The 57,671-nt window shown below is 47.2% G+C and carries 52 protein-coding genes and 2 pseudogenes; 36 read left to right on the top strand and 18 right to left on the bottom strand.

What is annotated here, in order from left to right:
- Positions 1-565 precede the first annotated feature (565 nt).
- Positions 566-1,792, bottom strand: coding sequence for a serine hydrolase domain-containing protein (locus ABRS97_RS16790; RefSeq protein WP_367815764.1), 1,227 nt, complete (start codon positions 1,790-1,792; stop codon positions 566-568).
- Positions 1,793-2,090: 298 nt separating this feature from the next.
- Between ABRS97_RS16790 and ABRS97_RS16785 the strand changes: the two genes are divergently transcribed.
- The 7 genes from ABRS97_RS16785 to ABRS97_RS16755 all read left to right on the top strand — a co-directional run bounded on the left by ABRS97_RS16785 (position 2,091) and on the right by ABRS97_RS16755 (position 10,030).
- Complete coding sequence (locus ABRS97_RS16785) at positions 2,091-2,756, top strand: TVP38/TMEM64 family protein (RefSeq protein WP_367815762.1); 666 nt, start codon at positions 2,091-2,093, stop codon at positions 2,754-2,756.
- Positions 2,757-2,985: 229 nt separating this feature from the next.
- Positions 2,986-3,426: a MarR family winged helix-turn-helix transcriptional regulator gene (locus ABRS97_RS16780; protein WP_367815761.1), complete on the top strand. Its 441-nt coding sequence runs from the start codon at positions 2,986-2,988 to the stop codon at positions 3,424-3,426.
- On the top strand, positions 3,423-4,082 hold the full coding sequence (locus ABRS97_RS16775) for an HlyD family secretion protein (protein ID WP_367815759.1): 660 nt from the start codon (positions 3,423-3,425) through the stop codon (positions 4,080-4,082). Before ABRS97_RS16780 ends, ABRS97_RS16775 begins: the two co-directional genes overlap by 4 nt.
- 10 nt (positions 4,083-4,092) lie before the next feature.
- Positions 4,093-5,409: an efflux RND transporter periplasmic adaptor subunit gene (locus tag ABRS97_RS16770; RefSeq protein ID WP_367815757.1), complete on the top strand. Its 1,317-nt coding sequence runs from the start codon at positions 4,093-4,095 to the stop codon at positions 5,407-5,409.
- A 14-nt stretch (positions 5,410-5,423) separates the two neighbouring features.
- A complete protein-coding gene (locus ABRS97_RS16765; protein WP_367815755.1) occupies positions 5,424-7,043 on the top strand; it encodes a DHA2 family efflux MFS transporter permease subunit in 1,620 nt (539 codons plus the stop codon).
- A 30-nt stretch (positions 7,044-7,073) separates the two neighbouring features.
- On the top strand, positions 7,074-8,810 hold the full coding sequence (locus tag ABRS97_RS16760) for a DUF4352 domain-containing protein (RefSeq protein ID WP_367815753.1): 1,737 nt from the start codon (positions 7,074-7,076) through the stop codon (positions 8,808-8,810).
- Positions 8,811-9,004: 194 nt separating this feature from the next.
- Positions 9,005-10,030, top strand: a complete 1,026-nt coding sequence (locus ABRS97_RS16755) for an LLM class flavin-dependent oxidoreductase (protein WP_367815751.1) — start codon at positions 9,005-9,007, stop codon at positions 10,028-10,030.
- A gap of 42 nt (positions 10,031-10,072) precedes the next feature.
- On the opposite strand, the gene ABRS97_RS16750 is transcribed toward ABRS97_RS16755, so the two are convergent.
- The gene (locus ABRS97_RS16750) at positions 10,073-10,378 is read right to left on the bottom strand and encodes a hypothetical protein (RefSeq protein WP_367815749.1); all 306 of its coding nucleotides are present in this window, start codon (positions 10,376-10,378) and stop codon (positions 10,073-10,075) included.
- Positions 10,379-10,466: 88 nt separating this feature from the next.
- Here ABRS97_RS16750 and infC point away from each other — a divergent pair, with 88 nt between their 5' ends.
- The 5 genes and pseudogenes from infC (at position 10,467) to ABRS97_RS16725 (ending at position 14,457) form a co-directional block, all read left to right on the top strand.
- Positions 10,467-10,952 carry a translation initiation factor IF-3 gene (gene infC / locus ABRS97_RS16745; protein ID WP_367815747.1) on the top strand — a complete coding sequence of 162 codons (486 nt, stop codon included), beginning with the start codon at positions 10,467-10,469 and terminating at the stop codon, positions 10,950-10,952.
- A 174-nt stretch (positions 10,953-11,126) separates the two neighbouring features.
- On the top strand, positions 11,127-11,495 hold the full coding sequence (locus tag ABRS97_RS16740) for a M48 family metalloprotease (protein WP_367815745.1): 369 nt from the start codon (positions 11,127-11,129) through the stop codon (positions 11,493-11,495).
- Positions 11,496-11,659: 164 nt separating this feature from the next.
- Positions 11,660-11,878 (top strand): annotated as a pseudogene (locus ABRS97_RS16735) (MFS transporter); the annotation flags it as partial.
- A 487-nt stretch (positions 11,879-12,365) separates the two neighbouring features.
- Positions 12,366-12,914 carry a PadR family transcriptional regulator gene (locus tag ABRS97_RS16730; RefSeq protein WP_367815743.1) on the top strand — a complete coding sequence of 183 codons (549 nt, stop codon included), beginning with the start codon at positions 12,366-12,368 and terminating at the stop codon, positions 12,912-12,914.
- A complete protein-coding gene (locus ABRS97_RS16725) occupies positions 12,907-14,457 on the top strand; it encodes an MFS transporter (protein ID WP_367815741.1) in 1,551 nt (516 codons plus the stop codon). Before ABRS97_RS16730 ends, ABRS97_RS16725 begins: the two co-directional genes overlap by 8 nt.
- 52 nt (positions 14,458-14,509) lie before the next feature.
- Here the strand turns inward: ABRS97_RS16725 and ABRS97_RS16720 are convergent, their stop codons facing one another.
- Complete coding sequence (locus ABRS97_RS16720; RefSeq protein WP_367815738.1) at positions 14,510-15,208, bottom strand: C39 family peptidase; 699 nt, start codon at positions 15,206-15,208, stop codon at positions 14,510-14,512.
- A 169-nt stretch (positions 15,209-15,377) separates the two neighbouring features.
- Between ABRS97_RS16720 and ABRS97_RS16715 the strand changes: the two genes are divergently transcribed.
- The 3 genes from ABRS97_RS16715 (at position 15,378) to ABRS97_RS16705 (ending at position 18,766) form a co-directional block, all read left to right on the top strand.
- Complete coding sequence (locus ABRS97_RS16715; RefSeq protein WP_367815736.1) at positions 15,378-15,890, top strand: hypothetical protein; 513 nt, start codon at positions 15,378-15,380, stop codon at positions 15,888-15,890.
- A gap of 98 nt (positions 15,891-15,988) precedes the next feature.
- Positions 15,989-17,236 carry a M48 family metallopeptidase gene (locus ABRS97_RS16710; RefSeq protein ID WP_367815734.1) on the top strand — a complete coding sequence of 416 codons (1,248 nt, stop codon included), beginning with the start codon at positions 15,989-15,991 and terminating at the stop codon, positions 17,234-17,236.
- A gap of 324 nt (positions 17,237-17,560) precedes the next feature.
- Entirely contained in the window at positions 17,561-18,766 is a 1,206-nt protein-coding gene (locus ABRS97_RS16705) for an MFS transporter (RefSeq protein ID WP_367815732.1), read from the top strand.
- Here the strand turns inward: ABRS97_RS16705 and ABRS97_RS16700 are convergent.
- The 4 genes from ABRS97_RS16700 to ABRS97_RS16685 all read right to left on the bottom strand — a co-directional run bounded on the left by ABRS97_RS16700 (position 18,763) and on the right by ABRS97_RS16685 (position 23,696).
- Positions 18,763-19,908, bottom strand: coding sequence for a conserved virulence factor C family protein (locus ABRS97_RS16700; RefSeq protein ID WP_367815730.1), 1,146 nt, complete (start codon positions 19,906-19,908; stop codon positions 18,763-18,765). The genes ABRS97_RS16705 and ABRS97_RS16700 overlap by 4 nt on opposite strands.
- 98 nt (positions 19,909-20,006) lie before the next feature.
- Positions 20,007-20,594, bottom strand: a complete 588-nt coding sequence (locus ABRS97_RS16695) for a guanylate kinase (protein ID WP_367815728.1) — start codon at positions 20,592-20,594, stop codon at positions 20,007-20,009.
- Between the two features lie 250 nt (positions 20,595-20,844).
- Positions 20,845-22,851 (bottom strand): DEAD/DEAH box helicase, encoded by a 2,007-nt coding sequence (locus ABRS97_RS16690; RefSeq protein WP_367815726.1) that lies wholly within the window; start codon positions 22,849-22,851, stop codon positions 20,845-20,847.
- Between the two features lie 158 nt (positions 22,852-23,009).
- Entirely contained in the window at positions 23,010-23,696 is a 687-nt protein-coding gene (locus ABRS97_RS16685; protein ID WP_367815724.1) for a YhcN/YlaJ family sporulation lipoprotein, read from the bottom strand.
- Positions 23,697-23,976: 280 nt separating this feature from the next.
- Between ABRS97_RS16685 and coxB the strand changes: the two genes are divergently transcribed.
- The 9 genes from coxB (at position 23,977) to ABRS97_RS16640 (ending at position 31,934) form a co-directional block, all read left to right on the top strand.
- Positions 23,977-24,993 carry a cytochrome c oxidase subunit II gene (coxB, locus tag ABRS97_RS16680; protein WP_367815723.1) on the top strand — a complete coding sequence of 339 codons (1,017 nt, stop codon included), beginning with the start codon at positions 23,977-23,979 and terminating at the stop codon, positions 24,991-24,993.
- 28 nt (positions 24,994-25,021) lie between these two features.
- Entirely contained in the window at positions 25,022-26,890 is a 1,869-nt protein-coding gene (gene ctaD, locus ABRS97_RS16675) for a cytochrome c oxidase subunit I (RefSeq protein WP_367815721.1), read from the top strand.
- The gene (locus tag ABRS97_RS16670; RefSeq protein WP_367815719.1) at positions 26,887-27,501 is read left to right on the top strand and encodes a cytochrome (ubi)quinol oxidase subunit III; all 615 of its coding nucleotides are present in this window, start codon (positions 26,887-26,889) and stop codon (positions 27,499-27,501) included. Before ctaD ends, ABRS97_RS16670 begins: the two co-directional genes overlap by 4 nt.
- Before the next feature lies 1 nt (position 27,502).
- Complete coding sequence (locus tag ABRS97_RS16665; RefSeq protein WP_367815718.1) at positions 27,503-27,820, top strand: cytochrome C oxidase subunit IV family protein; 318 nt, start codon at positions 27,503-27,505, stop codon at positions 27,818-27,820.
- Between the two features lie 104 nt (positions 27,821-27,924).
- A complete protein-coding gene (locus ABRS97_RS16660; protein ID WP_367815717.1) occupies positions 27,925-28,788 on the top strand; it encodes a cytochrome c oxidase assembly protein in 864 nt (287 codons plus the stop codon).
- Between the two features lie 17 nt (positions 28,789-28,805).
- Entirely contained in the window at positions 28,806-29,261 is a 456-nt protein-coding gene (locus ABRS97_RS16655) for a DUF420 domain-containing protein (protein WP_367815715.1), read from the top strand.
- A 93-nt stretch (positions 29,262-29,354) separates the two neighbouring features.
- Entirely contained in the window at positions 29,355-29,717 is a 363-nt protein-coding gene (locus ABRS97_RS16650; RefSeq protein WP_367815713.1) for a group I truncated hemoglobin, read from the top strand.
- Between the two features lie 32 nt (positions 29,718-29,749).
- Positions 29,750-30,655 carry an ABC transporter ATP-binding protein gene (locus ABRS97_RS16645; protein WP_367815712.1) on the top strand — a complete coding sequence of 302 codons (906 nt, stop codon included), beginning with the start codon at positions 29,750-29,752 and terminating at the stop codon, positions 30,653-30,655.
- Entirely contained in the window at positions 30,648-31,934 is a 1,287-nt protein-coding gene (locus ABRS97_RS16640; RefSeq protein ID WP_367815711.1) for an ABC transporter permease, read from the top strand. The genes ABRS97_RS16645 and ABRS97_RS16640 overlap by 8 nt, the downstream gene beginning before the upstream one ends.
- Positions 31,935-32,181: 247 nt before the next feature.
- On the opposite strand, the gene ABRS97_RS16635 is transcribed toward ABRS97_RS16640, so the two are convergent.
- The 4 genes from ABRS97_RS16635 to ABRS97_RS16620 form a co-directional block, all read right to left on the bottom strand.
- Positions 32,182-33,069, bottom strand: a complete 888-nt coding sequence (locus ABRS97_RS16635) for a CPBP family intramembrane glutamic endopeptidase (RefSeq protein WP_367815709.1) — start codon at positions 33,067-33,069, stop codon at positions 32,182-32,184.
- Positions 33,070-33,266: 197 nt separating this feature from the next.
- Positions 33,267-33,953 carry a response regulator transcription factor gene (locus ABRS97_RS16630; protein ID WP_367815707.1) on the bottom strand — a complete coding sequence of 229 codons (687 nt, stop codon included), beginning with the start codon at positions 33,951-33,953 and terminating at the stop codon, positions 33,267-33,269.
- Positions 33,940-35,109 (bottom strand): sensor histidine kinase, encoded by a 1,170-nt coding sequence (locus ABRS97_RS16625; RefSeq protein WP_367815705.1) that lies wholly within the window; start codon positions 35,107-35,109, stop codon positions 33,940-33,942. Before ABRS97_RS16625 ends, ABRS97_RS16630 begins: the two co-directional genes overlap by 14 nt.
- A 347-nt stretch (positions 35,110-35,456) precedes the next feature.
- Positions 35,457-35,840, bottom strand: coding sequence for a MerR family transcriptional regulator (locus ABRS97_RS16620; protein WP_367815704.1), 384 nt, complete (start codon positions 35,838-35,840; stop codon positions 35,457-35,459).
- Between the two features lie 306 nt (positions 35,841-36,146).
- Here ABRS97_RS16620 and ABRS97_RS16615 point away from each other — a divergent pair, with 306 nt between their 5' ends.
- Positions 36,147-37,085 carry an aldo/keto reductase gene (locus ABRS97_RS16615; RefSeq protein ID WP_367815702.1) on the top strand — a complete coding sequence of 313 codons (939 nt, stop codon included), beginning with the start codon at positions 36,147-36,149 and terminating at the stop codon, positions 37,083-37,085.
- A 427-nt stretch (positions 37,086-37,512) separates the two neighbouring features.
- Here ABRS97_RS16615 and ABRS97_RS16610 read toward each other — a convergent pair whose 3' ends face one another.
- The 4 genes from ABRS97_RS16610 to ABRS97_RS16595 form a co-directional block, all read right to left on the bottom strand.
- Positions 37,513-37,668: a hypothetical protein gene (locus ABRS97_RS16610; RefSeq protein WP_367815701.1), complete on the bottom strand. Its 156-nt coding sequence runs from the start codon at positions 37,666-37,668 to the stop codon at positions 37,513-37,515.
- A gap of 82 nt (positions 37,669-37,750) precedes the next feature.
- Positions 37,751-38,386 (bottom strand): TetR/AcrR family transcriptional regulator, encoded by a 636-nt coding sequence (locus tag ABRS97_RS16605; RefSeq protein ID WP_367815700.1) that lies wholly within the window; start codon positions 38,384-38,386, stop codon positions 37,751-37,753.
- Positions 38,387-38,502: 116 nt separating this feature from the next.
- Entirely contained in the window at positions 38,503-39,735 is a 1,233-nt protein-coding gene (locus ABRS97_RS16600) for an FAD-dependent oxidoreductase (RefSeq protein WP_367815699.1), read from the bottom strand.
- Between the two features lie 507 nt (positions 39,736-40,242).
- A complete protein-coding gene (locus ABRS97_RS16595; protein WP_367815697.1) occupies positions 40,243-40,815 on the bottom strand; it encodes a TetR/AcrR family transcriptional regulator in 573 nt (190 codons plus the stop codon).
- Positions 40,816-40,955: 140 nt separating this feature from the next.
- Between ABRS97_RS16595 and ABRS97_RS16590 the strand changes: the two genes are divergently transcribed.
- The gene (locus ABRS97_RS16590) at positions 40,956-41,930 is read left to right on the top strand and encodes an SDR family NAD(P)-dependent oxidoreductase (protein WP_367815695.1); all 975 of its coding nucleotides are present in this window, start codon (positions 40,956-40,958) and stop codon (positions 41,928-41,930) included.
- Between the two features lie 199 nt (positions 41,931-42,129).
- On the opposite strand, the gene ABRS97_RS16585 is transcribed toward ABRS97_RS16590, so the two are convergent.
- On the bottom strand, positions 42,130-42,489 hold the full coding sequence (locus ABRS97_RS16585; protein WP_367815693.1) for a winged helix-turn-helix transcriptional regulator: 360 nt from the start codon (positions 42,487-42,489) through the stop codon (positions 42,130-42,132).
- Positions 42,490-42,623: 134 nt separating this feature from the next.
- On the opposite strand from ABRS97_RS16585, the gene ABRS97_RS16580 reads away from it, so the two are divergent.
- The gene (locus tag ABRS97_RS16580; RefSeq protein WP_367815691.1) at positions 42,624-43,256 is read left to right on the top strand and encodes an NAD(P)H-dependent oxidoreductase; all 633 of its coding nucleotides are present in this window, start codon (positions 42,624-42,626) and stop codon (positions 43,254-43,256) included.
- Between the two features lie 291 nt (positions 43,257-43,547).
- On the opposite strand, the gene ABRS97_RS16575 is transcribed toward ABRS97_RS16580, so the two are convergent.
- Complete coding sequence (locus tag ABRS97_RS16575; RefSeq protein WP_367815689.1) at positions 43,548-44,213, bottom strand: GntR family transcriptional regulator; 666 nt, start codon at positions 44,211-44,213, stop codon at positions 43,548-43,550.
- Between the two features lie 177 nt (positions 44,214-44,390).
- Here ABRS97_RS16575 and ABRS97_RS16570 point away from each other — a divergent pair, with 177 nt between their 5' ends.
- The 4 genes and pseudogenes from ABRS97_RS16570 to ABRS97_RS16555 all read left to right on the top strand — a co-directional run bounded on the left by ABRS97_RS16570 (position 44,391) and on the right by ABRS97_RS16555 (position 48,239).
- Positions 44,391-44,918 carry a YbhB/YbcL family Raf kinase inhibitor-like protein gene (locus ABRS97_RS16570; RefSeq protein WP_367815687.1) on the top strand — a complete coding sequence of 176 codons (528 nt, stop codon included), beginning with the start codon at positions 44,391-44,393 and terminating at the stop codon, positions 44,916-44,918.
- A 390-nt stretch (positions 44,919-45,308) separates the two neighbouring features.
- Positions 45,309-46,711, top strand: a pseudogene (locus ABRS97_RS16565) (MFS transporter).
- Between the two features lie 243 nt (positions 46,712-46,954).
- Positions 46,955-47,416, top strand: coding sequence for a VOC family protein (locus ABRS97_RS16560; protein WP_367815685.1), 462 nt, complete (start codon positions 46,955-46,957; stop codon positions 47,414-47,416).
- 253 nt (positions 47,417-47,669) lie between these two features.
- Positions 47,670-48,239, top strand: a complete 570-nt coding sequence (locus ABRS97_RS16555) for a YdeI/OmpD-associated family protein (protein WP_367815683.1) — start codon at positions 47,670-47,672, stop codon at positions 48,237-48,239.
- A 60-nt stretch (positions 48,240-48,299) separates the two neighbouring features.
- On the opposite strand, the gene ABRS97_RS16550 is transcribed toward ABRS97_RS16555, so the two are convergent.
- Positions 48,300-48,857, bottom strand: coding sequence for a TetR/AcrR family transcriptional regulator C-terminal domain-containing protein (locus tag ABRS97_RS16550; protein ID WP_367815681.1), 558 nt, complete (start codon positions 48,855-48,857; stop codon positions 48,300-48,302).
- Between the two features lie 135 nt (positions 48,858-48,992).
- Between ABRS97_RS16550 and ABRS97_RS16545 the strand changes: the two genes are divergently transcribed.
- The 5 genes from ABRS97_RS16545 to ABRS97_RS16525 all read left to right on the top strand — a co-directional run.
- Complete coding sequence (locus tag ABRS97_RS16545) at positions 48,993-50,261, top strand: acyl-CoA dehydrogenase family protein (protein WP_367815679.1); 1,269 nt, start codon at positions 48,993-48,995, stop codon at positions 50,259-50,261.
- 202 nt (positions 50,262-50,463) lie between these two features.
- Positions 50,464-50,736, top strand: a complete 273-nt coding sequence (locus tag ABRS97_RS16540) for a hypothetical protein (protein ID WP_367815677.1) — start codon at positions 50,464-50,466, stop codon at positions 50,734-50,736.
- A gap of 6 nt (positions 50,737-50,742) precedes the next feature.
- On the top strand, positions 50,743-51,177 hold the full coding sequence (locus tag ABRS97_RS16535; RefSeq protein WP_367815675.1) for a MarR family winged helix-turn-helix transcriptional regulator: 435 nt from the start codon (positions 50,743-50,745) through the stop codon (positions 51,175-51,177).
- 3 nt (positions 51,178-51,180) lie between these two features.
- Positions 51,181-51,504, top strand: a complete 324-nt coding sequence (locus ABRS97_RS16530) for a hypothetical protein (RefSeq protein ID WP_367815674.1) — start codon at positions 51,181-51,183, stop codon at positions 51,502-51,504.
- A gap of 119 nt (positions 51,505-51,623) precedes the next feature.
- On the top strand, positions 51,624-57,671 hold a 6,048-nt coding region (locus ABRS97_RS16525; RefSeq protein WP_367815673.1), incomplete at its 3' end, for an amino acid adenylation domain-containing protein.

Genomic DNA, 57,671 nt, shown 5'->3' with positions numbered 1-57,671 from the left:
TCAATAGACCCCAGGAAAGGAACGTTTCAGGCTAGCCGCCTTCCTGACTTCAAAGCCACCCCAAAACGGTACATACTCCAAAAAGGGGTATAACCAAATAAGGACAAGAACGCCTGATTTATGGCTCACTAAAAGTAACAAAGCTGCTAACACGTACATGGACGAAGTTGCCAAAGAAAGCAATTTTACAGGACATCGCAAGGGATACACCATCCTGCCGCATAAAATCCATCGATGCTACGGGCTTGATCTGTATGAGTAGCTGATTCTCGTTGATATTATAGCGTATATGAGCGACCAGAGTCAGTGCTATCCCACCATTGAGATGATTGTCAGAAATATCAGTTGCAGTTCCTAGTCCGTAGAGCGTCATATCGGGCAACTGGCTGAGAAGAAGTTGTTTTTATTAGCCAAAATAAGAACAACACATACGATCTACCGAACTATCTTCACTACCATCCGTATTTGCTTATGTCTGAAAAGAACCTATTATACAAGTTCAGAAAAGCAGACTCTTATTCTACTTTCCTGAACCGCTCCAATGAATCAGAAGCAAGTGAACGCCTCAGTCATTGATCGCTTGGTAGATCGATGTCCAAAAATCCATGGCAATTTTGCTGTTTTTAGGTAGTTGCGCGCCTCGAAGCTGAATCATGAGCGTTGCCACCAGCCCTTCTTTTGGATCTGCGATCCAGGTTGACCCCAGGGCCCCCGGCCAGAAAAAGGAGCCAACACTGGGGCCGATGCCAATTTGCTTGGTCCTTACCGAGACGCCATAACCATATCCTTTGTTGGTCCACATGAGGGACCCATCATAATCGGATTCATCGAAAAAGGGTTGTGCATGCTGCTCGGCTGTGAGAAAATCGGTCGTCATCGCCTCTACGCTCTTGCGCGAGAGTATACGTACACCATCCAGCTCGCCCATTCCCAGTAACATCTGTCCAAAACGCTGATAATCATCAACTGTGGAAACCAAGCCTGCCCCTCCGGATGGAAAAAGCGGATCTTCAGCCCAGCCCGTGGTCTGCGGATGATCCAGAATGACAAGGGCATCTTCTGTAGCAGGCGCATACGCCACAGCCAGCCTGTTTCGTTTTTCTAATGGTACTGTCAGGCTTGTATCCACCATCCCTAGAGGCCTGAAAATGCGCTCTTGGAAAAACGCCTCCAGCGAATTACCCGTAATCCGAGCAATCAAGATACCTAAAACTTCATGGGCGATATGGTAGAGAAAATGAGTGCCAGGCTCGTATACCAGAGGCAGCTCACCCAGACGGCTCAACCAGGCATCGGAATCGAGATCCTCGTGTTCAATTCCCATCGGCTTCGCGAGTGGCGCGGGCAGCAAGTTGAATAAGGGAAATAGAAGTTGATGGTCTCCCCAGCCAATGCCCAGACGAGAGGTAAGCAAATCGTGCAGCGTGATCGAACGGGATGCAGGATAGACATCGTCGAGCGGGCCATTAGGATCCCGCAGCACCATCCGATTGGCAAGCTCTGGGAGCCAGGCGTCAATGGGATCAAACAAACGAATCTTGCCCTCTTCGACCAATATCAAGGCAGCGACGGCAGTTACCGGTTTCGTCATGGACATGATACGAAATAGCGTATCTCGCCTCATGGGGCTCTGTATCTCTTTGTCCTGCCAGCCTATGGCATCGGCATAAGCTTCCTCGCCATGTCGATGAATGAGGGTGACTGCTCCCGCGATTTCACCACGATTGACATACCCTTCCAAAACTGTACTTATACGCCCTAGGCGTAATCCTGAAAATCCTGTTTTCTTCATAACAATTCCCCACTTTCATATTCTGAGATTATGAGCTTTCAGAGAGCCCTTTGAACATTCAACAGGTGTCTCTGATCTATATTTCCACATTAATCCATAACTCGTGTTTACGTAAGAAGGCACTTTAAAGTGGTCTACCCACCCTAAGGTGCCCAAATCCGTTTTGTATGACTGAGCTGCAGATAGCTTTCGCTAACGTGTCCACAAAGAAGGTAATTGCAGCGAATCTTTTTACCTGTCCCAAATATTGGTATAATGACCTTTGTGCATTCATCAAAGTATTTAAAGGAGGCGGGCCATGGCGCGCTCCAAATCGCTTTGGCTGCTGTTACTGTGGTTTCTGGCGGCTGTGTCCTGTTTGCTTGTGCTTAAATTTACAGGCGTTTGGTCACGATTGGATATGAACCTGATTGGTCATTGGCTGCGGGATCTGGGTCTGGTTGGCGGTCTGCTCTATATCCTTGCTTACACGCTGCGCCCGCTGGTGCTGTTCCCGGCGACGCCGCTTACGCTGTTCGGAGGTTTTGTATTCGGCGCTTTCTGGGGAACGATATACGACATCATTGGGGCAGGCGCGGGTGCGCTGCTGTCCTTTTACATAACGCGAAGATGGGGCAGGAATGGCTTCCAGCGGATACTGCGCAGTAAGAAGCTGCTCACTTTTGACCAAAAGGCTGAAGAAAACGGATTTATGGTCGTTTTGTACATGCGGCTGATGCCGTTCTTTCCGTTCGACGGCGTGAGCTACGGGGCGGGGTTGTCCAAAATCAGGTTCTGGGATTACACGTGGGCCACGCTGATTGGCATTATCCCGGGGGCGGTCGTGTACAATGTGTTCGGCGCTTCGCTGAAGGATATCGGTTCTTCAAATTTCTACTGGGCAGTTGCGCTTTACATCGTTTTTGCGTTTATTCCTTTTGCGGTAAGAAGGGGACAGAAGAGTAAAGCGCATGACCGGCAATAACCTCCCATCATCGAGTATGAAACAGTCGAAAGCATAAGCTTTCGGCTTTTTTCGTTCACGATATGTTCACAAAAAAGGCTATTTCCAGAAAATTCAAAGCGTGTTATGATAGGTGACGTCGATTGTTTCGCATACGAAACATTCGCAGGCGAAATAGTTTTTGTCGATGTTGGAAGGTATGGCTACGAAGCCTTTTGCGCCAAATGCATATGACTAAGGAGGAAGTGGTTTGGAAGTAAAAGATCTGTTCTCCGATTTAAACCGACTGCATAAATTGCGGGTTTCGCTCATGTACCGCGGATTGCAGCGGGAAGAGCTCACGGGACCGCAGTTGTTTATTTTACGGGAGTTGTTCTTGAAAGAGCCTCGCAATCTCAGTGATTTAGCTCAGGCTGTGCAGCTAAGCAATAGCACGGTTTCCGGCATTGTGGATCGTTTGGAGCGGGATGGGCTAGTAGAACGCACGCGGGATGAGCAGGATCGCAGGGTTGTGTGGATCGGCACGACGAATTTTTGTCAGCAGATGAAAAAGACGAAGCTGGAAGGATTGAATCAGGAGCTTTATGGGGGATTAGAGGATGCTTTCACCTCCGAACAGATCGTTGCTTGCCAAGAAGTTGTGGGGAAACTCATTGAGCATTTAGAGAAAAAGCTGGAGGGAATGGAATGAATAGAAAACTGGTTCTTATTATTATTCTTGCCGTTTTGGTTATAAGCGGAGGCAGCATTGGCGGTTACTATTGGTATCAGGGAGCTAACTACGTATCCACGGACAATGCGCGCATCGCAGGCGATATTTACCGGGTTATGCCTCGGATCTCCGGGAAGATCAATACGCTGAACGTGAAAGTAGGCGACACAGTCATCGCCGATCAAATCGTAGGCCAGCAGGATATTACGAATTTATCGAACAGCTTGCTCGATCAAGCTTCGTTGCGTTCCCCGATTGGCGGCACGGTCATTCAGACAGCCGCAAAAGTGGGCGAAGTGGTTGCACCAGGCCAATCGGTTGCCATGATTGTGGATAAGAACGCCGTATACGTGTCGGCAGATATTGATGAAACGAAAATGAAAAAGGTTCACATTGGGCAGAAGGTTACACTGGGCTTTGACACATATAGCGGAACCGAATTCACAGGGAAAATTTTCGAGATCGGTCAGGCGACTGCCTCCACGTTCTCTTTGCTGCCAACAACAAGTTCCAGCGGGAACTTCACGAAAGTTACTCAACGCATGAATGTAAAAATTTCGATAGATGACCATCAGGGACTAGATCTGGCGCCGGGCATGAATGCCGAGATCAAAATCCATATCAAAGGGGAGTAAGGTGAAACCCATGAAAAAACATCTTCATGTCGTACTATCTTTAAGTGTTCTGGCAGGTTCTATGATCATGGTGAGCGGCTGTGGAAGCGCGCCGACAAGCGCTGCGCAGTCACAGGCACCTGCAGTTAAGGTGATAACGCTCGGCAGCACAAGCGCCATAGGTGCGAGCGGGAAATTAGCAGCCGATCAAACGGTTCAAGTCGTATCCAAGATTGGCGGTAAAATTGCTTCGGTCAACGTGGAAGAAGGCGCGAAGGTGAAGAAAGGCGACGTGCTTCTGCAAATTGATACGGAAGATTTGGCGCAGCAGTTGGACCAGGCGCAAGCAGGGCTGACTGCATCGCAAGCGAAGCTGGCGGATACAGAAGCAGGCGCGCGCGGACAGGATCTGCAAGCGGCAGCGGCAGCCGTCGATCAAGCACGTGCGAGTGCGAACCAGGCAGCTGCGGGCGTAACGCAGGCGCAAGCGGCGTTGGAGCTTGTCACGAAGAGCTATAACCATGCGAAAAACTTTTTCGATCAAGGCGACGTGACGCAGGATGAACTGGATAAAGTCACTTTGGATTATACCAAAGCGCAGTCTGCTTACGATTCTGCTGTTTCTCAGCAGCAAGCTGCGAATGCACAGCAGTCCGCAGCCAGTGCGAAGCTAAGCTTGGCCAAAGAGGGCGCGACTGCGAATACCTTGGAGCAGTTGAAGGCAGATGTATCAGCGAAGCAAGCATCCTTGAATCTTGCGCAAAATGCGGTTAAAAACGCGGGAGTTATTGCCCCGATTGACGGTATCATTGTGAAGAAGAATGTGAATGCAGGGGAAATGGCGCAAGCGGGCGCTGCGCTGCTCACTGTTGTTAGCATGGACCAAGTAAAAGTCGAGGTTAGTGTGCCGGAAGATATGGTTGCCTCAATTAAGCAAGGAGCCAAAGCAACGGTTAGTGTGCCGAGCATACCTGGCAAAACGTTTGAAGGAACGATTACCTTCGTAAGTCCAGTATCGGATACGAATAACAATACGTTTCCTGTTAAGCTGACCGTTAGCAACACAGACGGAGCTCTTCATGCCGGCGCGGTTGCGAGCGTAGCCTTCGGAGGAAGCGGCGGAGAGAGCCGTCTAGAGATTCCGAAAGCGGCAGTTGTGCAAAAAGACGGCAAATCGACTGTTTACAAGCTCAGTGGAGATACGATTCACCCTGTAGAATTGCAAACCGAAGAGAAAAATGCAGATTGGCTCTATCTGAAAGGGCAGGCTGATCTGAAGCCAAATGATAAAATTGTTCTGAATCCGGGCGATAAGCTGACTGACGGCACTAAGGTTCATGCCGAATAAAGGGGGCAACAAGCATGTCAACAACTGCAGCAGCCAGCCCCGCTACTGAGCAGCAAGAGGAGAAAATTACCGGATACCAGTGGTTAGCGCTAATGGTGCTCATCCTGGGAACCTTCCTAGCCATTCTGGATAACAGCTTGATGAACGTAGCCATACCGAAGCTGATGGCCGTATTTGGCTCAACCTCAACAGAGATTGAGTGGGTGGTCACGGGCTACATGCTCGCTTCGGCGGTTGTTGTGCCAATGGGCGGATTTCTTTCCGATCGTTTCGGTTACAAAACAACCTTTCTTTCGACCGTCGTTGCCTTCGTGATCGGTTCGATCCTGTGCGGGATCGCTTGGAGCGATACGAGCCTCATCGTTTTCCGTATTATACAAGGGCTTGGCGGCGGCTTCATCATGCCGGTCGGCATGGCGATGTTGTATCAGATTATGCCCCGCAGCAAAATTCAAGTGGCGATGGGCATCTGGGGGATTTCCGCTATGGCGGCGCCTGCAATGGGACCTACGCTGAGCGGATACCTCGTCGACAACTTTAGTTGGCGCTATCTATTTTACATTAACGTTCCAATCGGTATCGTTGCGGTGGCACTTGGTTTTTTCATTTTGAAAGAAACGCCGAAACGAAAGGGACTCAAGTTTGATTATATCGGCAGTATCTTATGCATGATTGTATTTAGTACGCTGTTGTTAGCTTTAACGGACGGTCAATCCGACGGGTGGACCTCTCTCTATATCGTCAGTTTGTTCTTCATCTCGATCTCGAGTTTCATTCTGCTGATCTGGGTAGAGCTGGGCAAGGAAAATCCGATTATGGATTTCCGGTTGTTCAAAAATCCTGTTTTCAGCCTGAGCTTGGCGGCTTCCAGTTTCGTTATGATTTCGATGCAGGGCGGAATTTATATGATGCCGATCTTTTTGCAAAATGTGAGCGGACTGACGCCCATGCAGACAGGTCTCGTCATGATGCCGCAATCCATTGCGATGGCTTTCATGATGCCGGTCGCCGGTAAGCTGGTTACGAAGTATGGCGTCGTTCCTTTGGGCATCGTGGGCCTGGCCATTATTGGCTGCACGACGGTGGAACTGCATGTACTGTCCCAGCAAACGCCAACGCATTGGATCAGCGGGCTGCTCATTATTCGCGGTATCGGTATTGGCTTATGTATGATGCCGTTGACTTCAGCGGGGATGAACACACTGCCGAATCATTTGATAGGCAGGGCGTCGTCGGTTTCCAACGTTATCCGTAACGTTATGGCCTCGCTTGGTATTGCCATGTTGACCAGTATCATGAACAACAATTCCACGCAATACGGCGCGAGATTCAATGAGGGGATCTCTACGAATACGACGGTTTACGCGGATTTTCAAACCAATGTCGTACATCGTTACTTAGAGCTTGGTACGGATTCAAGTTCAGCGGCAAGCGGCGTCATCGGCGTCTTATATGGGTTGGTGCAGAAGGAAGCTCTGACCCGAGCTATTGCCGATACTTTGGTGGTTTCAGCGATTCCGGCATTCATTTCGATTGTTTTGGTTATTTTCATGATACAGAAAAAGAAACAGAAGGCAGCTGTGCAGGAGGGCGAAAGCTCCGATTCCCAGCACCATGTCATGATTGAAATGTAAGAGCGTATATAGCTTAGGAGGAACTCAACAATGAAGATGCAATTTAAACAAGTAGCGATGACGCTCGTGCTGTCATCTTCGCTGCTGATGTCGGGGCTTCCCGCATGGGCAGATGGAGCAGGCGTACCGGCAGCTGCGGCCGTTTATGACTTAAATGACAGCCTGCATGCGACTGTGGAAGGTATTTACAATGAGAAAACATCGAGCGGTGTTCGTCTCGGCGCCGTGATTCGATTGAAGAATACGAGCAGCCAGACGCTTCGTGTTCCTGATCATGAGCTTAGAGTAAAAACAACCGATGGCATTACCTACACGCTTCGAGCTAGCAGCAGCAATGCCCATGGGGTTCAGCCGGATTCTGAAGTCGAATTGACGTATATGAAGGTCATTAACCGTCAGACGGAAGTGAGCCTAAGCGATTTGACGCTGATTGACGTGAATTATAATGTGTATCCGAAGCTGGAGACAACCTTGTTCACAGCGCCAATCGGGGCAATTACGTGGAATGGAAGCCGTGCGGAATTGAAAGATGCTGCACTTCAAAAGAAGTGGGGAGAAGCCTTCACGATCCCAACCTTGGAATCGCCGCTCGCATACAAAACGGTAGATGTCAATAAAAGCAATACGAACGAAGGTGCGGCCTACGTTATAAAGCTGTTGGTGAGTAATCCGTCCGATCAGACGGAAATTGTACCTGCTATTGAACTGGATGGCAAAAACAAATCCAACGTGTATGCAGGCAAGCAAGTAGAGGCAGGTCCTGTGTCCCTGGAGCCAGGTGAAAGCAAATATATCCACTTCGCAATTCATGCGGAGATGGATACGATTCTTGAAAGTGTGAACGTGTTGACAACGGAAAGTTTCACGCAAACAGACGCTGCAGGCAGCGTGAAAACCTCCAATTTCGCGGTTGGCAAGCTGAATATTCAGCTTCCTGACACGAAGACAGCGGTGAATAGTTATCAGTTCGGGTCGCCGATTGCTTTTGAAAAATGGAATGACGTGATTAATCAAGATCTGAACGTATCGCTGAACGAACTGCATGTTGCTGATAACGAAGACCAAGGCAGCAAGGTAGCGTTTGCCAAGTTCAAGCTTACGAATAAAGGCTTAAGTCCAATTCCGGTGCCGGCGTTCCAAACCGAATTGTCGAGTCCTGCTGGCTACGATTATGCAGGTTCCAGACAAAACGACGTTCAGAAAACGATCGCGCCAGGAACATCGACGGTTGTCAGCTATGCCTTCGTTCTGCCTGTTTCGGAGACGAGCGCTGCCTTTACGATGAAGCTGCAAAATGCAGTTAGCGGTTCATCGAGCGACGACAAGGATCAAAGCTACAAATCGACGATAGCGTCTTATCAAGTAGCGGTGCAAGGCGAAGATGACAGACATAAAATTTCCCTGTATCCATACACTGTCAATATTAAGGATTATTTCCTGTCGCAAACAACCTCGCCAGGACAGACAATTGCCATTAACTATACGTACAAATTGCAGTTGTTCCTGGATCTCACACGTGATCCGCAGGTGCTTGTAGACAACAATTTCGCTAAGCTGAAATTCGAGCTTGTTGACGCTTCAGGAAGCATCATCGGCTTCAAATCGTTTCCTTTCACAGGCGCAGAACGCTTGGTGAACGGGAAGCAGACGCTAACTTTCAATAATCTGACAACCGATCAGATTCAAAACAATGTTACTGTCAAAGTATACGAGGCTATGACCACGCCAACAGGCGAAGTCGATCGTTTGATCGCGGAGCTGAAGTAACGGATTATGGGCTAACGGACAACAAACAGACGACAGCGATGATAGATAAGCCGCTGAAGTCCGGAAAGACCTCACTTATTCAAGCAACTCCGGACAATGCCGAAATCGGCTTGTCCTTTTTCTTTTTGCGGACGGGCGATGTATAATCAAGGCAATGATCATCGGCAGATAGATAGAAAGTAGGGATGAAGAACATGCTGAAGCTCAGTATTCTGGATCAGTCGCCGGTCTCGTCCGGGTTCACGCATAGTGAAGCGTTGCAGCAAACAATTACGCTGGCTCAGGCGGCAGACCGGCTAGGCTTCACCCGATTCTGGGTGTCGGAGCATCATAATTCCGCCGGTCTCGCCGGTTCCTCGCCTGAGGTGTTCCTCTCGACGCTCGCGGCTCGCACGAGCCGCATCCGGCTCGGCTCCGGCGGCGTCCTGCTGCCCCACTACAGCGCCTACAAGGTCGCTGAAAATTTCCGCATGCTCGAGGCGCTCTATCCCGGGCGCATCGACCTTGGCATCGGGCGTGCGCCGGGCGGTACGCCGCATACCGCCAAGGCGCTGCGGGGCGTCGGCGCCGATCTGTTCGAGGGACTTGAGCGGTTCCCGGCTCAAGTCGCGGATCTGCTCCGGTTCCTCACCGATTCGGTGGAACCGGGCCATGTGTTCGAGGGCATCCGCGCCACTCCGCTTGTGGAGCGGGTGCCCCAGGTGTGGCTGCTCGGCTCCACCGGGCAGAGCGGAGTGTATGCTTCGCAAGCGGGCGCGGCGTTCTGCTTCGCGCACTTCATCAATGGCGCAGGCGGCCAGCAAGCGGTGCGCAGCTACCGCAAGTCGTTCCGGCCGACGGAGCTTAACGTCGTCCCGCAGGCGACGGTTTGCATTTATGTGCTCTGCGCGGAGACGGATGAAGAGGCGGAGCGGTTGGCTGTTTCTGTGGATCTCCGGATTTTACAGGTGGAAAAAGGAGAGTTCGCGGGTGTGAAATCGCCTGATGAAGCGGAGGCGTATGTTTATTCGGAATGGGATCGCACACGGGTTCGCGATAATCGGTCACGGATGATCATCGGGGGTCCGCAGCGGGTTAAAGAACAGCTTCTCAGGCTCGCGGAAAGCTATGAGGTGGATGAAGTGATGGTGGTGTCCGGCGGCTATGACGTACAGACGAGATTGCGTACGTGCGAGCTTTTGGCCGAGACGTTTAAGCTGGGAAGAGAAAAGGGAGTCTGATGAGGGCTCCCAGTGGTCGGTCTGGTGTTTTGCATTTTGTGATCAGCCGTGCTTCGGGCGTTTGCTGATTTCTTCCGTTACGATGAAGGCAAGCTCTTCATTGCCGAACAGCGAAAGCACGCCAAGCAACGTGTCATCCAGGATTTCGCCTGCTTCTTCTTTAGGCACGGTCAACTCCAATGCTTGCTGCAGCGGAACATTGTCCGCTTGGTCGGGATAGGCTTCACGGTACAGCTCAGCGGGATTCAGATCGTGATTGATGCACCACTGCGCGAAAACGAGGATCATCATTTGTTCGTCACGCTGGTAGTTGCGAATGATTTCTTCTTCCATTTCTTTTTGGCTCATATGGATAGGAATCTCCTTAGTATTCAGGTTAGTAAAGTTAGGTTACTGGATTCATTATAGCGAACGCGAAAGATCAGGTGCAATCACAATGATTAAGAATGAGAAAATTAAAGCTTCCGAGGTGCATGTAACAGGATTAAACGAGGAAGACCTCGGAGTTGTTTCCACGGCAGAAGCGCTGGCTATGGCTAAGCGGCTTAAAGTAGACTTGGTCTGCACCTCCTTGATGAGCAGTCCGCCGCCATGCAAGCTGATTGGTGCGGGTCAAGCGAAGCAGGAGGTGCTGCAGGAGAAGCACCAGGCCCGCAAACAGGGGCAGGCGCCGAAGGTCAAGGAGATCAGGCTGACGCCGCAGATTGAGGATCATGATCTGGAGACGAAGCGGAGTCAGGCTGAGCGTATCCTGCAGAGCGGCGACGCCGTGCTGCTGGTCGTGAAAATCAGCGGCAAAGAGGGTGCGAAAGCGAAGGAGCTGCTGGAGACGCTGCTTCGCGATTTAAGTCCGCTGGGGCAGAAGCGGACAGGCATCCAGCTTAGCGGCAAGCAAGCCGCCGTTCAGCTGGATCCTCTTTAACAAAAATGGATCGCACCGACAAAGGCGCGGACCTGAGGCAGAGCCTGTGTCTCAGGTTTTTTCTTATGTCAGTTGCTTGGCGTATAGTCTTCAACAACGGTAATCGCCTGTGATCCCATCGACTCCCATGTGTTTTCGAAGTCCGAGAGACTGTAGGCGCAGCCTCAAGAGATTTTGACGGTGATGGCCCATGAAATGGGACACGATGTCGAGAAGCATATTTATTGGGGAATTGCTTACGGGATCGCACTTAGTTTTATCGGATTTTGGCTTGCCTTTCACGCTTATCGCTTCTTCATTCGACGGTGGGGACCGTGCCTGGGCATCCGGGGGGAAAATGATTTGGCTGCGCTGCCGGTGCTGCTGCTCATCGCGACAATCATAAGCTTCGCTTCGGCTCCCGCACAAAATGCTTTCTCAAGAGTCATCGAGCACCGGGCTGACGTGTATGCGATGCAATTGACTGGGAATGGCACTTCAGCCATTCATGCTTTTGAGAACGAATCCAATACTTTAAGGGGTTCTCACATTGACGTTGTGTAAAGCACGAATCTTATCCAATCTAACCGTTGAATAAGATTCGTGCTTTTTTGTCGCAGCTTAAGGAAAATATTTGGAACGGAAAGATATTGACTATTATATAGATAATAATTTAATATATCTATATATTTATAAACATAATAAATATTTATCTATTTATTGTGACGATTCGCTTATTGAATAATCGCTATGTTCGAACAATTATTTTATCCGGGGTGTTTTTACAGCTCGGGATCTGGGTAAGAAAATTTGCGATTCTATTAAATGTTACGGATTTGATTAGCAACGATTCGCAGTATGTATCGCTCATTTCTGTTGCGGAATTTGCGCCTATCTTTGTTTTTGCCATTATTGGAGGAACGTTCGCAGATCGATGGCAGCCGGAGAGTGGAGAGTGCTTGGGCCTAGCATCATAGCATCATCAGGGAATTAAGTTGTTTGATGCTGAGGCTGAGCAAAGCCGGAAGGCAGCTCTCCATGCTGGACGAGCGGAACGTGAGTGCGTTATGGTTCGACAATTGAGCTTACGGCATGCTTTCGCGGAACGTGAGTACGCTATTCGTGAGAAATGAGTAAAGAAAAGCTCGCAAATGCCTGTATAGCGCATCGTAGTTCCCCTGAGGGGGTAAATCTGGCGCCATCCGTAGGTATAGCGAACCGTAGTTCCGCAAGCTGAGTCGATAACACTGTTTCTCCTAGGAAAGATTGGCGTACGTCCCAATTAAGGGCCTCCTCTTTACGCTGTTAGCCGTAGTTAGAAACTCTATATATCAAATTAATATATAACGATTATATATATATTGACTCGATATATGTTTTCTGTTAAATTATGTATAACAGAAGTAAAAAATTGGAGATCAGGAGGCATGCAGCATGACCAGTCAGGATGTTATTTTAGGCATATTAATGAAAAAAAGCCATTCCGGGTATGACATCAAGATTGTGCTGGAGTCGGTATTCTCTTATTTTTATAATGCCAGCTTCGGCACAATCTATCCGACACTGAGCAAGATGGAAAAGGAAGGCTTAATTACGAAGGAGAGTGTTCTGCAAGAGGGGCGGCCGAATAAGAATGTATACTCGATCACGGATGAAGGCCGCAACCACTTCAAAGGGTATATGCATAGTCCGATTCAGCCGAATGAATTCAAGTCCGATGCGATGATCCGGTTATATTTCGGGGAGTTTGTTGAACCAGAGGCTACCATAAAAACATTGGAGTTTGGCATAGAAAAGACGCAAAGGGCTTTGGCCGAACTAAAACACATGTATGAGTCTTGTAAAGCGAACATCTCTCCCACGCAAGAAATCTGCATTCTCATAGGCATCGAAAATAATGAAAGTGCACTCCGAACGCTAGGAAGAGGTTTGGAGAGGCTAACCAATTTAAAATCAGGAAAAGAGGTAAGAGAACGTGAATAACAAAAGAGCCGGATTCATCATTTTGGCTATGGCGCTGGGGCTGCTGATGTCTGCACTAGATAATACGATTACATCTGCCGCCATCAGCCACATCATTGGGGACATTAATGGATTCGACAAGATTAGTTGGGTATTTACAGCCTATATGCTCGCTTCAACGAGTACGATGCTTGTATTCGGCAAGTTGTCGGATATGTTTGGAAGAAAGCTGTTTTACCTCATCGGTATTTTTATTTTCTTGGTCGGCTCGGCACTTTGCGGGACTGCACAGGATATCACGCAGCTCATTGTGTATCGTGCAATTCAAGGAATAGGCTCTGGCGCTATATTTCCAATCAGCTTTACCATTATTTTTACGATTTTTGCCGATCCTAAGCAGGCGGCTAAGCTGTCAGGCGTATTCGCTGCCATATTCGGGCTATCGTCTGTGGCGGGCCCGCAAATCGGGACTTTTCTGGCCGAAAACTGGGGATGGCGCTGGTGCTTCTATGTGAACTTGCCGTTAGGCTTGCTTTCGTTCCTTGTTCTTCTTATTGCCTTGAAGGAATCCCGTTCTGACCGTCGTCCGAAAATTGATTATTTGGGTACGCTGCTCCTCATTATAACGACTGTTTCCCTGATGCTTGCTTTGGAGTGGGGCGGCAAAGAATTTCCATGGGCATCCTGGCAAATCATTGGCCTGCTGGCTGTAGCTGTTGTAGTCGGCATTCTCTTCGTCGCCGTTGAGCGCAAAGCGCAAGAGCCGATGCTGCCGCTTCCTTTGTTCAAAAACCGTATGGTAGTCGGCATGGTTTTGGCCTGCTTGTGTCAAGGGGCGATCATGTTTTCGGCTATCGCATACCTGCCTATTTTCTCTACGGCTGTGCTGGGGCAGGCGAATTCGAACGGCCTGTTGACGCCGATGATGTTTTCTCTCATGGTCGGAGCCGTCACATCCGGTTTCTTCCTGCGCTTTTTCAGCTTCCGTGCCGTTATCGCTTTCAGCATGGCGGCGGGTATCGTAGTTGGCTATCTGTTAAGTATTGTCAGTCATGACGCGAGTAAATGGTATATGATTTTGCTCATGGTCATACTCGGGGTAGGGGCAATCGGTCCTTTAATGGGCGTCGCGCAAAATGCCGTTGCACTTAGCGTGGATCGCAAGTATATCGGGGTTAGTTCATCTATCGTAGGCTTCTGGCGTAATATTGGCGGGGTACTTGGGGCTTCGATTATGGCGACCATTGTAAATAATAATTATCAGAGTTTGATTAAAGCGGGCGCGGAAGCTCATCATATGCCGCTTGATCAATTAGCGACTCTGGCGAATCCGGAGCAATTGATCCGTGCCGGTGCAACATTGCCGCAGGAAACGATGAGTTTGATTCGCGATTCGCTCGGAACGGCCATTAATCATGGCTTCATTCTAAGTATCGTGTTCGGTGCAGTCGGTCTTATCGCTGCCATCATAGCGGGTCCGCTCCGTTTCACGATGCCAACTTCTGCACCGCCAACGGCAACTGCGCAGACTCAGGAAGAGAGCACCGCGCCGCATACGGCATAAGCTAGTCACGACAAAGACCTCCTAACTACAGCGTTGGGAGGTCTTTGTTATCTCAGCTGCTTGGCGTATAGTCTTCAACAACCGTAATCGCCTGTGATCCCATCGACTCCCATACGGATTCGAAGTCCGAGAGACTGTAGGCTTCCTGTGCGCCTGTCATTGGGTCGTTCATATAGGCATAATCAGCGTCCCAGCCTGTCAGGAGCAGCGCATGTTCGGGATCATACCAGTCGATGATATGCTCGTTCTCATCCTGCCACTCGTCCTCAAAAATAGGCGTGTCCATGTGTTCAGTGGCCCAAACCATAACAGGCCTTCCCGATTTCACCGTTTCAAGGAGATCATTGAACGAGGAACCCGTAAGGTCTTTGATTCGCCCGGGCAGATAGCGATCCATCAGCGCAGCTACCGGTTTATGGTAAATACCGTATCCCATACCGAACGGATCGCCTACGAAAACATCCTCGGGATTGCTGCCTATCCATGCACCATCATCGTTTACATGGGGCAGGTCTCCTTTGGGAAGCTCTTCCGCAACTTCCTCTTTAGTTACAGCGATTCCTGCCCAGTTGAGAAGCATCGTCGCAGCAACTGCTTCGCATCCGTTCGGGAGGTTCGGAAGCTGGGAAAGGGCGGCAACATCAGGAATATGATAGCTACGAGTATCGTCGTCAGAATATGAAGCTTGCGGCATGGCCAGCATACCTATCATGCAGACAAATACGAGGAGGGGAGCATGTTTCCATTTCATAGAGCTAAGCCCCTTTCCAATAAAATACAATATTCATAGGATACCCGCTTTACATGAATTCAATATAGTTTAATTACTACCACGATGCGAGGATAAAAGCAATTCTGGCAGCTTCAATAGGGTAGAATAGATAACAGATTGGTTAGATGGGAATGAAGGAGAAGAAACTATGTTTGAAGATATTCGTCGAGTAACAGCAGCTTTGGATCGAGCGGGAATTCCTTACGCGATAGGAGGAAGCGGGCTGCATGTCAGTTTGGGACTTATCGAAACGATGAACGATTGGGATGTGACTACCGATGTCCCACTCGAACAGCTTATGAACAGCTTGCCGCTGGAAGAAGTCCGGCTCCAGCATAGCGGGGATTACCCTTTTGCCAGTGACTATCGTGTTCGTGTACGGACAGAAGGAAGGCCTATCGAAATTATTGGAAGCTTCAAGCTTCATATGGAGGATGGCCTCGTGCATTTACCTAGCATCTGTGCTTCTCATTGGGAAGGGCTGGCAATGGGCAGTCCGGAAGTTTGGGCAGTCGCCTATGAGTTGATGAATCGGCGGGCCAAAGCGGATCTGCTCTGGTCGCACTTGCTTGCAAACGGAGGAAATCCAGAAACAATTCGCCAATTGGCGGGGGAACCGCTGCCAGCCGCGATAAAGGCTAGGCTCATGGAACTGATTTAGCTCGATTCAACCTGATACGATTAAGAATGAATGCATAGTTTGGCGTAATTAGGCATACATATGAGTTTGTCCAAAGCACACCGGATAGGAGGTAGCCTATGAAACGATTGTATGTCACGCTTTTTTTTCTATTTGGCTTGTACGTGATCGCAATGAGTGTGTATTTGCTCAAAGGGAACTTGTTTCAAATCCCTAGTGCTCTCAGTGGTACAGTCGCAGACCCGCATACATTCATGACGTTACAGGAGATTGCGAAGTCAGAATCGTTGTCACGCATACATTCGCTGGCTTTTTTCGTTACTTCACCGCTGCAAATGGGATTGTTGCTTGTACTGCTGGGCGTTGCTGTCAAGTTTCGCAGCGCTGCGGAGAAGTGGCTTCAACGACCTTTCTTTCAAATGATGCTGTTTGTGCTGTTATTCATGCTGCTCATGGACGTGCTGTTTCTGCCTATCGATTATGCGTTGTTTCGGGTCGATCATGCTTATGGGATATCTAACGAAACGATGGCGATGTTCTGGGGCGACCACGCCAAAGATTTTCTTGTCAACGGCTTCGGAACCATCATCCTGGTATGGATATTCAGATGGATGATGAGACGCAGTCCCGGAAGGTGGTGGCTGTGGTTCTGGATAGCTTCGATCCCGCTTATTTTGTTCGTGACGTTCATTCAACCGGTGGTGCTTGACCCCATTTATAATGACTTCCAACCTCTTCAGAATCAAGAGCTCAAGAAAGAGATTTTATCGCTTGCGGCACAGTCGCACATCCCAACTGATCAGGTCTATGAGGTCAACATGTCAGAGCGCACGAATGCGATTAACGCTTATGTGAACGGGATTGGCGGCAATGCGCGGATTGTGCTTTGGGACACGATTCTAAACAAGCTGCAGCCTCAAGAGATTTTGACGGTGATGGCTCATGAAATGGGACACTATGTCGAGAAGCATATTTATTGGGGAATTGCTTACGGGATCGCGCTTAGCTTTATCGGATTTTGGCTTGCCTTTCACGCTTATCGCTTCTTCATTCGACGATGGGGATCGCGGTTGGGCATCCGCGGGGAAAATGATTTGGCTGCACTGCCGGTGCTGCTGCTCATCGCGACAATCATAAGTTTCGCTTCGGCTCCCGCGCAAAATGCTTTCTCAAGAGTCATCGAGCACCGGGCTGACGTGTACGCGATGCAATTGACCGGGGATGGCACTTCAGCCATTCATGCTTTTCAGAAAATCGCGAAAGAAAACTTGAGTCCAGTCACACAGCCGAAGTTGATTCAGTGGTTCCGCGGCTCGCATCCGACGATCTTGGAACGAATCCAATACTTTGAAGGGTTTTCACATTGACGTTAGATAGAACGATCCCGCTAAGATAGGGAATAGTAGTAAAGTTGAAAGTCGACCGGAAATCCGGAGATGTGCCCAATTCAGGAGAAAGTGAAGAGAGCTTAAAGTGGTGGCTGCGGTTTGGAAGGAGTCAAATAGAATTGTGTAAAAGCATGAATCTTATCCAGTCTATAGATTGGGGATTCGTGCTTTTTTGTTGCAGCCTAAGGAAGATGTTCAAATAGAAATACATTGACAATTTTGTAGATAATATTTTATTATATCTATGTATTTATAAACAAAATAAATATTTGTCTATTTATAATTGAAAGGAGTACGAGTCGTTTGTTGAGTAATCGCTATGTTCGAACAATTATTTTATCCGGGGTGTTTTTACAGCTCGGGATCTGGGTAAGAAAATTTGCGATTCTATTAAATGTTACGGATTTGATTAGCAACGATTCGCAGTATGTATCGCTCATTTCTGTTGCGGAATTTGCGCCTATCTTTGTTTTTGCCATTATTGGAGGAACGTTCGCAGATCGATGGCGGCCGAAGCGAACGATGGTAGGGTGCGACCTGTTGTCGGCTTTATCCGTATTTATTGTTCTTTTTGCCCTTATTTCAGGGTCCTGGTACTCCCTGTTATTTGGGACTTTTGTTTCCGCTGTTTTATCGCAGTTTTCCCAGCCTTCTGCGATGAAACTCTACAAGCAGCATGTACCCGAGGCGCAGATTCAAGGAGTTATGGCGATGCATCAGACACTGATGGCTGTCTTTATGGTTATCGGGCCGATCATCGGGACCTTCGTTTATCAGCAGTATGGCATTGAAGTTTCTCTTATCGTAACAGGCGTGATGTTTGTAATTTCCGGGCTTATATTGTCGCTGCTTCCGCGCGATTTAGAAAAAATAAAAGCCACGGAATCCCGTGACTTTAAAAAAGAGTTGGCGGATGGTCTTCGTTATGTAAGAGCTAACCGAGCTTTGCGAACACTTGGCGCCGCCTTCGCCGCCTCTGGGCTTGCTGCAGGTTTGGTCCAGCCCTTAGCTTTGTTCATAACCATTGAGAATTTGGGGCAGGACAAACTATTTCTGCAATGGCTCCTGATGGCTGGCGGCGCCGCTATGTTTGTAGGCGGAGGGGTAGTTATGGGAATGGCTAAGAAGGTGAAACCTCAAACCTTGCTTGCGTTGGGCCTGGCTGTTAACAGCTTGTGTACGGTCGGGATCGGTTGGTCCACGGGGATCACGCTGACGTTTATTTACCAAATTGTGGGTGGATTCTTCTATCCTTGCATTCACATCGGTATTCAAACCCTTATTATGAGAAATACGGAAGGTGCGTTTGTAGGCCGGGTTGGCGGCACGATTACGCCGATATTTATGGGCATGATGGTGATTGGAATGTCCTTGTCAGGCTATTTAAAAGATGCGCTAACGCTCTTTGCTGTATATGCTGTAAGCGGAAGTTTGCTCTTAATTGGTGCGCTGCTCTTAATTCCGCTCTTCCAGAAGAATCCCAAAGTCGAAATTAGCTCATCGCATTAATCGTTCCGGCGCGTCATTTGCTGCCAGACCGAACCTTCTGCGGCATGACCGCCTTCAATTCGCTCAAGCGCGATTTTTACCTGCATGCGGACTTCAAACTCAGGATCATCGACGGCTTCACGCAGCTCGCCAATTACGGAGTCGTCGCCAACCTCGTACAAAAAGCGGGCCGCCCGCCACCGAACGAGCTTATTGCGGTCTTTCAGCGCTTTCGCCATGGCGGGCATGGCGGCAGGATCGCCGATATCGGACAGCGTATCGCCAGCTGTCCGGCGAACGGAAGGCGTATCGTCCTCTAAGGCGCGATACAAGTAAGGCAGTACCTCGGGTTCCTTGATGTCCCCGAGGTACACCGTGGCGAGTCGCCGAATCGACGTATTCTCGTCCTGCAGCGCATGGACGAGAAGGGAGAGCGTCGCAAGCGACGGCTGGATCTTCTGAAGCGCGGCGTAGCGCAGCTTCCAGTCGCTGTGGCGCAGCTGCTCCGCGGTTGCGTCAGTGTCGATGGCCCCTGCGGGTTCCTCCGCGGGGGCTCCTTCTTTTGTCTCCTGCATCGCGAGGGAGACCAAGCTTTCGACGCGGGCGTCGTCGTAAGAAGCGTCCAGCTCCTGGACGACTTCGCCCGCGATGTCTTTCAGCTCGCCGTAGCGCACGCCGAGCTCTTCGAGCTTCCGCTCCTTGATCAGGTTCGGCGATGCCGTACCTGCGCGGACTGCGGCCCCAGTGAAGCGCTCGGGCATACCGACGCGCACTTCTTCTGCGCCAGCGCGCACCCGAACCTGGAGCGGGATGCCGCGGAACATCTGCACGAGCACCTGCGCTTCGCCGAATGACGTCTCGGCGGCGGCTTGCTCCGGCAATAGGCTCGCGTCCGCTGAGGCTTGGGCTTCGCCGAAGATCTCGCGGGCTTTGGCGAGTATAAATTGCCAGTCGCCCTTCGGGTTGCGGTCTACCGCAACGAAGTCCGCGGTATGAAAGATGCTGGTTACTCCTTGCACGCCGAAAAGCTCGCGAATGGCTGCCGGCGCTTCGGCTTGGTTTGCCTTCGTATAGGTCATTCGCACGCCGTTAGGGAGGGATTCGTCCATGTTAAGCTTCATGGAATTAGGGCTGGGCGTGGGTTCTATCGATATAATTTTCATCTTGATAAACATCTCCTTTTTTTAAGGCGAGAGGGGAATATACGTGAAAAGACCCGGACGCTGCTGCGTCCAGGCCTGATAAAGGCAGTTACTGCCGCTTAATCCAGATCTAATAAATTGCGGTTCAAGTATTGATCTAATGTTTTGGTCAGATCGAATACGGTGTGAGCCAAATCTACATTTTCAAAAACATGCTCACATTGATCGCGGTATGCGATCTCGTCTTCATAATAAGAAAGGTATTTGGCAATGATCTCTTCGGAATCTCCGCTTTCCCGCATTCTTTGCGCGAGTGTGTCTGGCTCGGCGTAGATAAAAATTTGCACAGCGTGATTGCCATATAGCTTCTTGAGCGTCTGGGCACCAAAACGGTTCAAAATCAAATAGATGCTTCCGCTTTGCTTAAACATATGCTCGATATCGGCGCTCTTAATGCCGTACAAATGATCATTCACCGTGCTAACTTCGATAAACTCGTTAGCTGCTTGCGCAGCAACAAATTCAGCAGGGGAGATAAAGTGATAATCTTGGCCGTCCACTTCAGTCGCTCTTGGAGGTCTTGTTGTGTACGAGATTACCTGTTTCATGCCTAGCGTAGAACCTGACATTTCAGCTACTGTTTTACGACCTGCTCCGTGAGGGCCCGTAAATACAAAAATCATTTCTCTTTCCTTTAATGCGTACATGGAACATACCTCCTTATTTTGTGAATAGTGGGGGGTAAATCCTACGTGCGAGCCTCCGGTATGAAACGATTCTTGTGTAAGTAGGATCACTTCCAGATTTTGTTGCAGCTCTCTTATAAATAGAAGAAAGACAATTGCATCTGTTCGAAAATGGATCGAAACCGATGCATGGACTCGCGGGAAGTGGGTACTTATATTTTACAACTTTCGCGAACAGTGGTAAAGCTTTGCTATGAAAACGCTATTTCAATTAGCGTTTCCCTCCGCGTCCGCCACGAGGAGCGCTGCCCTTGGATCCGCGCGAGCCACCGGCCTGGCCGCCGCCGCGCGGTCCTCCAGCTCTGTCTCCGCGAGGCGCACCGCCGCGAGCGCCGCGCTCTGGGCTGGCCGCGCCACTGCGCCCCCAAGCTTGCCCGCTGCGCTCAGCGCCTGCTTGCCTGCCGCGAGGCGCTTCAGCTCTGTCTCCGCGAGGCGCACCGCCGCGAGCACCGCGCTCTGGGCTAGTCGCGCCACTGCGGCCCCAAGCTGGTGCGCCGCGTTCAGCGCTTGCCTGCCCGCCGCGAGGCGCGCCTGCTCTGCTCCCGCGAGCACCGCCGCGTTCGGAGCTGGCTGCGGCTGCGTCGCTGCGTTCGACGCCGGCATATTTATTGTATGGCGAGTATTTCTTATCGCCGCTAGGTGCAGTCCTTTTCGCGCCGCGGGCAGTGCCTTCACTACGTCCGGCAGTGCGAGGGCCGCGTTCAGCAGCATCATCACGTCCCCAAGATTTGGTGACGCGTGCTCTAGCCGCACTCATGTTCTCGCTGCGGCCTTCAGGATTCCTTGAACCGCCAGCTCTTGTGCCGCGTTCTGATTCGTCGCCGCGTCCCCAAGTTTGTGGGCTGCGTTCGGAGTTAACAGGCGCGTTGCGCGAGTTTGTTCTTTCGCCGCGGGAGGCGCCGCTTTTTGTTCCGCCGTACTGAACGCTTGCCCGATCTCCGCGTTTCGCACCGCCGCGCGCTCCGGCTTTTTCGCCGCCGCGTCCACGCTGATCGGATGCGTTTCTGCCTGCTCCGCGTCCGCCGCGAGCCTGGCCCCCGCGCTCCTTGCGAGCTGAGCCTCTGCCTTCGCTTACATAATCTTCTTCAGATGCCGCGCGTACCCGGCGTGGTTGATCCGGACGGCGAAGCGACATTTTGATGCCTTTCTCAATAAGCTCAATATGAAACATATCGCGCTGCGTAGCGAAGGTTACAGCAACACCGGTCTGCCCGGCGCGGCCTGTTCTTCCGATCCGATGAATATAGCTTTCTGCATCTTGGGGAACATCGTAATTAAATACGTGGGTTACCCCTTCAACGTCCAGACCGCGGGCTGCAATATCCGTGGCAACGAGCAGCTCGATTCTGCCATCTCTGAATCGCTTCATGACTTGTTCCCGTTTGGCTTGAGATAAATCACCGTGCAGCTCATCAGACATTAAGCCTATTTCTTGCAGAGCTTCATTAAGCGCTATGGCTCTTGCCTTCGTGCGGCAGAAAATCATAGCCAAATACGGCTTATATTGTTTAATAGCTTCAAGCAACGCATCTTGCTTCGTACGATCCGTCGTTTGAATAAGCACTTGTTCGATTTCAGTTAAGGTAATTTGTTTGCTTTGGATATGAATTTCTTTGGCTTCCTTCATATAAGCTTTGGATAAACTGCGCACTTGCTCCGGCATCGTCGCCGAGAAGAGCAGCGTTTGGCGATACGGGGATGTTTGCGCAATGATATCCTTCACTTCGTGCAGAAAACCCATATGGAGCATTTGGTCCGCTTCATCTAATACAAGAATCTTCAATTTATAGAAATTAATCGATCCACGGCGAAGATGATCAAGAAGCCTTCCAGGTGTTCCTACTACTATATGTATGTTGCCTTGCAGTTTTCTAAGCTGCTTTTCAACATCTTGACCGCCATAAGCCGCTAGAACTTTAGCTCCCGTTACAGGAGCAAGGTTCTTTAGCTCGCTGCTGATTTGAATTGCCAGCTCTCGCGTAGGCGTCAATATCAGTGCCTGCACGTCCGGGCTTTCAATGTCGATCATTTCAAGCATAGGAAGCACGAAGGCAAGTGTTTTGCCTGTTCCTGTTTGCGCTTGAGCGATCACATCCGTTCCTGTTAATAAAACAGGAATGGCCTGACGCTGAATCGGGGTCGGTTCGACGACACCGTCAGCTTGTAATATTTCAACGAGACTTTCTCTGATTCCTAATGAGGCGAATCCATTTGACATGGTTGATTAGCCAGCTCCCTTTTTCCCTCTTATATAAAGACGATCCCCTCATTGTACAGGAATGCCCGGCAAATGAAAACAGGAGCTGACCACAACCTGTAAATTGATGTTCTATTATTATAGAAGAAAGACTGCGTTAGAAGACGAATTTTAATCTCTTAATTCCCCGGCAGCACTTGAGCTGTCCCGAAAACCTTCTCCACAGTCTGGTTAAATTCCGTCAGATGCGGCATCAATGATTGGCCTTTCCAGCTTTCTTGCGCGTAGTTATTCATTTTATTCAAGAAATCCCGGTTGGCGGAGATATATACATCCATGAGGTTGGGCTGCAATTTGCGAATTTTTTCGGCAATCGTCTGTTTAAAGCGATGCGACAGCAAGTCATGATGAACTGCGGTCTCATAACTATTTACGCCAGTATTGAGGTCATTCGATGGTATCGTATCGTTGGAAGGCGCATTGTCATTGTAAAAGCCTTTGGCTGTCCCTTGATTATTGGTCTCTTTGGTTGTGCCTTTGGTTCCTGTAGCGCTGCTGTCAATCATGAAAGCCACATAGGCATTTTGATCCGTTGTCATTACGATCGCTGTGTTAACGCCATTGAGCGCATTAAGCTGATTGGAGAGAAATTGGCTGTATTCCAGCTTTTTATTGTTGTGAGTGACAGGGCCGTACAGCTGCTGCGTTTGATAAGCTCTCTCTGTTTCTGTCGAATTTTCTGCTGGGGAGCCGAAGTTGGTCGTATCGGGACTTTTTCCGTATTGCCTTCCTTTCTCCGAACAACCCGTTACGAGTAAAGCGAGGAATACCATTCCACAGATCGGAAAACCTAACTTCCTGAGCATTGCGATCAGACCTCCCAATTACGATGTAATGTCTTTTAGGATGGAATGTTTCTGACCTTTTATTCGTGAGCTCAAATATACGTTTTTATGCATAAAGAGGAGGGGGTATGGAAATAACCATGGAGGGAAAATATAAGGCTACAAAGCGTTTTAAGAACAATTTGTGAACTTCTCTCCAGCGATTGACAAAAACTTTTCACGAATTTATAGTTAATAAAGTGAATTGACACGTGCACGGCCTTCGTGGTAAAAATATTGGTTTAAAAGTGGGGTTGATACAATGAGTCGATTGAAAAAGTTATGGCGTTTAATACCCCTTTTCGCGGTGTTGACGTTCTTGCTAACCGGGTGTGGAGACCCAACCCTGTCTGCCTTAAAGCCGAAAGGTCCAGTCGCAGATGAACAGCTTTTCTTGATGAAATTGAGTCTCTTTATCATGATTTTTGTCGTAATTGTCGTATTTGGTATTTATTTTTACGTGCTTGTCCGCTATCGCAAACGTAAAGGCGATGACAGCATACCTAAACAAGTTGAAGGTAACCACGTGCTTGAGATTGTCTGGACAGTAGTCCCGATTCTTCTTTTGCTGGTGCTTGCGGTGCCGACAGTATCGTATACGTTTAAGCATTCGACTAACTACAATAAGGACAAGGATGCCGTCCATGTCAAAGTAACTGCGCATCAGTTCTGGTGGCAGTTTGAATATCCGGATCTTGGCATCGCAACAGCTCAAGAGCTGGTTGTGCCTAAGGATAAAATTATTGCATTCGAACTTGTATCTGCTGACGTCAGTCATGCATTCTGGGTACCATCTCTAGGTGGTAAAGTTGATACAAACCCAGGCATTTCAAATACGCTTTACTTGCAAGCAAGTGAAATCGCTACCTTCCAAGGCAGATGTACGGAGCTATGCGGAGCTTCGCATGCCTTGATGAACTTCACAGTAGCATCTAAGAGCGAAGCTGATTTTAACGCTTGGGTAACGAAAATGAAAACCCCTGCGACAGTGCCTGCCACTGCACAAAAAGGCGAAGAGCTCTTCAAAGAAAATTGCATGACTTGTCACGCGGTGAATGCGAACGGTCCTGGTGTTGCTCCGAATCTCAAAGGCTTCGCGGATCGCGATACGCTGGCTGGTGTTCTGGAACACACTCCTGAGAAAATGGAATTGTGGATACATAATCCGCAAGAACAAAAACCGGGCAACAAAATGCCGGCTTTCGGTAAAGAAGCGGGCGGCAAATTGGATGATGCCCAAATCAAAGACATTGTTAACTACTTACAGACTTTGAAATAAACTTCTCGGGATAAAGGAGGTAAATACGTTGGCTCACACTCACGCAGTAAAAAAATACAGCGGACTGATGGATTGGCTTACAACGGTCGATCATAAGAAAATCGGTATTCTGTATTTGATAGCGGGCGGCTTCTTCTTCCTCGTCGGAGGCTTGGAAGCCATTCTGATTCGGATTCAGCTCGCGTATCCCGATCAACACATTTTCATCGGGGATACATTTAACCAATTAACAACGATGCACGGAACGACGATGATCTTCTTCGCGGCCATGCCGGTCATCTTCGCATTTATGAATGCCATAGTTCCTTTACAAATCGGTGCGCGGGACGTTGCGTTCCCATTCGTTAATGCACTTGGTTTCTGGCTGTTCTTCGCGGGCGGCGTACTTATGAATACAAGTTGGTTCTTGGGTGGTGCGCCTGACGCAGGCTGGACAGGGTACGCGCCATTGTCATCCATTACTGACTCAGGTTGGGGCGCTACGCTTGAGGGTAATCTGCAAGGTACGGACTTCTACGTACTGGGCTTGCAAATTGCCGGTATCGGTACGTTGATCGGGGGGATTAACTTCCTCGTTACGATCATCAACATGCGTGCGCCAGGTATGACGTATATGCGTTTACCGATGTTCACGTGGACTGCATTTATCACTTCAGGTTTGATTGTTCTTGCATTCCCTGCCATTACGGTAGCACTTGTTGAGCTTATGTTTGACCGTGTGTTCGGTGGTGCGTTCTTCGATGCCGCAAGAGGCGGTAACAACGTATTATGGGAGCATTTGTTCTGGATCTTCGGGCATCCTGAAGTTTACATTCTGATTCTTCCGGCATTTGGTATTATTTCGGAGATTGTTTCTACATTCTCGAAAAAACGCCTTTTCGGATACAGCTCCATGGTATTCGCGAGCGTATTGATCGGTTTCTTGGGCTTCATGGTTTGGGTTCACCATATGTTTACAACAGGCTTAGGCCCTGTAGCTAACTCGATTTTCTCGATCGCTACTATGGCGATTGCAGTTCCAACAGGCGTGAAAATCTTTAACTGGTTGTTTACCCTATGGGGCGGACAAATTCGTTTTACAACTGCTAATGTTTTTGCGACTGCCTTCATTCCGACTTTCGTCATGGGGGGAACTACAGGGGTTATGCTCGCCATTCCAGCAGCTGACTTCCAATATCACGATACGTATTTCGTAGTCGCTCACTTCCACTATGTTATTGTTGGTGGTTTGGTGCTTGGCTTGTTCGCAGGCATGTACTACTGGTGGCCAAAAATGTTCGGTCGCATGCTGAATGAAACGATGGGTAAATTGCATTTCTGGCTCTTCTTCATCGGTTTCCATTTAACATTCTTCCCTCAGCATTTCTTGGGTCTTATGGGTATGCCGCGTCGGGTATTTACATACCAACCTGGTCATGATCTTGAAATGGGTAACCTAGTTAGTACGGTTGGCGCTTTCTTGATGGGTCTCGGTACAATCGTGTTCATCATCAATATTATTGCAACAGCTAGAAAACCAAAAACGGCTCTTGCAGATCCTTGGGATGGTCGTTCCTTGGAGTGGGCGATTCCTTCGCCTGCGCCAGAATATAACTTTAAACAAACTCCGCTCGTTCGCGGATTAGATGCTCTCTGGAAAGAAAAAATGGCAGGCAACAAAGAGATGATTCCGGCTGAACCTGTTGGTTCGATTCACATGCCATCCGCATCTATACTGCCGCTAGTCATGTCAGTTGGTCTATTTATTGCAGGTTTCGGTTTTATGTACAAAAACTACTATGTAGCGGCTGCTGGTATCGTCATTACATTCATCGCAATGTTCTTACGCTCCGTATACGACGATCATGGTTGGCACATCGAACCTGAAGAGCTTGAAGACAAGGGGGCAAAGGCATGAGTACTCATCATACGGGCGCACTGCCTGCACATCCGGAAACGGCAACCCTTGAAGGGAAAAATAAAGTACTTGGTTTCTGGCTATTCCTCGGAGCCGAGGTTGTATTGTTCGGTTGCTTGTTTGCAACCTACATTGCACTTCGGAACTCTGTTCCGGATGGTCCTACCGCAGAGGAGCTTTTCAATCTTAAAACGGTAGGCTGGTCCACATTTATTCTCTTAACAAGCAGTTTGACGAGTGTATTCGCGATCATCGCGATGCACAGACAAAAGCTTGGCCAGTTGTTGGCTTGGTTGGCTATCACTGTGCTTTTCGGCTTAACCTTTTTGGGCTTAGAGATTTACGAGTTCGTTGAATATGTACACGAAGGCCATAAGTTCGTGACTAGTGCATTCTCAACGTCGTTCTACACGCTTGTTGGCTTCCACGGTGCACACGTTGCATTCGGGGTATGCTGGATTACACTGTTGATTTTACAAGGACTCAAAAAAGGGCTTACAGTCGTTACGGCACCAAAGTTTTATGTAGCATCGCTGTATTGGCACTTTATTGACTTAGTCTGGGTATTTATCTTCACAGTTGTCTATCTGATGGGGAAGGTGGGTCACTAAGATGAGCAGCAATTCTCACGATGCATCCGCGCCTAGCAAAAGACACAAACAAGAATCACCACTGAATCACTATTTGTCTTACATTATCTCGATTCTTCTCACCATGCTGGCATTCGCTGTCGTCTTGTACGGAGACTTGGATCGTTCCTTTATCTTGATCTTTATCGTTACTCTAGCTATTGTGCAAGCGTTGATTCAATTGCTTTTCTGGATGCATGCCAAAGAAAGAGGACATTTGTTCCCGCTGATCTTCTTAGCGGGAGGCGCCTTCGTTGCTCTGACAGGAGTAATCACGGCTGTATATTGGATGTGGTGGTAAGCAAGAAGGAAGAGGCAACTTTGTCTAAACAAAGTGCCTCCTCTTTTTTTAGCAGGAGGTAATTTGCCTCCGGATTAGAATTTGGAAGGAGATAGACATCAGCTATGAGCCAAATCGGTGGTTTTTTTGATCTGTGGAGTCCTGTTTTGCTGTTGGTTGTCATTGTTATCGGATTTGCGTACAGCCGATTAACCCATAAAGGAAGTGGGATTATCTCAGATGCGGAGCCGGTTTCGGTTTACCAGAGGCTGTCTTTCTACACAGGGCTCGGTTTGTTTTATATTGGACAGGGCAGTCCGATTAATTATTTGGGGCATCACTACTTGTTCAGTATGCACATGCTGCAGCAGACGATTCTCTATTTAGTCGTACCTATTTTCATATGGATAGGCACACCTGGCTGGCTGTTTCGACCGCTGCTGAAAAACAAGGTGTTTCGTGCCGTGTTTCTCTTTTTAACACGTCCTTTGATTGCATTGTTCCTATTTAACATGCTTTTCTCCATCTACCACATGCCTTTTATTATGGATGGCTTGATGCGTAACGATGTTCTGCTGCTGGGATATCATATCGTTCTGTTCTTTACGGCCTTCACCATGTGGTTTCCGGTATTTGCTCCAATTCCCGAACTTAGCCGGATGACAGATTTGAAAAAGCTTGGTTATATTTTCGGCAATGGGATCCTGCTGACTCCGGCTTGTGCACTTATTATTTTCGCAGACTCTATCATTTATGATATGTATACGAATGTTACGGTGCCTTTCGCTCATTTATCGCCGTTGGACGATCAGCAATTGGGCGGCGTCATTATGAAAGTTTTGCAAGAGGTCATTTACGGCGCTACGTTAGCCTACATCTTCTTCAGATGGTACCGGAGAGAGCGTAAAGCGGACGATTACCCGGACGGGTTAGAAACAGAAGCCCAAGAGAACTTGAACCTTCATGGGGGCAGCTGGAATCGCGCCTAAAGAAAGGAATTTGGAAGATGCATATATTGCCAACAATTTCTACGATGTTTATCGTGATCAGCGCGATCCTGGTCGGCTTTGGATGGTATCATATTGTCAAGGGCCATCGGGATACGCATCAAAAGCTGATGGTATGGGGAGCGATCTTCGCACTCGCTTTCTTCATTATTTACATGTCCCGGACGTTGTTCGAAGGGAACACGGCTTTCGGCGGGCCGGAGAGCTTAAAGCTTCCGTATCATTTGTTTTTATTTTTCCATATTACGCTGGCAACCGTCGGTGGGGTACTTGGTCTCGTTACCTTATGGTTGGCCTATAAGCAAAGATTCCTCAAGCATAAGAAGATCGGCCGTGTCGCAGCGATCATTTGGCTGCTTACAGCGCCAACGGGTGTCGTGGTGTATGTGATGCTGTATCTCCTATATCCGGGCGGTACGACTAAGCCTGTGTTTGATGCCATTTTCGGTCTATAAAATGAAGCTGGATGAGTGAACATTTCACTCCTTCGGCTTTTTTTGTTAAGATAGAACATGTTGGAAAATAAGTTAAATGGAGGCTAATTTTACATGTCAACAGCTACGTTATTTGAGAAATTTGGCGGGGAAGAAACGATTGCCAGGGTTGTAGATTATTTCTATGAACTGGTGCTGGCAGATGAATTGGTCCAAGGATTTTTCAAGGATACGGACATGGAGAAGCAGCGTAAGCACCAAACCAAGTTTATCAGCTTTGCGCTGGGCGGACCTAACGCCTATTCAGGTGCATCTATGGCCAAAGCGCATGCTGGGCTGAATTTGCAGCCGGAGCATTTTGCCGCGATTGCCAAGCATTTGCACGATGCGCTGGCCCATTTTGGCGTGGAGGAAGCGGATATTGCACAAGTGCTTGAGAAGGTGTCGACGTTAAAGGACGATATTCTATATAAGTAAAAGCGGTTGATTCATGGGAAGGTAGGGAGAAAATGACTTATCCTTTACAAGTAGAGCATGTAACGAAACAGTACGGTGACAAGACCGCTGTGAACGCCATTCAGCTACGAGTGAAGCAAGGGGAAATCTATGGTTTGTTAGGCGCAAACGGCGCTGGTAAGACAACGACGATGCGCATGGTGCTCGGGTTGATTTATCCGGATCAAGGGCAGATCCTGTGGAAAGGCCATGGCTATCGGGATGAACTGCGCCGGTTGATGGGGTATTTACCAGAGGAGCGCGGACTGTATCCGAAAGTGAAGGTGAGCGAGCAGATCCTCTATTTGGCTGAGCTGCGCGGCTTATCCCGAAAGCAGGCCGATGTGAGGCTTAAGATGTGGCTAGAACGATTTGGGGTTCCAGAATATTACAACAAGAAAGTGGAGGAACTCTCGAAAGGAAATCAGCAGAAGATACAATTCATTGCCGCTGTCATTCATAATCCGGAAATTCTTATTCTGAATGAGGCGTTCAGCGGCCTTGACCCTGTGAATGTGGAGCTATTGAAAGTGACGGTGAAACAGCTGCGGGAAGAGGGGAAAACAATCCTCTTCTCCAGCCATCGTATGGATCATGTGGAGGAGCTCTGCGAAAACATTTGTATTTTACATCAGTCAAACACTGTTCTTCAAGGAAGTCTCAGGGAGATTAAAGCGGCTTTTCCGAAAGAACGCATCCTTCTGGAAACTGAAGAGCCAGTCGAAGGGTTGGCGCTGATTCCCGGCGTTACGACGGTGGAGAAGCACTTAACAGGCTATGAAATACGAATCGATGATGCAGGGGCAACTCAGCAAATTCTCAAGCATGCCTTAGCACAATCGGCCATTGGGCGGTTTCAAGTTATGGAACCGACATTGAATGAGATTTTTATTCAAAAGGTGGGGAAATCGAATGAATAGCATGGGAACGGTGATCAAGTTTACGTATATGACTCGTTTTCGTTCGAAATCTTTTCGAATTCTGATGCTGATCCTGATTGTGATTCTGTCGCTTTTGATTCATCTGCCAACGCTTGTTGATAAGCTCTCATCCCATGAAGCTGCCAAGATTGGGGTGTTCGGCGGGCAGCATGCTGCGATAGCCGACAAATTAGCAGACTTTTATAACACACAGCCCAATTCGGATATTATCGCCATCCTACTGAAGGATGCTGGCAGTGCCCAAGCGAATGAGGAACTTGGCAAAAAACAAATAGCTGACAAAAGCATTCAAGGCTATGTGGAATTCTTGGACGTCGCCGAAGGCGGATTCCCTAAAGTAGCGTATAAATCAGAAGGTTCGATGGAGTTTTCACTCAAAAATAAGCTGCAAACTGCGCTCCAGTTGATCAAAACGGACGTGACGCTGCAAGATGCAGGCCTCACTGCGGAGCAAAAAGCGAACATCCAAGCGCCTATTAGTTTGGAAACCGTTCAAATCTCAACGCATGCGGGAGAGACTGCTGGAAAATCAGAGTCTCAAATGCTCATGTCCTATGCGCTGGTATATGCGATGCTATTCATGCTGTATATGGGTGTAATCGGGTTTGGGAATATGGTGGCCATGGAGATCACCGGCGAGAAAAGCTCGCGCGTCATGGAAATCCTCATCACCAGTGTATCGCCGTTACAGCAAATGTTCGGTAAAATCATTGGGATTTGTCTACTTGCTCTAACACAAATAGCACTTACGATTGTAGTCGCTATGATTAACCTTAGCTTGTCAGGCAGTGGCAAGCTCATCCAAGAGCTTCACTTAAACTGGTCCGATTTGCAAATTTCGCTAATTGTCTACTTCTTGATTTTTTATTTACTCGGCTTTTTCATCTATGCAACGGTTTTCGCGGCAGTAGGTTCCTTGGTGAGCAGAACCGAAGAGGTGGCGCAGGCCATATTGCCTGTTACCATGCTTATTGTAGCAGCATTTATGATTGCGATGTTCGGACTCGGCAATCCGAATGCCGGTTTTATCGTCACTATGTCGTTCGTGCCATTTTTCTCGCCCCTTATCATGTTTTTACGAATTGGTATGAGCAACCCGGCTGTATGGGAGATTTGGCTGTCCATCGCCATCCAGTTCGCCTCTATCTGCGGCATGGCTTGGGTTGCTGCGAAAATCTACCGCACAGGCGTGCTCATGTATGGCAAACGTCCTTCCTGGCGGGAGCTTCGCAAAGCGATGCGCGCCTATAAGGTATAGAGCTGCGGTTACTCTCTATGTGAGTTACAGTTATAATTGAGATGGAATTGGTCGATAAATGAGACAAATTTGGGTATATGTTTGAGACATTAAAAAAACCTAGAAGAATCAAGTGCTTGATTCTTCTAGGTTTTTCGCTATTAAGACCGTTAAGCTGAACCGTACCATAAATGAGGCGAATTTTTTAGCATAATTCAGGTTCATCACATCCCCAACCTTGCCCAATTATTCCTATCGGGTTCGAATATTATTTTGGATCTTTGCGGAGAGATATGAGATGCCCTTTGCGGCGAGCAAAAATCAGCATAGGGATGGCGATCAACAGACTGATTATTACGGGTATTATCGAAGCTTCAAGGCCAAATTCGCCTCCAGTGAGAAGGGCCGGGCCTGTAACTTCGACCGTGAAAAGACCTGGGGAGGGATGGCCTGAGACGGGAATGCCTAAGAGTCCCTCTGCTGTATTCCAAAAGAAATGGAGGCTAATGATAAACCATACATTGCGCCGCCAAAGGAAGGCTGCACCTAGCAATACACCAGCTTCAATGACAATAGAGAGGGCTCCCCAAGCCGTAGCTCCGGGGTTGCCTAGGTGAGCGGCCCCAAAGAAGAGGGATGTTAGGGTCAGTGCAAGCAGACTTCCACCCATTTTTTCAATGGCTTGAAAGGCAAGCCCCCGAAAGATTAATTCTTCTACGAAGGCACCGCCGAGTTGTGTGGCGATGATAGGCCAAACGATAGAGCTGGTGTCTACGTTTGCCCACTGGAATGAATACCCATTAAATAAGACGATGAGGGCTGTTGAAACGATGATAAAGACAAGACCGACGCCAGCGCCGAAAATAACTTCCGATACCGCACGTCGTTGGAACATCAGTTCGGGAACCGGACGCCGCGCCAGATACTTCATCACAAGCCAATAGATACCGATTGCAACGGCGCATCCGACAAGTGTCAGTATGACGGACCCTGGTGCTTTTAAATCTTTGGTTAACAAGTTGAATGCCACATTGGCGAGGATGATCCCAATCGCTCCCAAGAGCATCCAGATGAGGGGGAATTGAAAGGACGCAACAAACGTAGACCTTTTCTTACCGATAAGTGCCTCATTGTCGGGTGTCTTCATCGTTCTCATGATAAGCTATCGCTCCTTTTCCTCTAACAGGATATCGATTTATGTTCCAACTATACTTAAAAAAAGTCATGCGTCAGAAGTGCCGTTTAGTCATATCATGGTCATATGACTTTAGCCAAATAAAAGCCGACATCCGTTACGGTGTCGGCTTTGAACAGATCTATTGTGAGATCTCATTCTTGTTAATATTGTGTTCATTATGGATCTAAAATCCCTGTTTCCCTAGCCTTATAGGCAGCTTCTCTTCTTCCTTTTACATTCAATTTCGAATAAATATTCGAGATGTAATTTTTAACCGTACCTTCACTAAGATATAATGCCTTAGCGATATCCTGATTGCGCAGACCTAAAGCCAGCTTGTGAAGAACTTCGACTTCGCGGGTGCTAAGACCGAATTCATTGTTTTTCTCAAGCAATTCGGGCCCGAAGGCCCTTGTATCCATAGTCGGTGAAATACCATTTTTCAGCATGCTTTTAATCATTTTGTCTGCCATTTCTGGCGAAATGAGTGTGCCTCCTGTGTGAACCACCCGTATGCCGGCTATAAGGTTTTTGGGATGGATGGCTTTGAGTAGGTAGCCTTCAGCTCCATGGCTTAACGCTGCCAGAACATATTCAACTTCCTTGTACGAAGTTAGAATAATAATTTTCGTTAACGGGAATCGAAGTTTGATCTTCTCTGTAGCAACAACGCCATCCATAATAGGCATATTTATATCCATGAGGATGATATCCGGTTGGGATTTTTCACAACGGTGGATAGCTTCTTCACCATTCTTAGCCAATCCCACAACCTCGATATCATCTTCCATTTCTAGTACTATATTTAGACTTTCAAGGATCAATTCCTGATCATCAACGATGAGTACTTTAATTTTCGGCATACAGCGTATCTCCCTTTAGTGGTATTTCACATCGGACTTCAGCGCCAGTGACCGCCAAGGCGGAGAATGAAAAGGTACCTCCCAGCATCTCAATCCGATTCTTCATCGTTGTCAGGCCGAAACCATACTCTATCTTATCCAAGGGTATTCCATTATTTTGAATGGAAACTCGCAAAGTTGATGGAGAAAAGTGGAGACTGAGCTCAATTTCCGTAGCCTTTCCATGCTTTAGTGCATTTGTAAAAGACTCTTGTATCACCCGAATGATCGATTGCCGCACATCGAAACGAATGGTCCGTTCTGTTCCTTTTAGCGTGAGACGAATGACCGTTCCGGTATATTCCCGAAAGTTGTTGATGAGTCCCTCGGCATGGTTCACTAAACTTATATTCTCTTCCTCCCCCATCTTGTGCACGATGTCCCTCATTTCGTCCAAGTTCTGTTCCGTCAGTCCTCTTATACGAATCAATTTCTCCTTGGCTAGATTTGGTCTTTTGTCTAGAAGTGCAATAGCAGCGTCGAGACTCATAATAAGGGAAATAAAAGAGTGTCCTAACGTGTCATGCATCTCCTTGGACATACGACTTCGTTCCTCCAGCAGAGTCATCCTCTCGATCTCGGCAGCATATTGGGTTAACAATTTATTTTGTTCATCAATTTCTTTAGCTAATTTATTTTTCTCATGATAGGCTTTGGCAATGAAGTTGACCCAAATCCCGATAAAAGAGAAAAGAAAGTTATCTGAGCTTGAACCGAGCGCCAGTTCCCATGTAACTTTTCCGAATAACATGCTGGTAAAGGGTAGTACTAATAGTACCGGCATAGTCCAGGCCGTCTTTCTAGTCAATAAGTAACCGATTGTAAGACTCGGAATGAGATAATCGACACTCCCCAACTGATCCGCCTGCATGAACGATTTAAAATAATAAGATCCTCCTAGCAATAGTTCAAGTAAGATGAACCATTCCTTGTTTTTCCTTAGCTGCGGAAACCAGAATAAAATTGGAATAATTAAGGCCGCTAAGAGCCAAACGATGTTCACGAGCAATCGAGGTGAATATTCATTCTCCATTAAAATATGAAATAACAGCAAAATATAATTATAGGACCGGAGCCCAAATATCCCCCAATCCATGATATAAAAAACTTTTTTCATAGGTATCCTTCCTTACTCAAGCATAACGAATGGTTTTCCTTGATTATACATTAAATACGGAACCTCAACGGGGTTTTCCGGAACGGTTCGGCAACAGCCTTGAGTCGAGTTAGCAAATCCCGTTCAATGGGGATGCACGACTCATCGGAAGCTCATTTTCCAATTGTAGCCGGTATTGACGGTGTTGGACCTTTGGAAGATGGAACTCATGTTACTTTGCACTGCCAACTGTATCGTATGGCAGTTTAGCTGAGCAAACTATTGTGGGCGAGAAGCTGACTGATCTCACTGCTGCCGCTATGCATCTGAATCAACCATGACGATTCAGGTACTTTTATTACGAAAGATCAAATTTTAATCGTTTTGTGATCCATTTGAGCTTCAAGAACATCGTATAGTGCCAATTTATAATTGATTTTATCTAAATTGTAGTAAAGTTCCTTTATTTTTTTCTCTATTTCTGATTTATGGGTTAACATCATTTTTTTGCGAATGGAAATCGTTCTATCTCCCTCTTTATATAAGTTTACGTATTCCTGAATTTGGGCGACGGGCATTCCTGTTGCTCGAAGCGCGGTAGTAAAATGAATCCACTCTAAATCTTCTTGGTCATATATGCGTTTTCGACTTTCATCACGCTTTACATAAGGAAGAAGTCCCTCGCTTTCATAGTAACGTAGTGCGGAAGCCGATATTCCTGTTATCTCGGTAACTTCTTTTATACTCATCATAATTTTTCTCTCCTATATTCAAGTTCACTTTAATACATTTTCAAAAGAATCTGCACGCAAATGTGCCGAAAAGAGACGAAACATCCATTAGAATTGAACTAAAAATGGAAAAATATAGGTATAGTCAGTTTTGATTATACATGATTCATCAAAGGAATTAAATATTTGACTTCAAGTTCGCTTTAGCATGTATGCTGTAAAAGGAATTAAATTCCACCTTAGTAAGGAGGATAGTAATCGTTATTAAGACAGTGTGATAAGTGTCCCCAATGAAGAATCAAAATTACCGGGAAGGATGAGAGAGTTTTGAAAATTAGAAAATTAGGTCATAGCGATCTGAAGGTTTCGGCAATTGGTCTAGGCTTGATGGGAATGTCAGAACTTTATGGAAAAGCGAATGATGAAGAATCGATTCGCACGATCCATTGTGCATTAGAACTTGGCGTTACGTTGCTTGATACAGCCGATTGCTATGGAAATGGCCATAACGAGGAATTGCTAGGCAAAGCATTGAAAGGACGTCGCGAACAAGCGATCATTGCGTCTAAGTTTGGTGTGGGACCTAATTTTGAAGGAGTCTTCGGACGCCCCGACTATGTGAAAGCCGCGATCGATAGAAGCTTAAAACGTTTAGGTGTTGATTATATTGATTTGTATTATTATCACCGCATCGATCCTGAGGTGCCTATTGAGGAAACGGTAGGAGCGATGTCCGATTTGGTGAAGGATGGAAAAGTGCGAAATATCGGTTTGTCGGAAGCATCGTCAGATATCGTGCGCCGAGCCCATACTGTTCATCCGATTTCCGCTTTGCAGACAGAGGATTCACTTTGGAGCCGGGAAGTAGAAACCGATATTTTGCCTACTGTAAACGAATTAGGCATTACTTTCGTAGCGTATAGTCCATTAAGCAGAGGATTTTTGTCCGGAAACGTGCGTAAGTTCGAGGATTTTGCCGAAACTGATTATCGTCGAGTCCTGCCGCGTTTTCAAGGAGATAATTTCCAAAAAAACCTTGCGTTAGCTGACAAAGTGAAAGAAATCGCTAAAGAAAAAAAATGTACGCCTTCACAATTAGCCATTGCTTGGACGATTGCCAACGGAACTTTGCCGATTCCCGGAACGAAACGCGTGTCCTATTTGGAGGAAAATATAGGATCGTTGGAAGTTACACTGACTCCTGAAGATTTACGTCGAATTGAAGAAGCAATGCCCAAAAACTCCGTAAGCGGTGAGCGTTATTAATAACATTACCACCTCGGCTTCTTGAATTCGGGCAGTGAAACCGACCGTGGTGGGAGAGCGCATCGCTGGCAGAGGTGTGGTCAGGGGTTCGATCCCCCTTTGTTCCATAATACAATTGGGCTTCCGCTAACAAAACGCGGAAAACGTACGCTAAGGAAATCGTATGGATAACAACAAACTCCCTTGTTGCTTAAACGCAGAGGGAGTTTGTTGTACCAAGGTATTAAGTTTAGTTTAGAGTGAAATAAATACAAGTGAAATAATTAAACACAATGTTTCAATAATAACCGCAATCATTACATATGGATATAAATTGTATTTGTTAAATAACATAACTTTTCTGCACTGGTATGTGAGTAAAATTATACAAAGAAAAGGAATAATTACTGAGGCATATTTTAATAATACGAATTTTATCATTTGGTAATTATATCTGAATTATAATAAAAAGCACAATCTTTAGAATTGAAATATGCATTTGCAAACAGATACGCAGCTGTAAAGCTTCCTCCGACTGCAATGCAGGAAGCACTTCCGTGTAACGTAAAATGATGATGTCCTGCATCGTCTTGATGATTCTCATTCTACATTCCTCCTGAAAATAAAAATGACCCCTCGAAAAGGGGTTCAATCTTTGGATAATGCATAGGTTTTCTTCAAATATATTAAAAACTCTGCTCTATTCCATCAAGTAATAAGGTGATTCCGGAATTAAACAACTCATCAGAACCAATCAATTGAAACATCCCTTCTTCATGCATCCGTAGAAGCAATTTAAATTGTTGCAGATCCACATGGGAATCCTCGTTGTTTTCCTCGTCTAACGAAATTCGCAACATCCGTTGTTCATATTCATCAATGACAAAGTTGATGATGAAGTTAAACAAGTGAGACGTATATGAAAATTTTTGTTTATTCGTCAATGAAGTAGGTTCGATCATCTGCAATAGAAGCTCGAATAGTTCCAAATAATCAGACTCGGGCCTTGTCTTCATCAGAAGCTGAGCGGAGCAAGGGGATTTCTGAAGTTTGCTCCGAATAACGGTTGCGCTTATCTGCAGCATTTCTCGCCAGTCTCCGTGCTTTGGAAGATCACTTATAATCTCTCTTGAAACAAAGTTGGCCAACGTTTGATAAAGGACTTGCTTACTCTTGAAGTACCAGTAAATAGTAGGGGGTTGAACATTCAATTCTTTGGAGAGGTTTCTCATTGTAAAATTTTCGATTCCTTGGTCAGAAAGAAGCCGCCATGAGGCGGCTATAATTTTCTCTTCGCTGATATGAGGCCTACGATTAGGCATAAGATCTGTCACTCCAATTCCAAAATAACTTATACGACTTATTATACTCTATTTGGAGGGGAGCGTAGTCGGGAACATGTTTAGTATTCAACTAGGTGTCTGAAGACGCCTAGTTATTAGTCCAATTCCACATCTTCAGCAGGCAACGGCTTCTGGTTGAACATATCTTCCCCTGCTTGCGAAGAGAGCCGGACATCCCTCATCCCACGTTCAATGGCATTCACTTCATATTCGTGTAAGGCTGTCAAAAGTTCCTTTTCTCCGTTTTTTACGTGGATTAATTGTTTTGAAAGCTCACTGGCATCAAAGAGTGCCGAGTTCCCTCCGATACCTGCCGGTGTCATGGGATGCAGGGCGTCTCCCAGTAGAACCAGAGATGTCGTTTCTTTCCAAGGCTTATATGGCAACACATTACGAAGGGGATAGACAGCCGTTTTCTCTGGTGCGGCTAACTCCAGCATCTTGTTTACTTGTGGATGCCAATGTTTGGTCTTTTCTTGAGCAAGAGACAGCAATTCAAGGCCGTTCAATTGGAAGAGCTCCTCATCAGGAATCCCAAACCACTCAGGTGAGCAAGCAAACACAGCGTACAGGTAATCCTGTTGCGGAGAAATTTTTATATCAAGGGACATGGATTCAGGCAATTCCTCAATATGAGGCTTGAAAGCCATGTCTTCAAGAAGAAGGGAGACCGGAGCTTCTCCATCCGCATTTCTAAGGCCTCTCATGCTGCCATCCCCGATCAGTAAATTCAATTCCTTTCTCCGCTCTTCGTCCAGAAACACCTTGGTATAAAGAGCCCTGCCCCCGGTGTCGAAAATTTCCACTCCAGGTTTGTATTGGTGGCGTACTTTGGATCCTCCCCCGTCAGCGCCAACAAGGACATCCGCATCGATGTACTCCCCATTATCGAACCACGCTCTAAAGCGTCCGTTTTCTAACGTTTCATAATGAGTAAATCGGTATCCAAAACTAATATTGTCGCCTAGTTCGCCAAGCAACACCTCACGAAAGGTAAACCGATTTACGGACGGCGTGGCTCCTGCCGATTTGTTGTACATGGGATGCTGTTCTTTTGCGAGTTCCAAAGAAATCGGATCAAAGAAAACAGGGTGTGCTGGTCCTAAAACGGATGTTGCAATATGGAGATCATAAAGTTTTTCAGGAAGACAAAACCGAAGTGCATTGGATCCATTCTCAGTTATTTTGATTCGATAGCCCGTTTGAACAAAATTGTCTGCATGCTCACGTTCACAAACATGAAAATCAATGTTATTTTTTTTAAAGCTTTGAGCCAATGCAAGCCCGCCAAGCCCGCCACCGATAATAACTACGGAAAGTGATTTCATTAAATTAAACCTCCTTTAACTAAGTTAGATTAATATAACAATGTTATGTTATACTTTTCAGACACAGCTGTCAATTGTATGTAAATATTACTTCCTACAAGCCAGTCAGTTTTGTGCAGACGTCTGGTTCACAAGGGTACATGGCTGAGTGAACATTACCTTATCCACTGCGCGCGAAGTCGATCACTGAGGGATTTTTACACCCATCAAGTAAGGCAATAGAAAAACACCGAAAAAGGGTTTTGGTACTAGGGATACGAATCGTGTACAGCGGTAAATTTTCGCTTTAGAGAGGATACGGTGAACTGTATCACAGATAGTGGTAAAGCGGAGAGTCGAGTTGAAGGTTGATGCGAAGTTGCTCAATTTGCTGATGGAAGCGTGAATATTCGACACATGTGGAGAATGTTGCTCTTCTGGTTCGTGAATGTCCCAATGAGATTTTTTGTCCAAATCAACCGCGTGAGATCCAGGCCAGGGTCCCACGCGGTTTTTCTATTCGCCAGCTTAAACAAAAATCAAATCTACAAAGGAATGAATCAAACCGGTTGGATCATCCAATCCTTTTTCAGGCTCCAGATGTCCAGCGGAATTCAGATCAACAAGTCCGGCAATAAATGCCGATGCCATTGCCGTCAATTGTTTCGGTGATTTGCTGATCGTGTAATTTCGTTCATGAGCTGTCTCCAAACATTTGTAGATCGCTCCAAATGTTTCAACGGCTGCAATGTGAAGGGTAGGATAGTCCTTCCCCCATTGCTTGCGGAACATCAATTGATAATGCTCTTGATTCTTTATTCCAAAATCATAAAAGGTATATAAAGCTTCATAAACAAGCTTTCGTGGATCGTTAATTTCCTCCATTAATTTCCGAATGCAACTTGTCAGCGTTTCATAATTTTCTGTGATAATGGCTGCAAGTAAATCATCCTTATTTTTGAAATATACATAAACCGCGCTCCTGGATAGATTCATTTCCTTTCCAAGGTCGCGCATACTAACGGAATCAACGCCACGGGTATCAATCATTTTTCTAGTGACATCTATCAGCTTTTGTTTTGTGTCATTATTGTTTTTCATAGTATCCTCTTCGCATATAGGTATAGGATCAACTTTACAATACCAGGTTGACACCGTCAACTACAAAGAATATGATGAGATTAGGTTGACGGTGTCAACTGTGGGATACACGGAACCATTTTAAAAAAAGGAGTGCTACGATGTTAACTAAAATGAATTCAAGTCCAAGAACGTTTATTATAACTGGTGGGAACTCAGGGTTAGGTTATGCGTGCGCTAAACACATTGCCAAAGCCGACCCTAATCATCATGTTATACTGGCTTGCCGCAATGCAGCTAAAGCAAATGAAGCCGTCCAATCGCTCACGAAAGAAACAAACAATAAGAACATAACCTCCTTGGAGCTTGACCTTGCATCCTTGGAATCCGTGAGGAATTTTGTAAGCATGTTTTCAAGTTTAAATTATCCGCCTTTATATGCTCTTGTTTGCAACGCAGGATTAATTATGGTTGATAAAACGTACTATACCCAAGATGGATTTGAAAGCACCTTTGGGATTAATCATCTCGGACATTTTCTGCTGGTCAACATGCTGCTCGAAAAAATGATCGATTCAGGCAGAATCGTTTTTGTCAGCAGCGGGACTCATGACCCGGCGCAGCAGACCATCGTAGCCGCCCCCTTATATGAGAATGCCAGATTACTGGCCTACCCTAAGGAAATGAGTTCTAACGAAAGTATGCTTACCGTTGGCCAACGTCGATACTCGACTTCGAAATTATGTAATATATACTGTGCTTACGAGTTAGCAGAAAGAATACAACAGCAAACGAAGAAGAAGATTACGGTAAATGCTTTTAATCCGGGGCAAATGCCGGGTACAGGGTTCTCTCGAACCTTTCCTCCTTTAATGAGATTTATTATGAAACATCTTCTTCCCGTCTTTGCTTTGTTTCGTCCAAATGGAAATGCAGCTAACAAATCAGGCGAAGCATTGGCATCGCTGGTATTGAATCCTGACCTTCATGAAACGACAGGTAAATATTTTGATAGTACACGGGAAATAAAATCTTCGGATCTTTCCTATAATTGGGAAAATAGAAAAGACTTGTGGAAGACAAGTGTTGAACTGACAAAACTAAACAAGAGGGAAACGATATTGAGTTCAGACTAGGAATAGTGAGAGCGAGGGGAAACGGGAAGAGCTCGCGGAGATGATGCTGGCATCCAGTGAGACATTGAACGATATGGCCAGGATATGGGCGATCATCTTTATGTTCTGGCACGCCTCGGTGCCAGACATGTCTCGTAATCACTTTCGTTATACTTTATGACTCGGTACAGAATGAAACGGACTAGCGTAATGTCGAACGCTAGTCCGTTTCTGTTTGTTCATTTTTCGCCTTTTTCAGTTGCTTTCGCTCGATATGGGCCACTCCCCATTGATGTAAGGTTTCCAACACCGGAGACAGGCTCATGCCATATTCCGTGATGGAGTATTCCACTTTCGGCGGGATTTGCGGATAAATGACTCGTTTAACGATCTCTTCCTCTTCCAATTCGCGCAGATGGAGCGTAAGCATCCTTTGAGTGATATCAGGCAGCAATCTTCTTAGCTCATTGAACCGCAAAGGTTTACCTTGAAGCAAATGATAAAGGATAATCGGCTTCCATTTGCCGACGATCGAATCCAGCGCCGCAACGAATTGACATTGGACAGGGTTCTTTTGCATACGTTGGCCTCCGTTACAGTACCTTTTTTCATACTATACCACATTATTGTGCCTACTTACCATAAGTAAGTTTGTATTATATGATAAATCCAGAAAGTGTATTTATTTTAATTACAGAAGGGAAGTTTTAATACATGGCAACTGTACTGTACATCACCGCACATCCCCTTGATCCTCAGGAATCTTTTAGCCTCGCGGTAGGCAAAGAATTTATTGAAGCGTACCGTGAGGCAAATCCAACTGATGAAGTTATTCATTTGGATCTGTACAAGGAGAATATTCCACAATTCGATGCTGATGTTTTAAGGGGGTGGGGAAAGCTTCGGTCGGGTTTATCTTTCGATGAATTGTCTGATGCTGAGAAATCAAAAGTGGCTCGTCTTGGGGTGATTGTTGATCAATTCGTGGCTGCTGATAAGTACGTATATGTTTCTCCGATGTGGAATTTCTCGATCCCACCGGTTTTGAAAGCATACACGGATGCGACTTCAATTCCTGGTAAGACGTTCAAATATACCGAAAATGGCCCTGTAGGTCTGTTGCACGGCAAGAAAGCCTTGCACATTCAAGCTAGCGGTTCCGTTTATTCGGAAGGTCCGCTTGCCCCGCTTGAAATGGGATACAGCTATTTGAATAAGGTTTTACAGTTCTATGGGATTCAATCTCTTGAGGCAATTTTTGTTGAAGGAACGGCATCATTAGAGCAAGCTTCAGTTATTAAAGAAAAAGCAATTGCTCATGCTACAGAAGTTGCCAAACGTTTCTAATAGGAGGGCATCGTTCTCGAACCCCCAAAAGTGAAGTAATGCTTCAACAGGCTAAGGGCGCTCAAAAGAGCGACGTTGTATTTTTATGATAAAGCAATAAAACGGTTTCAAAAATATTTCTCATGAAGTCATACGAATACTCCTGTTTCTTTTCTACCTTCCATTCCAACTCAAGTTAAGAAGCCTAATATAAAAAAGGAGCAGTTGCCATAGAGCAAACTGCTCCTTTTTTATATTGCTACTTGTCTACTACGGAATTGGGTAAAGTTGGCGATTTGTAGCATGAACCACTTATCGATTGTCAAACAGGATATCCGCTGTGAGTTGGATGTGCGCTCTAAAGATCTCGACGGCGCGATCGCTGTCGCGGCTAAGAACGGCATCTGCTAATGCCTTATGTTCCGCTCGGCCATCGCGAGTTGACTGCTGCGGGGTCGAACAATGTCGATAAAATTCGCTCAAATCCCAAAGGCGCCTGCAGATATCCAAGAGAATCGGATTTGGACACGCGGCGATAAGTTCGTAATGAAATTGACGGTGGATGTCGGACCATTCTTCGCGAACGGCAAGCTTTTGATTCACTTCCTTGTACTCGGGCGTTTGCGATAATTTGTGGTGAACGGCGATTACATTGGATTCCCATGTGAGATCGCCGGAGGCGATGGACAGGCGTAATGCTTCGGATTCATTGATCGACCGCGCCTGTATGATGTTATTCAGTTCTTCTTCCGACACCGTCCTCACTGAAAATCCGTGATTCGGGTTTTGCAAGACGAGGCCTTGGGTCGCCAACCGGGTCAGTGCTTCTCGAACGACGGCAACCGAGACATCGAAACCTTTTGTTAATTCCGAAACGGTTAATGGAGATCCCGGTTCATATTGTCCAGCCAGAATATCGGACTGAAGTTTCTTCGTGACATTTTCGCTTAAAGTGGACGAACCGTTTCTTTTGGCCATGAAGCCAGCACCATCCTTTATGCAAATCGGGATTATACAAGTTTAAATAGTGTATACCTAAATTTATAAAAAAACAAGAATAAAATTCGATAATACATACAATAAACGATTTATATTTACAGAATCGATTATTAATAATATAATCGATTTGCATCCAAAAAAAGGAGGTAATTTACAGTGAACAACAACCCATTTGCCACATTGCCGGAAGTTGCAGTCTTTCAGGTGACGAGTAACGACATTGGGGAGGGCCTTCCTCTACCGCCTCAGCAATACTCGTCAGGAGTGGAGGGCGGCAAAGATCTTTCTCCCCATTTGAAATGGTCGGGTGCGCCCGAAGGGACGAAGAGTTTCGCCGTAACCGCGTATGATCCGGATGCCCCGACCGGGTCGGGCTTATGGCACTGGGCCGTCATCAATATCCCTGCCAGCGTCACCGAACTGCCGACCGGCGCAGGCGGCGAGCATGGCAACGGTATGCCGCAAGGCGCCATGCAACTGCCGAACGATGTGCGACTCGAACGGTTTATCGGTGCAGCACCTCCAGCGGGACACGGTCCTCATCGGTATTATTTTGTCGTTCATGCGCTGGATGTCGAGAATATCGGCGTCGACCCTACAGCCACGCCGGCTCTCTTAGGATTCACCATGCTGAGCCATACGCTTGGGAGAGCCGTACTCGTGGCAACAGGGGAAATCAAGTAACCCAATCCGTTTGGGCTCATAGGAGACGATGGTATGAAAAAATATTGGGTTTGGCATGCGTGCTTGCTGTGATGTCAGCATGCAGCAACGGGGCAGGAGCATCCAATGCTCCAAGCGAAGCAGCATCAAGTACGGAGGAAGCGGTGAAGCTGAACGATCCGCTTCATCAAAGTGTATGCCCCATGTGCCAGCAGCCAATTAAAATTTTGAAGCATACGATCATTTGCGGCTGTGGGAGCAAAATCAAAAATAAAATCAAATTCAAATTGTCTAGAATAACAGAAAAGCCCTCAATTATGAGGACTTTTCAGTGTTTTGGCGTTGAGCGCCAACCCTGGCAGCGTTACAGTAACGTTGCTCTGTTTTGACCTATAGAAAGGAGGCATGCCAATGAAAACCAATCCTAGCATTCAAAAGAATACCGGAGAGTTATTACTTGGTATTCTTGTCTTTACGCTCATTATCTCCGTCATGAATGCAACCATGTTTAATGTTGTACTTCCGACTATCAGCAAACAGTTTCAACTTTCGCCATCGCAAGTGAGCTGGATCATCACGAGCTATATGATTGTATATGCAATTGGCTCGGTAACTTATGGAAAATTGACAGACAGATACAGCTTGAAGAATTTGTTGACGTTTGGTCTGTTAATTTTTGCAATTGGATCGGTTGTAGGCTTAGTGGCTATTCAATATTGGATGGTAATTGTGGGACGAATTGTACAGGCAGCTGGTGCATCGGTCATTCCGGCGATTGTAATGATCGTGCCGGTTCGTTACTTTTCACCCGAAAGGCGCGGTCGTGCGTTGGGTACCGTCGCAATCGGGTTCGCACTCGGTTCGGCACTCGGTCCGATCATTGCTGGGGTGGTGAGCAGTACGTGGAACTGGCGGGTTTTATTTGTGATTTCACTTTTATCGCTGCTTACGTTACCAATGTATCGGAAATATTTAGATGATGAAAAGGGAGTCGCCAGCAAAATGGATTTTATTGGCGGATTACTCTTGGCGGGCACAGTAGCCATTCTGTTACTGGCTTTAACAAACGGAAATATTTGGCTTGCCTTGGCGGGTACTATTTCTTTCATTTTTTTCTTAGTACGTATACGCTATGCTTCAGTGCCGTTCATAAATCCGGCTATTTTTCGAACAAACCGTTTTCATTCGGTCTTATGATTACTTTCGTAATGCTCGGGATTAGCTTTGCTATTCCATTCATTACACCTCAGTTCCTTTCTTCTGTAAACCATTTGTCACCGGTTTTCATCGGAATGGTTATGTTACCGTCAGCTCTAATGACCGCGTTTTTGGGTCGACGGGGCGGCAAGTTAGCTGATGAAAAGGGAAATCCGATTCTTGTGTATACAGCAGCAGCATTACTTATTATCGGTTTCATCTGTTTGTCTTCAGTCGTTGGCATGTCGCCAGTCTTTATTGCGATCTTTCTTATTTTCGGTGTTCTTGGTCAATCGTTCATGCAAATTGCAATGTCGAACACCGTTTCACGAACGCTATCAAAAGAGCATATAGGAGTCGGAATGGGATTGTTCTCTATGGTCACTTTTATTTCTTCGGCTGTATCAACAACTGCTATCGGCAAGGTACTGGATTTCGGCACATCGACCGTTCGCTTAAATCCGTTACCTCAAAATAGCACTACTTTCGTATATAGCAATATTTTCCTGGTACTTGCTGTTCTGGTCGTTGTGATGGCTGCACTTTATTATGTACAATTTGGGCGTGTAGTTAAAATGGCTAGGGACGAAAAAATGGAAAGCGAATCAGTTGCTTAGTGGCATTGATAATGGAATGCTTGTCATTGATTTGAACTTTCACCAACTGCTTAGTTGAACAAACAGATGTAAGAGCCACTCCAGATTAAGGAGTGGCTTATTCGCTGTGTTGTATGGCAGATTAGTCTCTCAACTTTTTCCATCGGTTCCTCTCTTATTTCTACTTTTGTATAAAATGGTGACATATAGCTGTCACTTATTATGTATTACACTACATTTATAACAAGAAGGAGGTTATGTTTAATGTCAGCTATTGCATATTTAAACTTTGATGGAATTGCAGAACAAGCGATTGAATTTTATTCGGAGGCTTTAAGCGCAATTGAAGTAAAAAAAGTGAAATTTGGGGATATCCCCCAAGATCCAAACTACCCATTGCCGGAAAATGAGTTAAATATGATCATGGAGTCTTCCATAGAATTCGCAGGCGGGAAAATCATGATGTCGGACATTTTGCCTTCAATGAAGGCGGTAACAGGTGAGCTGGTGAAAGGGAATACTATTCTGATTAGCCTAGTCATCGATGATAAGCAAAAACTGGAAGAATACTTTAGTCATTTGTCCCTTGGCGGCCATGTCGTCATGCCGTTATCCAATTATCCTTGGTCTTCGTGCTTTGGAATGCTAGTTGATAAGTTTGGGGTTAACTGGAAATTCAATAGCGATGCAGATCAGTTTCTTGACGCAATATCCAACAAACAGTAACTTATTCTGAAAAAATGGTCTTCCAACTGAAGGCCATTTTTTTATATACCGATGGAGGCACGATTTATGAAAAGTAGCTATTCTTCGCTTACCTTTTTCTGGCTTTAGGTATATTTGGCATCATAACAACTGTAATGGGCATGATCGGAGTTCTTCCCCAAATCACTCAAAAGTTTCACATAGCGCCCTCGGAGGCCGGCAAAGCAAATATGAAATAATGGATAAATATAGAAAGGGGGCTTCTTTCTCAAATATGGAAATGGATAATTTAATTCCCGTAAAATCGAGAGAAGAATTGAGGTTTTGGCTACAGGAAAATAGTAAATCTGAAAAATCTTGTTGGGTCTTGGTTAGTATGACGCCCAAATCGGATATGCTCTTATATTTGGACGCGGTCGAGGAAGCTTTGTGCTTTGGATGGATCGATGGAGTCAAGAAGAAAATATTTGAAACGGAGCTGGCTCAGAGACTGTCCCCTCGAAGCAAAAAAAGTTCATGGACTGAATTGAATAAAGAACGTGTCCGCCGCCTCGAAAAGTTGGGGTTGATGACAGATGAAGGAAGAAAGGTGCTTCCTGATATGGATTACGATTCTTTTCGAGTCGATCCGGTTATAGAGCAAAGGCTGAAAGAGGAAAAGCAAGTATATGAGAATTTCAAGGCATTTCCGGATCTATATAAAAGAGTTCGGATCGACACGATACAAAGCATAAAAAATCAACCGGAGTTATTTGAGAGCAGATTAGACAAATTCATAGCAAACACGAGAGAAAATAAAATGTACGGTCAATGGAATGATAATGGACGTTTACTAGATAATTAAGATGCATGCATCCAAGCAGATGCCATCGGCCTACAATTGGTACTACCCCAAAATACGAGGTTATTCTACGAATTTCCATTCTGAAAAGATATTCATTTTTGTATAGATTTCTTCGTGATCGATAGGCATTTTGCTCTCAATCCACCAAGTTACCACACCAAGTACGGCTCCGATGTAGGCCTCTATTTTAATTTGCATGTCGATGGAAATCTCTTCGATCGAGTTATGGTGGGCCAAGTATTGCCTCATGCCCCTCCCCATTTCTCTTCGCAACAGATTTCTCAAGGAATCCCTTTCTTCGGCTAAAAGAATGGAAAACAATTTCTTATGTTTCGTTGCCAACGAAAATAATTCCCTAAAATTATCGGATGGAGAAAAGGATGCATCGACAAGGCCCTTAAATTCTTCCTCAGCAATTTGCCCCAAAGCACGTGAAAGTAACTCGAATTTATCCTGAAAATGTGTGTAGAACGTAGTTCGATGTACCATCGCTAAATCACAGATTTGCTTCACCGTTATATTCTCAAACGGGTGTTTATCCATTAAATCTAACAGAGCATTGTATAAAAGCTTATGAGTTCTTTTGACCCGTAGGTCTTCGGTTTTTTTATTATCCATGACAGATTCCTCTCTATGTATCGTTTCTCGACATATCTACAATTTTATCGGTTGTTGAAATCAATTATACATTATATCATTTACTCTACAAATACAATTTAAATATACACGTGTATAATTAAGGAGTGAATGTTAATGGCCAACTTAAGTACAGAACGTCAACTCACTGCTCTTGAACAGCAATTGCTAAACAATGCTACCGAGTTAGTTCCCTATCTGCAGAAGTTCGGTACTATTATTGATGAAGAACGACATATTCCTGATGAAGTGATTCAAAAAATTTCGGATGCGGGGCTGTTTAAGCTTGGCACACCGAAAGAGTACGGGGGTCATGATGTTAGTATCCGTGCCATGGTCGAGATTATTTCCGAGGTGGCCAAGGGGAATGGTTCTGTTGGCTGGGTCGTTCAAATCATCAACGGAAATAACTATAATGCATCACTATCATTACCTTCCGACGTATTAGATTCGATCTATAACCAGGTAGAGGAGATACGCTTTTGTTCTGTCTTGCTAGCACGTAAAGCGGTCGTGAAGAAAGTAGACGGAGGGTATTTGGTAGAGGAAGGCTTTTGGGGATTCGGTTCAGGTTCAAAACATGCAACCCATGCTTTGTTAAGCTTGAAGGACGGAAAGTCCATGCAAGAAGGCAAGGCTATGGAGATGATGCTGGCCGTTGTTCCTATGAATGAAGTCACGATTGTTGACGATTGGTATACGATGAGTTTAAAAGGATCCGCAAGTAATAGTCTGGAAATCAAAAATGTGTTTATACCAGACAACTATGTCATCACCCAAGAAATGAATCAGGGAAATTCGTTGCCTGCCCAGTTGAAGGGGCGTGACAGATACAGACCTTACGCACAGCTTATTATCAGTATTACAACGGGAATAAGCGCCATTCTCGGGCTCGCCAGAGGGGCTCTCGAGTATTTTGTTGAAACAGCACCTTACAAGGGAATTGCTATGACTGTCCATACTTCCCAAGCGGCGGTGGGGCATATTCAGTATAAAGTAGGACTTGCGGCTATGAAGGTCGAATCCGCTCATCTTCATGTCAGTCGAACCATTGACAATTTGGAGCGTTACGCGCAAAACACAGAACAATTCAGTTTAAAGGAAATGGCACAGCTACAGACAGATATGACCTATGCGGCCATGTTGTGCTGGGAAGCCGTAGATCTGCTAATGGCAGAGAGCGGAGGGAGTGTCATTGCCGATTCCAATCGCTTGTCTCAAATATTCCGGGACATTAGAGGCGGTTCCAATCATGCGCTGACTACAGCATCGACTGGACTAGAGCTATACGGAAGAGTACTGATGGGTTTGCCTCCACAGCATGTCATAACATTAGGTGCCGCATCTTTATTACCAAGCCAACTAACGGAGCCGATCAAACAATAAACGGTCATTTCCAGCAGCCCCAACAAAAAATCTCGGGTAAACGGCGTTACATCTTATGCCCAGCATAAGTTGGAGCAACACGGCTGTGAAGTGCCGATCATTTATTAGTTGGAAGAAAGTGTGCATATTGCACGTAATTTGTGTTATAATAAATTGCGTGCAATATGCACATAACATGGAGTGGAAGAAGGGTGTAATAACTATGAAGGCAACCCGTTTTGTAAGCATTGGAACTTCATCCGGACAAGAAGATATTCATTTACCTTCGTCTATTTTACGCTCATCAACAATCGAACTCGTAGGTAGCGGAGATAAGAGTGTTTCTAAAGCTGATTTGCTAGCCTCTGTTAGAGGTGTTTTTGAAATGGCTGCTGAGGGGAAGATAAAAATTGCCACAAAAGAGTTTGCTCTAGAAGAGATCGAAGAGGCTTGGAATGCCCCACTGACGCCCCGTCCAGTTGTGAAGGTGCGATAAACAGACATGGAAAATGAGATATTTAAAGCGCTGATCGATTTATTTTCCCTTATCAACCGGCCGGACCGCGATAAGAAAATGATTACTAATGCTGGTGTGAATTTGGAGGCGGCCACCTTTCGCGTCTTTGTTGGCATCGGGCATCTCCAACCGACTAGTGTTGGTGATTTGGCTGCCATGATGGGGAAAAATTATTCGAGCGTTAGTCGGCAAATCGATAAGTTAGAGACCGCGGGGTTGGTTCATACGTATCCATCAAGTTCAGATTCCCGCATTCGTGTGTCTGAATTGACGAAATATGGGGAGGAAATCAATACGATGATTAGCCTCACCCGTGAACGCATTATGCGTGAAGGTTTGGCTGATTGGACTATGGAGGAAAAAAACGGTTTATTGAATAGCTTAAGGCGTTTATTCGAATCGATGCAAAGGTTCGACTAGTTAGTGGAGCGGTCTGTTCGAGAGATATTAAGTTGGGGGCTAGAGGAGCGCCAAGGGGAGAAGGAGCAGATCCTTGCCGAGCTGTTCCTGGAGATGGATTCGGCCCTTAACGCTCTTTCGTCCGGCGCCGAACATCGTTCGGAACTGAAAGCGCTTTGCCATTTTATCCAGACGGAGATTAGAAAAGCGGAACCGAATCTCACGTTGCTGCAAGCTTCGCTATATGATTTGGAAAGAGAGAAGGCGCTTAAAAGTCTGGCCATCCAGTATACTTTGAACGGTATCTGGCAGCCAGATTTTGAATTCACAGAAATAGGTTATATCTAAAAAATATGATATATTAAGTAATATCATCCAAAAAAAGATAAATATGCAAAACAATGGATTTTGATCATCTTAAATCTGAAAGATGATATATTCAAAAAACAAAGGAGTGCATGTTTAAAATGACCCGTATGAAACGAAGAACGCTTTTTCCCCTAACTCATCCGCAGAGCCGAATTTGGTATACGGAAAATAAGTATCCCCAGTCGAATTTGAATTTGATTGTGATCAGTAGCGAGACCGAACAGGCCGTTCGGTTTGATGTCATGGAGCAGGCCATCCATAAGTTTACCCGGAATCAGGATAGCCTGCGCATCCGGCTGATCCGGGTGGACGGTGAGATCAGGCAGTATATTGACGAAGAGGCGGATCTGCAGCCGGTGGAAAGAGTGCAGCTCGACTGGCCGGCAGGCGCTGTAGATCCGCTGGAAGCTCTCGCATCCCGCAAGGAAGCGTTCCAGATGGACCTGTTCAATTGTGAATTGTTCAAATTTTATTTCTATGAAATCGGAGAGCGAAGGGGGTTTATAGCGAAATTTCATCACATCATTGCGGACGGTTGGTCAACAACCTTATTCCTAGACTATATCTGGAATGAATACCTTCGGACTGCCGGACTGCCGAACGGTGAAGATCAGTTCCCTCAATTACCCACCCCTCAAGGTTCTTACCTGCGGTATGTGGAGAGCGAGCGGAGCTATCTGGACTCCAGCCGGCGGGTAAAGAGCAGTCACTTTTGGCAGAAAACCTTCACGCCGCTGCCTGAAAGGCTTCCCGCTCCGAGCGATTCCACCGCTGCGAGAAGAAGTTACTTTGTCCTCTCGGATGAGCAGGATGCAGGCGTAAGGAATTTCATTCAGGAAAACAATATTTCGATTCCTTCTTTTTTCATGACGATCCTCTATATTTACCTCAGCCAAGTGCAGCAGTGTACCGATCTTGTATTGGGTACGCCCGTATTCAACCGGTCTAGCAGGGAAGAGCGGGCTATGTTCGGCATGTGTACGAGCACGATGCCTGTCAGACTCACAAGTGATACTAACGTACCTCTCCGCCAGCTATTCAGCTCCGTTCACGATGAACTCAAACGCTGCTATTTTCACCAGAAATATCCCTATGACCTCCTGGTTCCTTCGCTTAAGAAACAACATCCCGAACTGAATCAATTGTTCGAATACGGCCTCAATTTCCTGAACTACCGCTTCATTCCGGAGCTTAACGGAATCCCTATTGTAACCAACTGGCATCATACCGGACAGCAAACCGAATCCCTGACGTTACTGATTGGGGAGCGCCATGAGCGGAAGCTTATTGTTGCGTACGACTACAAAATAGAGATGTTCACAGAGCAAGAGATTGTCCTGATGCATGAGCGCATTCAATTCCTTATGGATCAGCTGCTTAAGAACGGCGAGCTTCGGCTGAAGGATGTCGAAATCCTTCATAAGGAAGAAAGACAGCAGATTCTTTATAAATTTAATGAAACGAAGGCGCCATATCCTTCGGACCAAACGGTGGCTTCTTTGTTCGAACAGCAGGTGGAGAAATCGCCGGATGCGACGGCTGCCGTATATAAGGATCAGAAGCTTACGTACCGGGAGCTCAATGCGAGGGCGAATCGGCTGGCCTGGAAGCTCAGGGCCGCAGGCGTGCGGTCCGGCAGCGTGGTTGCGTTGATGGCTCCCCGCTCGCTGGATATGCTGGCTGGCATTTATGGCATCTTGAAGGCCGGCGCTGCCTACTTGCCCCTTGACCCGGGCTATCCGCAGGAGCGCATCCAATACATGCTGGAGGACAGCGGGGCCGGGCTTCTGCTCGGTTCGGCCGAGTCCCTGGATGGCGTCGATTTTGAAGGGATCGTGCTGGAACTGAGCGATGAAGCGGATGGCGGCCTACCGTCACGGAATCCTGAGCCGGTAGGCGGCCCGGAAGATCTCGCTTATGTGATCTATACCTCGGGATCGACGGGAAGGCCGAAGGGGGTCATGATTGAGCATCGGGCCGTGGTCAACCGCTTGGCCTGGATGCAAAAACGTTACCCGCTGGACGTCCATGACGTGATTCTGCAGAAGACGCCTCTTAGTTTCGACGTATCCGTATGGGAGTTGTTCTGGTGGTCACTATATGGTGCCAGCGTGTGCCTCTTGGAGCCGGGCGGAGAGAAAGACCCGACCGTGCTTACACAGGCCATTGCTGCTTACGGAGTCACGGTGCTTCATTTTGTGCCTTCGATGCTGAATGCCTGGCTCGGGCATATGGAAACGGCGGGGAAGCCGGAGGAGCTTGCCGGCGTCAAGCGGGTATTTGCGAGCGGCGAAGCGCTGCACAAGCAGCAGGTGGATCGTTTTTATCGCGTCGCAGGCGGCAACGGGGCGGCTTTGGTGAATTTATATGGTCCGACCGAGGCTACGGTGGATGTGACTTATTTTGATTGCACACCGGGTCTGGAGCGGATTCCGATCGGAAGGCCGATCGATAACACCCGGCTGTACATCGTAGATGAAGACCTGCAACTGAAGCCGATCGGCGTTCCGGGAGAGCTCTGTATCGCCGGTACGGGGTTGGCACGCGGCTATCTGGGCCGGCCAGAGCTGACGGAAGAGAAGTTCGTGGAGAATCCCTTCGAGCCCGGGGAACGGATGTACCGGACGGGCGATCTGGCAAGATGGCTGCCGGACGGGAATGTGGAATACATCGGCCGGATGGATCACCAGGTCAAAATTCGCGGCTACCGTATCGAGCTTGGTGAAGTGGAAGCGCATCTGCTTCAAGTGGATGATGTGAGGGAAGCGGTGGTGATTTCAAGAGAGGACAAGTGGGGCCAGAAGCAGCTTTGCGCGTATTACGTGGCGGCCCGGGAGCTTGCTTCAAGTGAAATCCGAAGCCGCCTGTCGGCTGTACTGCCGGGGCACATGATCCCTGCCCATCTGATCCAGTTGCCCGGAATGCCGTTATCCGTTAACGGCAAGCTCGACCGCAAAGCACTGCCTGCACCCGCCGATCGCTGGCAGACCGGTGTGGAGTATGCGGCGCCCCGGACGCCGGAGGAGCATTTGCTCGTTTCGATATGGAAGTCGGTTCTTGGAGCGGAGAGAATCGGCGTCAAGGACAGCTTTTTTGAGCTGGGCGGGGATTCGATCCAATCTCTCCAAGTGATTTCCAAGCTGTATCCCGCCGGCTATAAGCTGGAAATGAAGGATGTATTCCACTATCCGACGCTGGAGCAGATGAGCACCAGACTAACGCCGGTAACCCGCCTGGCTGATCAGGGGGAAGTTACCGGCGAGGTCTGTCAAACGCCTGTGATCGCAAGGTTCATGGAGCTGACGAAAGATTCTCTTCATCACTATAACCAGAGCCTCTTCTTGTTCCAGCCGGAACGATTCGAGGAAGCTGCGCTGCGTCTAACCCTACAGCAGATCGTTACGCATCACGATGCCCTGCGCATGATCATGAGGCAGGATGGGCAGGGAAATACGCTTTGGATTCGGAGCGCAGAGGAAGGGGAGCTCTTCACGCTGGAGGTTATCGATTGCAGAGGGGAAGCATCTGCAGAAAACACCATCGAAGTGAAGGCAGCAGAGTTGCAGGGCGGCTTCAACCTGAGTAGCGGTCCTTTGATGAAGGTGGCGCTGTTTCAATGTGCGGATGGCGACCATTTGCTCATCGTCATTCATCATTTGGCGGTCGACGGGTACTCCTGGAGAATTTTGCTCGAAGATCTCGGCAAAGGATATGAGCAGGCTCTTCTCGGTGTGGAACCGGAACTGCCACTCAAAACCGATTCGTTCCAAGTCTGGTCGGACAAGCTTACAGCCTTTGCGGACTCTCCTTCTCTCTTGGAGGAGCTCATCTATTGGCAGGAGGTGGACCGCACTCCGTTTAGGGCACTGCCCAAAGATATGGAACAGGAGGTTCCGCGGGTTCAAGATAGCGAAACTCTCACGGCCCAGTGGTCGGAAGAAGAAACGGAGCTACTGCTTAAAGAAGCGCACCGGGCCTACAACACCGAAGTTAATGATCTGCTGTTAATGGCGTTGGGTATTGCTGTCGGGGAATGGAGCGGGCACAAGGAAGTCATGGTCAATCTGGAGGGACATGGCCGGGAAGCCCTTCTTCAGGATACCGATATCTCCAGAACGGTGGGCTGGTTTACGAGCATCTTCCCTGTTGTGCTCAGGAACGAAGCGGAGCTTCCCCTTTCGCAGAGGATCAAGAAGGTGAAGGAGCAGCTGCGGGGCGTGCCGGGCAAGGGCGTGGGGTATGGTCTCCTGAGATACTTATCCACGGGCAATGAAAAGTGGGGGCTCTGCGCCAAGCCGGAGATCAGCTTCAACTATCTGGGGCAGTTCGATCAAGATTTGCAAAATCATGGGCTGAATCTCAAACTATCGCCCTATTCCAGCGGCAGCCTGGTCGGCGGGAATGCCGAAAGACCGTACGCCCTGGATATCCACTGCGCGATCACTTCAGGCAGGTTGTCGCTAACGCTCAGCTACAGCTCCAACCAGTACCATAACGCGTCGATCGAGCGCTTGGCTGAACGGCTGCAGACGGCACTTCGCGAAGTGATTGGCCACTGCGTGGAAAGGGGTTACTCCGAATTAACACCAAGTGATCTGTTAATCAAGGATATGACGCTGGAAGAGGTAGAGGAGCTGACCGAACAGTGCCGGCCTTTCGGTGAAATCGAGAATGTGTACCCGTTGACACCGATGCAAAAAGGCATGCTGTTTCATTCTCTCCTCGGCGACCAGCCCGGAGCTTATGTAGAACAAGTCAGCCTCCAACTGCAGGGAAGCCTGGATATCGAGCTCCTCCGCAGAAGCTGGATTGCAGTGACCCGGCGGCACGATGTGCTGAGAACGAACTTCTACAGCGGCAGAAGGGAAGAACCGGTACAGGTGGTATTCCGGACGAAGGAGATCGGCTTCCAGTATGAGGATATCCGCGGCATGAACGAGGAAGAACGGGGGGCGTATATAGATGACCTGATTGCCCGGGACCGGGCCAGAGGATTCGAGCTCAGCAGGGATCCGCTGATGCGGGTCACCGTTCTGCGCAAGGAAGACGCGACGTATCTCATGCTGTGGAGCCATCATCATATTCTTCTCGATGGCTGGTGTCTGCCTTTGATTTTCCGCGAGCTTTTCTCCTTCTACACTTGTTATCTCAAGCGGAACGAACCTGCGCTCCCTCCAGCCGTGCCGTATCACCGGTATCTCTCATGGCTGGAACAAAGGGACATGGAAGCGGCGGAGAAGTACTGGATGGCCTGCCTTGAGGGATATGAAGGCACGTCATCCCTACCGAAGCGGACTCCTGAAGAAGCGCATCGATCCGCATACGATTCAAGAGTGTACAAAGCCGGGCTCGGCAGGGATTTGACGGAGCGGATGAACGGAACCGCCCAACGTAATGGCGTGACCATGAATACCCTTTTGCAAACCGCTTGGGCTGTGCTGCTGCAAATGTATACAGGGAGGCAGGATGTGGTATTCGGGAGCGTGGTCTCGGGAAGACCGCCGGAAATTCCGGGGATTGAAGCGATGGTTGGTCTTTGTATTAATACGATCCCTGTTCGCGTCGTGTGCCGGATGGAGGAAAGCATATCTGAAGTGATGCGCAGAACGCAGGAGCAGGCTCTGAGTTCCGGGGCTTATCTTGCTTATCCGCTATACGAGATTCAGGCCAAGGTTCCGCAGAATGGAGCGCTGATCGATCACATTCTTGTATTCGAGAACTATCCGCTGGCCGAAGGACTCAGCCTAGTGGGGGAACAACCGGATACCCTTCTGGCAATTGGGGACTTTACCGTGCGGGAGCAAACCAACTATGATCTGAACCTCATCGTGCTTCCCGGCGAAGAGCTAACGATTCAATTTCAATTTAATGGCCATGTCTATGAGGATACGGTTGTGCAGAAATTGGCTGAACACCTGATCCACATCCTGGAGCAAGTGGTGAACGACCCGCACCGGGTTGTCGGCGATCTGGAACTGATGACGAAGCAGGAGATTCTCCTGCAGCAGGAATCTTTCAATAACACAGCAGTCCCTTATCCGAAGGAGAAGACCGTTCATGCCCTGTTCCGGGAGCAGGCGGAGCGGACGCCGGATGCTCTTGCGGTGGTCTCGGACGGGGAAGCCTTGACCTACCGCGAGCTAAAT

The organism is Paenibacillus tabacirhizosphaerae (assembly GCF_040812395.1).
GTDB lineage: Bacteria > Bacillota > Bacilli > Paenibacillales > NBRC-103111 > Paenibacillus_E.
The sequence above is the reverse complement of the archived record's forward strand: the minus strand, read 5'-3'. Positions and strand labels throughout refer to the sequence as shown.

Bases quoted from the DNA above. Each gene is read 5' to 3' on its own strand.
- ABRS97_RS16535 (WP_367815675.1), top strand. From the start codon at position 50,743: ATGGAAAATGAGATATTTAAAGCGCTGATCGATTTATTTTCCCTTATC.
- ABRS97_RS16575 (WP_367815689.1), bottom strand. From the start codon at position 44,213: ATGGCCAAAAGAAACGGTTCGTCCACTTTAAGCGAAAATGTCACGAAG.
- ABRS97_RS16765 (WP_367815755.1), top strand. From the start codon at position 5,424: ATGTCAACAACTGCAGCAGCCAGCCCCGCTACTGAGCAGCAAGAGGAG.
- ABRS97_RS16730 (WP_367815743.1), top strand. From the start codon at position 12,366: ATGACCAGTCAGGATGTTATTTTAGGCATATTAATGAAAAAAAGCCAT.
- coxB (WP_367815723.1), top strand. From the start codon at position 23,977: ATGAGTCGATTGAAAAAGTTATGGCGTTTAATACCCCTTTTCGCGGTG.
- ABRS97_RS16700 (WP_367815730.1), bottom strand. From the start codon at position 19,908: ATGAAAATTATATCGATAGAACCCACGCCCAGCCCTAATTCCATGAAG.
- infC (WP_367815747.1), top strand. From the start codon at position 10,467: ATGATTAAGAATGAGAAAATTAAAGCTTCCGAGGTGCATGTAACAGGA.
- ABRS97_RS16580 (WP_367815691.1), top strand. From the start codon at position 42,624: ATGGCAACTGTACTGTACATCACCGCACATCCCCTTGATCCTCAGGAA.
- ABRS97_RS16710 (WP_367815734.1), top strand. From the start codon at position 15,989: ATGAAACGATTGTATGTCACGCTTTTTTTTCTATTTGGCTTGTACGTG.
- ABRS97_RS16650 (WP_367815713.1), top strand. From the start codon at position 29,355: ATGTCAACAGCTACGTTATTTGAGAAATTTGGCGGGGAAGAAACGATT.
- ABRS97_RS16605 (WP_367815700.1), bottom strand. From the start codon at position 38,386: ATGCCTAATCGTAGGCCTCATATCAGCGAAGAGAAAATTATAGCCGCC.
- ABRS97_RS16770 (WP_367815757.1), top strand. From the start codon at position 4,093: ATGAAAAAACATCTTCATGTCGTACTATCTTTAAGTGTTCTGGCAGGT.
- ABRS97_RS16775 (WP_367815759.1), top strand. From the start codon at position 3,423: ATGAATAGAAAACTGGTTCTTATTATTATTCTTGCCGTTTTGGTTATA.
- ABRS97_RS16665 (WP_367815718.1), top strand. From the start codon at position 27,503: ATGAGCAGCAATTCTCACGATGCATCCGCGCCTAGCAAAAGACACAAA.
- ABRS97_RS16790 (WP_367815764.1), bottom strand. From the start codon at position 1,792: ATGAAGAAAACAGGATTTTCAGGATTACGCCTAGGGCGTATAAGTACA.
- ABRS97_RS16670 (WP_367815719.1), top strand. From the start codon at position 26,887: ATGAGTACTCATCATACGGGCGCACTGCCTGCACATCCGGAAACGGCA.
- ABRS97_RS16695 (WP_367815728.1), bottom strand. From the start codon at position 20,594: ATGTACGCATTAAAGGAAAGAGAAATGATTTTTGTATTTACGGGCCCT.
- ABRS97_RS16635 (WP_367815709.1), bottom strand. From the start codon at position 33,069: ATGAGAACGATGAAGACACCCGACAATGAGGCACTTATCGGTAAGAAA.
- ABRS97_RS16755 (WP_367815751.1), top strand. From the start codon at position 9,005: ATGCTGAAGCTCAGTATTCTGGATCAGTCGCCGGTCTCGTCCGGGTTC.
- ABRS97_RS16645 (WP_367815712.1), top strand. From the start codon at position 29,750: ATGACTTATCCTTTACAAGTAGAGCATGTAACGAAACAGTACGGTGAC.
- ABRS97_RS16625 (WP_367815705.1), bottom strand. From the start codon at position 35,109: ATGAAAAAAGTTTTTTATATCATGGATTGGGGGATATTTGGGCTCCGG.
- ABRS97_RS16540 (WP_367815677.1), top strand. From the start codon at position 50,464: ATGAAGGCAACCCGTTTTGTAAGCATTGGAACTTCATCCGGACAAGAA.
- ABRS97_RS16690 (WP_367815726.1), bottom strand. From the start codon at position 22,851: ATGTCAAATGGATTCGCCTCATTAGGAATCAGAGAAAGTCTCGTTGAA.
- ABRS97_RS16555 (WP_367815683.1), top strand. From the start codon at position 47,670: ATGGAAATGGATAATTTAATTCCCGTAAAATCGAGAGAAGAATTGAGG.
- ABRS97_RS16600 (WP_367815699.1), bottom strand. From the start codon at position 39,735: ATGAAATCACTTTCCGTAGTTATTATCGGTGGCGGGCTTGGCGGGCTT.
- ABRS97_RS16590 (WP_367815695.1), top strand. From the start codon at position 40,956: ATGTTAACTAAAATGAATTCAAGTCCAAGAACGTTTATTATAACTGGT.
- ABRS97_RS16760 (WP_367815753.1), top strand. From the start codon at position 7,074: ATGAAGATGCAATTTAAACAAGTAGCGATGACGCTCGTGCTGTCATCT.
- ABRS97_RS16750 (WP_367815749.1), bottom strand. From the start codon at position 10,378: ATGAGCCAAAAAGAAATGGAAGAAGAAATCATTCGCAACTACCAGCGT.
- ABRS97_RS16550 (WP_367815681.1), bottom strand. From the start codon at position 48,857: ATGGATAATAAAAAAACCGAAGACCTACGGGTCAAAAGAACTCATAAG.
- ABRS97_RS16640 (WP_367815711.1), top strand. From the start codon at position 30,648: ATGAATAGCATGGGAACGGTGATCAAGTTTACGTATATGACTCGTTTT.
- ABRS97_RS16545 (WP_367815679.1), top strand. From the start codon at position 48,993: ATGGCCAACTTAAGTACAGAACGTCAACTCACTGCTCTTGAACAGCAA.
- ABRS97_RS16610 (WP_367815701.1), bottom strand. From the start codon at position 37,668: ATGAGAATCATCAAGACGATGCAGGACATCATCATTTTACGTTACACG.
- ABRS97_RS16660 (WP_367815717.1), top strand. From the start codon at position 27,925: ATGAGCCAAATCGGTGGTTTTTTTGATCTGTGGAGTCCTGTTTTGCTG.
- ABRS97_RS16715 (WP_367815736.1), top strand. From the start codon at position 15,378: ATGTTTGAAGATATTCGTCGAGTAACAGCAGCTTTGGATCGAGCGGGA.
- ABRS97_RS16720 (WP_367815738.1), bottom strand. From the start codon at position 15,208: ATGAAATGGAAACATGCTCCCCTCCTCGTATTTGTCTGCATGATAGGT.
- ABRS97_RS16685 (WP_367815724.1), bottom strand. From the start codon at position 23,696: ATGCTCAGGAAGTTAGGTTTTCCGATCTGTGGAATGGTATTCCTCGCT.
- ABRS97_RS16630 (WP_367815707.1), bottom strand. From the start codon at position 33,953: ATGCCGAAAATTAAAGTACTCATCGTTGATGATCAGGAATTGATCCTT.
- ABRS97_RS16585 (WP_367815693.1), bottom strand. From the start codon at position 42,489: ATGCAAAAGAACCCTGTCCAATGTCAATTCGTTGCGGCGCTGGATTCG.
- ABRS97_RS16620 (WP_367815704.1), bottom strand. From the start codon at position 35,840: ATGATGAGTATAAAAGAAGTTACCGAGATAACAGGAATATCGGCTTCC.
- ABRS97_RS16560 (WP_367815685.1), top strand. From the start codon at position 46,955: ATGTCAGCTATTGCATATTTAAACTTTGATGGAATTGCAGAACAAGCG.
- ABRS97_RS16785 (WP_367815762.1), top strand. From the start codon at position 2,091: ATGGCGCGCTCCAAATCGCTTTGGCTGCTGTTACTGTGGTTTCTGGCG.
- ABRS97_RS16655 (WP_367815715.1), top strand. From the start codon at position 28,806: ATGCATATATTGCCAACAATTTCTACGATGTTTATCGTGATCAGCGCG.
- ABRS97_RS16595 (WP_367815697.1), bottom strand. From the start codon at position 40,815: ATGAAAAACAATAATGACACAAAACAAAAGCTGATAGATGTCACTAGA.